This window comes from Levilactobacillus zymae (genome assembly GCF_032190635.1).
Lineage (GTDB): Bacteria > Bacillota > Bacilli > Lactobacillales > Lactobacillaceae > Levilactobacillus > Levilactobacillus zymae_A.
Genome location: NZ_JAVLAS010000001.1, coordinates 1,038,085 through 1,095,332, shown reverse-complemented (window position 1 = coordinate 1,095,332; position 57,248 = coordinate 1,038,085). Strand labels below are relative to the sequence as shown.

Annotated in this window: 57 protein-coding genes, 2 tRNA genes and 1 pseudogene (2 of these 60 only partly in view); 16 read left to right on the top strand and 44 right to left on the bottom strand. The window is 52.6% G+C overall.

The features are described 5' to 3' along the window. The 5 genes from RI501_RS04975 to RI501_RS04955 form a co-directional block, all read right to left on the bottom strand. A protein-coding gene (locus RI501_RS04975; RefSeq protein ID WP_313820621.1) for a CAP domain-containing protein crosses the window boundary here: on the bottom strand, window positions 1-796 show its 5' portion. 59 nt of this gene lie to the left of the window's left edge; the window shows 796 of its 855 coding nt (coding positions 1-796); it begins with the start codon at window positions 794-796; its stop codon lies beyond the left edge, outside the window. Between the two features lie 15 nt (window positions 797-811). Further along, a complete protein-coding gene (locus tag RI501_RS04970; RefSeq protein ID WP_313820620.1) occupies window positions 812-1,357 on the bottom strand; it encodes a hypothetical protein in 546 nt (181 codons plus the stop codon). Between the two features lie 25 nt (window positions 1,358-1,382). Continuing rightward, window positions 1,383-1,823: a hypothetical protein gene (locus RI501_RS04965; protein WP_313820619.1), complete on the bottom strand. Its 441-nt coding sequence runs from the start codon at window positions 1,821-1,823 to the stop codon at window positions 1,383-1,385. Between the two features lie 77 nt (window positions 1,824-1,900). Continuing rightward, window positions 1,901-2,614 carry a hypothetical protein gene (locus RI501_RS04960; RefSeq protein ID WP_313820618.1) on the bottom strand — a complete coding sequence of 238 codons (714 nt, stop codon included), beginning with the start codon at window positions 2,612-2,614 and terminating at the stop codon, window positions 1,901-1,903. Window positions 2,615-2,939: 325 nt separating this feature from the next. Then, complete coding sequence (locus RI501_RS04955) at window positions 2,940-3,887, bottom strand: helix-turn-helix transcriptional regulator (protein ID WP_313820617.1); 948 nt, start codon at window positions 3,885-3,887, stop codon at window positions 2,940-2,942. A 502-nt stretch (window positions 3,888-4,389) separates the two neighbouring features. Between RI501_RS04955 and RI501_RS04950 the strand changes: the two genes are divergently transcribed. After that, window positions 4,390-4,914, top strand: coding sequence for a C40 family peptidase (locus RI501_RS04950; RefSeq protein ID WP_463673217.1), 525 nt, complete (start codon window positions 4,390-4,392; stop codon window positions 4,912-4,914). A 53-nt stretch (window positions 4,915-4,967) separates the two neighbouring features. On the opposite strand, the gene RI501_RS04945 is transcribed toward RI501_RS04950, so the two are convergent. From RI501_RS04945 to RI501_RS04925, 5 genes are all read right to left on the bottom strand, one after another. Further along, entirely contained in the window at window positions 4,968-5,570 is a 603-nt protein-coding gene (locus RI501_RS04945) for a hypothetical protein (RefSeq protein ID WP_313820616.1), read from the bottom strand. An 18-nt stretch (window positions 5,571-5,588) separates the two neighbouring features. Further along, on the bottom strand, window positions 5,589-5,753 hold the full coding sequence (locus RI501_RS04940; protein ID WP_313820615.1) for a hypothetical protein: 165 nt from the start codon (window positions 5,751-5,753) through the stop codon (window positions 5,589-5,591). Beyond that, entirely contained in the window at window positions 5,740-6,459 is a 720-nt protein-coding gene (locus tag RI501_RS04935) for an ABC transporter ATP-binding protein (protein WP_313820614.1), read from the bottom strand. The genes RI501_RS04940 and RI501_RS04935 overlap by 14 nt, the downstream gene beginning before the upstream one ends. Further along, window positions 6,452-6,826, bottom strand: a complete 375-nt coding sequence (locus RI501_RS04930; protein ID WP_313820613.1) for a GntR family transcriptional regulator — start codon at window positions 6,824-6,826, stop codon at window positions 6,452-6,454. Before RI501_RS04930 ends, RI501_RS04935 begins: the two co-directional genes overlap by 8 nt. A gap of 156 nt (window positions 6,827-6,982) precedes the next feature. Continuing rightward, a complete protein-coding gene (locus tag RI501_RS04925) occupies window positions 6,983-7,477 on the bottom strand; it encodes an alcohol dehydrogenase (protein ID WP_313820612.1) in 495 nt (164 codons plus the stop codon). A gap of 212 nt (window positions 7,478-7,689) precedes the next feature. Between RI501_RS04925 and RI501_RS04920 the strand changes: the two genes are divergently transcribed. Further along, the gene (locus RI501_RS04920; RefSeq protein WP_313820611.1) at window positions 7,690-8,061 is read left to right on the top strand and encodes a DUF1304 domain-containing protein; all 372 of its coding nucleotides are present in this window, start codon (window positions 7,690-7,692) and stop codon (window positions 8,059-8,061) included. An 863-nt stretch (window positions 8,062-8,924) separates the two neighbouring features. Here RI501_RS04920 and RI501_RS04915 read toward each other — a convergent pair. Further along, window positions 8,925-9,107, bottom strand: coding sequence for a hypothetical protein (locus tag RI501_RS04915; RefSeq protein ID WP_313820610.1), 183 nt, complete (start codon window positions 9,105-9,107; stop codon window positions 8,925-8,927). Window positions 9,108-9,476: 369 nt separating this feature from the next. Between RI501_RS04915 and RI501_RS04910 the strand changes: the two genes are divergently transcribed. Then, window positions 9,477-9,935, top strand: a complete 459-nt coding sequence (locus RI501_RS04910; RefSeq protein WP_313820609.1) for an OsmC family protein — start codon at window positions 9,477-9,479, stop codon at window positions 9,933-9,935. Window positions 9,936-10,004: 69 nt separating this feature from the next. Here RI501_RS04910 and RI501_RS04905 read toward each other — a convergent pair whose 3' ends face one another. Both RI501_RS04905 and RI501_RS04900 read right to left on the bottom strand, forming a co-directional pair. Further along, window positions 10,005-10,178 carry a hypothetical protein gene (locus RI501_RS04905; RefSeq protein ID WP_313820608.1) on the bottom strand — a complete coding sequence of 58 codons (174 nt, stop codon included), beginning with the start codon at window positions 10,176-10,178 and terminating at the stop codon, window positions 10,005-10,007. Window positions 10,179-10,206: 28 nt separating this feature from the next. Continuing rightward, on the bottom strand, window positions 10,207-10,659 hold the full coding sequence (locus tag RI501_RS04900) for a MarR family winged helix-turn-helix transcriptional regulator (protein WP_313820607.1): 453 nt from the start codon (window positions 10,657-10,659) through the stop codon (window positions 10,207-10,209). 230 nt (window positions 10,660-10,889) lie between these two features. On the opposite strand from RI501_RS04900, the gene RI501_RS04895 reads away from it, so the two are divergent. The 4 genes from RI501_RS04895 to ppx all read left to right on the top strand — a co-directional run bounded on the left by RI501_RS04895 (window position 10,890) and on the right by ppx (window position 16,454). Continuing rightward, complete coding sequence (locus tag RI501_RS04895) at window positions 10,890-11,711, top strand: LicD family protein (protein ID WP_313820606.1); 822 nt, start codon at window positions 10,890-10,892, stop codon at window positions 11,709-11,711. 122 nt (window positions 11,712-11,833) lie between these two features. Next, complete coding sequence (locus RI501_RS04890) at window positions 11,834-13,366, top strand: exopolyphosphatase (protein ID WP_313820605.1); 1,533 nt, start codon at window positions 11,834-11,836, stop codon at window positions 13,364-13,366. Further along, window positions 13,363-15,531, top strand: a complete 2,169-nt coding sequence (locus RI501_RS04885) for an RNA degradosome polyphosphate kinase (RefSeq protein WP_313820604.1) — start codon at window positions 13,363-13,365, stop codon at window positions 15,529-15,531. Before RI501_RS04890 ends, RI501_RS04885 begins: the two co-directional genes overlap by 4 nt. After that, the gene (gene ppx / locus RI501_RS04880) at window positions 15,528-16,454 is read left to right on the top strand and encodes an exopolyphosphatase (RefSeq protein ID WP_313820603.1); all 927 of its coding nucleotides are present in this window, start codon (window positions 15,528-15,530) and stop codon (window positions 16,452-16,454) included. Before RI501_RS04885 ends, ppx begins: the two co-directional genes overlap by 4 nt. Before the next feature lie 92 nt (window positions 16,455-16,546). On the opposite strand, the gene RI501_RS04875 is transcribed toward ppx, so the two are convergent. Continuing rightward, entirely contained in the window at window positions 16,547-17,107 is a 561-nt protein-coding gene (locus RI501_RS04875) for a sugar O-acetyltransferase (protein WP_313820602.1), read from the bottom strand. Between the two features lie 55 nt (window positions 17,108-17,162). Further along, the gene (locus tag RI501_RS04870) at window positions 17,163-17,774 is read right to left on the bottom strand and encodes an FMN-dependent NADH-azoreductase (RefSeq protein ID WP_313820601.1); all 612 of its coding nucleotides are present in this window, start codon (window positions 17,772-17,774) and stop codon (window positions 17,163-17,165) included. A gap of 63 nt (window positions 17,775-17,837) precedes the next feature. On the opposite strand from RI501_RS04870, the gene RI501_RS04865 reads away from it, so the two are divergent. Beyond that, window positions 17,838-19,193: an aminotransferase-like domain-containing protein gene (locus RI501_RS04865; protein WP_313820600.1), complete on the top strand. Its 1,356-nt coding sequence runs from the start codon at window positions 17,838-17,840 to the stop codon at window positions 19,191-19,193. Window positions 19,194-19,319: 126 nt separating this feature from the next. Here RI501_RS04865 and RI501_RS04860 read toward each other — a convergent pair whose 3' ends face one another. Then, a complete protein-coding gene (locus RI501_RS04860; RefSeq protein ID WP_057732067.1) occupies window positions 19,320-19,628 on the bottom strand; it encodes a hypothetical protein in 309 nt (102 codons plus the stop codon). Between the two features lie 265 nt (window positions 19,629-19,893). On the opposite strand from RI501_RS04860, the gene RI501_RS04855 reads away from it, so the two are divergent. After that, a complete protein-coding gene (locus RI501_RS04855; protein ID WP_010620868.1) occupies window positions 19,894-21,177 on the top strand; it encodes an ISL3 family transposase in 1,284 nt (427 codons plus the stop codon). 313 nt (window positions 21,178-21,490) lie between these two features. On the opposite strand, the gene RI501_RS04850 is transcribed toward RI501_RS04855, so the two are convergent. The 3 genes from RI501_RS04850 to RI501_RS04840 form a co-directional block, all read right to left on the bottom strand. Beyond that, window positions 21,491-22,576 (bottom strand): ABC transporter ATP-binding protein, encoded by a 1,086-nt coding sequence (locus tag RI501_RS04850; RefSeq protein WP_313820599.1) that lies wholly within the window; start codon window positions 22,574-22,576, stop codon window positions 21,491-21,493. Window positions 22,577-22,783: 207 nt separating this feature from the next. Further along, window positions 22,784-24,208 carry a glucosaminidase domain-containing protein gene (locus RI501_RS04845; RefSeq protein ID WP_313820598.1) on the bottom strand — a complete coding sequence of 475 codons (1,425 nt, stop codon included), beginning with the start codon at window positions 24,206-24,208 and terminating at the stop codon, window positions 22,784-22,786. A 96-nt stretch (window positions 24,209-24,304) separates the two neighbouring features. Further along, a complete protein-coding gene (locus RI501_RS04840; protein ID WP_313823140.1) occupies window positions 24,305-25,009 on the bottom strand; it encodes a glucosamine-6-phosphate deaminase in 705 nt (234 codons plus the stop codon). Window positions 25,010-25,272: 263 nt separating this feature from the next. On the opposite strand from RI501_RS04840, the gene RI501_RS04835 reads away from it, so the two are divergent. Beyond that, on the top strand, window positions 25,273-27,078 hold the full coding sequence (locus RI501_RS04835; protein ID WP_313820597.1) for a bifunctional metallophosphatase/5'-nucleotidase: 1,806 nt from the start codon (window positions 25,273-25,275) through the stop codon (window positions 27,076-27,078). A gap of 137 nt (window positions 27,079-27,215) precedes the next feature. Here RI501_RS04835 and RI501_RS04830 read toward each other — a convergent pair whose 3' ends face one another. From RI501_RS04830 to cdaA, 5 genes are all read right to left on the bottom strand, one after another. Further along, complete coding sequence (locus RI501_RS04830) at window positions 27,216-27,338, bottom strand: hypothetical protein (protein ID WP_087741706.1); 123 nt, start codon at window positions 27,336-27,338, stop codon at window positions 27,216-27,218. Window positions 27,339-27,526: 188 nt separating this feature from the next. Next, entirely contained in the window at window positions 27,527-29,341 is a 1,815-nt protein-coding gene (gene glmS / locus RI501_RS04825; protein ID WP_313820596.1) for a glutamine--fructose-6-phosphate transaminase (isomerizing), read from the bottom strand. Window positions 29,342-29,690: 349 nt separating this feature from the next. Then, complete coding sequence (glmM, locus tag RI501_RS04820) at window positions 29,691-31,049, bottom strand: phosphoglucosamine mutase (protein WP_313820595.1); 1,359 nt, start codon at window positions 31,047-31,049, stop codon at window positions 29,691-29,693. Window positions 31,050-31,087: 38 nt separating this feature from the next. Then, window positions 31,088-32,050: a CdaR family protein gene (locus tag RI501_RS04815; protein WP_313820594.1), complete on the bottom strand. Its 963-nt coding sequence runs from the start codon at window positions 32,048-32,050 to the stop codon at window positions 31,088-31,090. After that, window positions 32,050-32,898: a diadenylate cyclase CdaA gene (cdaA, locus tag RI501_RS04810; protein ID WP_313820593.1), complete on the bottom strand. Its 849-nt coding sequence runs from the start codon at window positions 32,896-32,898 to the stop codon at window positions 32,050-32,052. The genes RI501_RS04815 and cdaA overlap by 1 nt, the downstream gene beginning before the upstream one ends. Window positions 32,899-33,186: 288 nt before the next feature. Between cdaA and RI501_RS04805 the strand changes: the two genes are divergently transcribed. Continuing rightward, window positions 33,187-33,837, top strand: coding sequence for a DUF1361 domain-containing protein (locus RI501_RS04805; protein ID WP_313820592.1), 651 nt, complete (start codon window positions 33,187-33,189; stop codon window positions 33,835-33,837). Window positions 33,838-33,999: 162 nt separating this feature from the next. Here RI501_RS04805 and RI501_RS04800 read toward each other — a convergent pair. Together RI501_RS04800 and murB are read right to left on the bottom strand one after the other, a co-directional pair. Then, window positions 34,000-36,134, bottom strand: a pseudogene (locus RI501_RS04800) (cation:proton antiporter). 15 nt (window positions 36,135-36,149) lie between these two features. Further along, entirely contained in the window at window positions 36,150-37,058 is a 909-nt protein-coding gene (murB, locus tag RI501_RS04795; RefSeq protein WP_313820591.1) for a UDP-N-acetylmuramate dehydrogenase, read from the bottom strand. 263 nt (window positions 37,059-37,321) lie between these two features. Here murB and RI501_RS04790 point away from each other — a divergent pair, with 263 nt between their 5' ends. Both RI501_RS04790 and RI501_RS04785 read left to right on the top strand, forming a co-directional pair. Next, the gene (locus RI501_RS04790; RefSeq protein WP_313820590.1) at window positions 37,322-38,086 is read left to right on the top strand and encodes an exodeoxyribonuclease III; all 765 of its coding nucleotides are present in this window, start codon (window positions 37,322-37,324) and stop codon (window positions 38,084-38,086) included. A gap of 21 nt (window positions 38,087-38,107) precedes the next feature. After that, window positions 38,108-38,644 carry a 3'-5' exonuclease gene (locus tag RI501_RS04785; RefSeq protein ID WP_313820589.1) on the top strand — a complete coding sequence of 179 codons (537 nt, stop codon included), beginning with the start codon at window positions 38,108-38,110 and terminating at the stop codon, window positions 38,642-38,644. 145 nt (window positions 38,645-38,789) lie between these two features. On the opposite strand, the gene RI501_RS04780 is transcribed toward RI501_RS04785, so the two are convergent. The 4 genes from RI501_RS04780 to RI501_RS04765 all read right to left on the bottom strand — a co-directional run bounded on the left by RI501_RS04780 (window position 38,790) and on the right by RI501_RS04765 (window position 41,702). Next, entirely contained in the window at window positions 38,790-39,323 is a 534-nt protein-coding gene (locus RI501_RS04780) for a GNAT family N-acetyltransferase (protein ID WP_313820588.1), read from the bottom strand. Next, complete coding sequence (tsaE, locus tag RI501_RS04775; RefSeq protein ID WP_313820587.1) at window positions 39,316-39,792, bottom strand: tRNA (adenosine(37)-N6)-threonylcarbamoyltransferase complex ATPase subunit type 1 TsaE; 477 nt, start codon at window positions 39,790-39,792, stop codon at window positions 39,316-39,318. Before tsaE ends, RI501_RS04780 begins: the two co-directional genes overlap by 8 nt. 174 nt (window positions 39,793-39,966) lie before the next feature. Next, a complete protein-coding gene (gene pta, locus RI501_RS04770; RefSeq protein WP_313820586.1) occupies window positions 39,967-40,944 on the bottom strand; it encodes a phosphate acetyltransferase in 978 nt (325 codons plus the stop codon). A gap of 47 nt (window positions 40,945-40,991) precedes the next feature. Continuing rightward, window positions 40,992-41,702, bottom strand: coding sequence for a uracil-DNA glycosylase (locus RI501_RS04765; RefSeq protein WP_313820585.1), 711 nt, complete (start codon window positions 41,700-41,702; stop codon window positions 40,992-40,994). A 132-nt stretch (window positions 41,703-41,834) separates the two neighbouring features. Between RI501_RS04765 and RI501_RS04760 the strand changes: the two genes are divergently transcribed. After that, a complete protein-coding gene (locus RI501_RS04760) occupies window positions 41,835-42,401 on the top strand; it encodes an LURP-one-related/scramblase family protein (RefSeq protein WP_313820584.1) in 567 nt (188 codons plus the stop codon). Between the two features lie 65 nt (window positions 42,402-42,466). Here RI501_RS04760 and smpB read toward each other — a convergent pair whose 3' ends face one another. The 12 genes from smpB to RI501_RS04700 all read right to left on the bottom strand — a co-directional run bounded on the left by smpB (window position 42,467) and on the right by RI501_RS04700 (window position 55,626). Beyond that, window positions 42,467-42,940 carry an SsrA-binding protein SmpB gene (smpB, locus tag RI501_RS04755; RefSeq protein WP_313820583.1) on the bottom strand — a complete coding sequence of 158 codons (474 nt, stop codon included), beginning with the start codon at window positions 42,938-42,940 and terminating at the stop codon, window positions 42,467-42,469. A 15-nt stretch (window positions 42,941-42,955) separates the two neighbouring features. Further along, window positions 42,956-45,412 carry a ribonuclease R gene (gene rnr / locus RI501_RS04750; RefSeq protein WP_313820582.1) on the bottom strand — a complete coding sequence of 819 codons (2,457 nt, stop codon included), beginning with the start codon at window positions 45,410-45,412 and terminating at the stop codon, window positions 42,956-42,958. 10 nt (window positions 45,413-45,422) lie between these two features. Further along, complete coding sequence (locus tag RI501_RS04745) at window positions 45,423-46,175, bottom strand: alpha/beta hydrolase (protein ID WP_313820581.1); 753 nt, start codon at window positions 46,173-46,175, stop codon at window positions 45,423-45,425. A 125-nt stretch (window positions 46,176-46,300) separates the two neighbouring features. Continuing rightward, entirely contained in the window at window positions 46,301-46,537 is a 237-nt protein-coding gene (gene secG / locus RI501_RS04740) for a preprotein translocase subunit SecG (RefSeq protein WP_057731090.1), read from the bottom strand. A 96-nt stretch (window positions 46,538-46,633) separates the two neighbouring features. Then, a complete protein-coding gene (locus tag RI501_RS04735) occupies window positions 46,634-48,169 on the bottom strand; it encodes a ClC family H(+)/Cl(-) exchange transporter (protein WP_313820580.1) in 1,536 nt (511 codons plus the stop codon). Window positions 48,170-48,230: 61 nt separating this feature from the next. Next, window positions 48,231-49,352 (bottom strand): hypothetical protein, encoded by a 1,122-nt coding sequence (locus tag RI501_RS04730; RefSeq protein ID WP_313820579.1) that lies wholly within the window; start codon window positions 49,350-49,352, stop codon window positions 48,231-48,233. A 112-nt stretch (window positions 49,353-49,464) separates the two neighbouring features. After that, the gene (gene eno, locus RI501_RS04725) at window positions 49,465-50,784 is read right to left on the bottom strand and encodes a phosphopyruvate hydratase (protein ID WP_313820578.1); all 1,320 of its coding nucleotides are present in this window, start codon (window positions 50,782-50,784) and stop codon (window positions 49,465-49,467) included. Between the two features lie 98 nt (window positions 50,785-50,882). Continuing rightward, window positions 50,883-51,647, bottom strand: coding sequence for a triose-phosphate isomerase (tpiA, locus tag RI501_RS04720; RefSeq protein WP_313820577.1), 765 nt, complete (start codon window positions 51,645-51,647; stop codon window positions 50,883-50,885). A 140-nt stretch (window positions 51,648-51,787) separates the two neighbouring features. Further along, window positions 51,788-52,990: a phosphoglycerate kinase gene (locus RI501_RS04715; RefSeq protein ID WP_313820576.1), complete on the bottom strand. Its 1,203-nt coding sequence runs from the start codon at window positions 52,988-52,990 to the stop codon at window positions 51,788-51,790. A 187-nt stretch (window positions 52,991-53,177) separates the two neighbouring features. Further along, on the bottom strand, window positions 53,178-54,188 hold the full coding sequence (gene gap, locus RI501_RS04710; protein WP_313820575.1) for a type I glyceraldehyde-3-phosphate dehydrogenase: 1,011 nt from the start codon (window positions 54,186-54,188) through the stop codon (window positions 53,178-53,180). Window positions 54,189-54,255: 67 nt separating this feature from the next. After that, complete coding sequence (locus RI501_RS04705) at window positions 54,256-55,284, bottom strand: sugar-binding transcriptional regulator (protein ID WP_313820574.1); 1,029 nt, start codon at window positions 55,282-55,284, stop codon at window positions 54,256-54,258. A gap of 270 nt (window positions 55,285-55,554) precedes the next feature. After that, window positions 55,555-55,626: transfer RNA gene (locus RI501_RS04700), tRNA-Arg, on the bottom strand. Between the two features lie 223 nt (window positions 55,627-55,849). On the opposite strand from RI501_RS04700, the gene RI501_RS04695 reads away from it, so the two are divergent. Further along, the gene (locus RI501_RS04695; protein ID WP_313820573.1) at window positions 55,850-56,467 is read left to right on the top strand and encodes an ECF transporter S component; all 618 of its coding nucleotides are present in this window, start codon (window positions 55,850-55,852) and stop codon (window positions 56,465-56,467) included. 166 nt (window positions 56,468-56,633) lie between these two features. Continuing rightward, a complete protein-coding gene (locus RI501_RS04690; RefSeq protein ID WP_313820572.1) occupies window positions 56,634-56,987 on the top strand; it encodes a hypothetical protein in 354 nt (117 codons plus the stop codon). Window positions 56,988-57,091: 104 nt separating this feature from the next. On the opposite strand, the gene RI501_RS04685 is transcribed toward RI501_RS04690, so the two are convergent. Together RI501_RS04685 and RI501_RS04680 are read right to left on the bottom strand one after the other, a co-directional pair. Continuing rightward, a tRNA-Arg gene (locus tag RI501_RS04685) sits at window positions 57,092-57,163 on the bottom strand. Window positions 57,164-57,239: 76 nt separating this feature from the next. Continuing rightward, on the bottom strand, window positions 57,240-57,248 hold the end of the coding sequence (locus RI501_RS04680; protein ID WP_313820571.1) for a LiaF transmembrane domain-containing protein. Its footprint extends 714 nt past the window's final position; the window shows 9 of its 723 coding nt (coding positions 715-723); its start codon lies off the right edge, out of view; the stop codon is at window positions 57,240-57,242.

Genomic DNA, 57,248 nt, shown 5'->3' with positions numbered 1-57,248 from the left:
GACCAGAGCCACCGGCACGGGGATAGGCCACCGTCTGGGGTTCTGGATGCGTCCACCCGTCCTCGATGACTCTTAGGTCGTTATAGGCTTGCGCCTGCCCGACGCCGACCCGTGAAATACCGCCCAGCAGCCATTCCCGGTGTCCTGGCACGAGGTCGCCTTCGTCATCGGCCTCGTTGAGGTAGCCGACCACGTTACCCGCGGGGTTCACGTCACCCCAACCGATGTTACTGTTGTTGGTCGCATCGGCCCCACGTTGCCAATCCACCGGCGAGATAAAGCTAGGGCGCTGAATGCCTTCTAGTCCGTGTGACAGGCCCATGTCGGCCGCTGCTAGCGTTGCCGCCCCGTACTGCGCGTTGGTGTTCCACCCGGCGTCCGCCTTGACGGGGGCCAACCCAAACATCTGCCGGTAAAAGTTCACCCAACCGACCGTTCCGTTGATGTACTTGGCACTCAGCTTCCCCGGATTAAAGGACTTTTTCAGGCTTGGCTTTTGAACGTACATCCCCTTGGTGGCGTTGCTGATCTGTTTAGCTTGGCTGCGGTACCCGGCAATCTGTGCCCGTTCCGCTTTGGTAAAGGCCTTCTTCTTGGCCTTTTGCCGCTTAGCCTTAGCACTGAGTTTCTTGGCCTTCTTGACCTTCTTAGTCTTCTTGGCCTTCTTAACTTTTTTGGTAGTCTTATGCGCCATCGTCGTCGGGGGGGTCGGAGCCGCCTGAACGGTCGTGGCTCCCATCAGTCCCACGCCCAGCAGTAAGGCGCTACAAGCCAACGTTATTTTTAAGTATCGCATTCGTTTAGTTCCCCTTTACTTGTACGGCTTAACCGTGACCGCTTTTCGTCCCGACAACGTTATCAGCGCCTTACCCGACTGCCCCTTGACGTGGGTATAATTTCCCGCCGTCAGGTGCAACTTCTTCGCCTTGGTGGTGAGGGTCTTGCTAAACGTCAAGTGCTTGGTCAATTTCGCGTAGGTTCGCCGCGACCCGACCTGCACCGCCACCACGCTGGGGTGGTTGAACTGACCGATGGACAGATTCGTCACCACCAACTTGCCGGTCACCTTGACCTTTTTCCCCGACTTAGTCCGTTGCGCCTTCAACTTAGTAAACCCGTAGGCGTACCGATTAGCCTTGATTTTTCCCGTGGGATCCTCGATCAGACCCAACTTAATGGCCTTGGTTCGCGAGTAGGCTTTGCCATTCACCGTAATGGTGGTCTGATTTCCCACCGTGGTTTGGGTGACGTTGAGTTTAGGTGTCGTCGTTTTGGCCTGGGCCGCGGTGGTGGTCAGACCACCCATGAGTAGGCCCGTGGCCACGAGACCTAGGACCAAATTAGTTTTGATTTTCATGTGTTAACTTCCTTTACTGTTGGGATTAATCTGCTGCGCGGGCCGTCGCCATGGTGTGGTAGTAGGTGTAGCCGTTAAGGTTGACCAACGCCGCCGTACGTTTACCGTTCACCTTTTCGGTGGTCAGGTAGCTGAAATCGTCGTACTTTTGTTTCGGGGCAAAGAACCCGAAAACCACGTGCTTCTGCCGCTTATCGTGACGGATAATCAGCTGTTTGCCCTTAAGCTGGTGGGATAAACGCCACTTACCGTTGGTCTTTTCGTACCAGCGAACGGCGTGCTTCTGGATCACCATTTTTCCGGCCCAAGCCGTGCGTGAATACCAGGTGCCCCGGGCTTTCACGGGCGTTGCCTTGGTGGTGTAACGGGTTTTAGCTTGTGCGGACTGGGTTGGGGTTAGGACGGTGCTGCCCCCGATGAGTCCCAGGCTGATTAAGGCCAGCCACCAAATTTTTTTGAATGTCATCTGAATACCTCCCATTACTGAGCGTACGCGAAAGACATCATTTTTCGCGTCCAACGCTCAAATGATGTCTTGACGATTTAGAGATCGGCGATTAGGTCACCGAGGGTCCTGCTAAAAGTTACTAAAGTGCTCTTAGCAGCCTCATCGTTTTCATCCGAAATTTGAAATGCCTCAACCTTTTTGGCCATAGCCGCTAAGTCTGCGTTCTGCGTCTTGCTAAAGCGCCCTTTATAGACATCGTAAATATTCAGAAGTCCTGCTTGATTTTCTCGCATCTCCTTCGCAGAACCACCATAAGAGCCCATGTCGGCATAAACATTGGTTAAAGAATTTCCTAAATCACTATAAGTACTAGAACCACTTACTTTATCTTGCACTTCAGCACTGCCACTTGACAGTGCCGCCCGATTCGTCGCAATCAGATCGTTCTTCATCTGCTTAGGCTTGTTGAACGGTGCCTTGCCGTTCGTTAAGTATTTGCTGTAGATCCAGCCCTTCTTGGCACCGGACTTGATGTATGTCACGTAGGCCTTCTTACCGTGCTTCTTAACGACCGCCTTCTTGGTGGCGTGCCACGTGGTGTACCGGTAGTTCTTCAGCTTGTGGCTGACCTTACTCAGCTTGACACTACTATAGATATTGCCTTGCCGTCCGTGGACCGTCTTAGTCTTGATGTTCCGCGTCGATAATACCTTGGTCTTGCTGGCCGCGTTAGCCGTCAACGGTGCTCCGGCAACCGTCATGGTCAACCCCATGGCGACCACGAGACCCGTTTTAACAAATTTTTGCATCACACAATTCCTCCCAAACTTGGTTTAGTTGACCCCCGGTTTCCCATTTCAAGGTGAATTGGTACCGGTGTCAATCACTGAGACTCATTATACAAAGTTGGGGCGTCATAATTTGTCATCTAAACCGGTTAACCCTAAGTTTTTCCAAAAAATGGCTTGAAACTCAAGGTTATGACCGCGTAATTCGCTTTACTCGGCCACACCGAACGCCAGACCACCCAATTCAAAAAAGGCCCTGATTCCAATGTGGGAATCAGGACCAGTGTGAGGTTAAGGGTCAACAGTGAAACGCCCATGGGCGCCCGCCGGCTCGGTCAGTCGGCGGTTAATTTAAGTATTGGTCGCGCGCGGCGGTCAATTCAGCGCGCATCCGGTTCACCAGCGACGGCGGCGACACCACTTGTAGGTGCACCCCCTGGCTCAGCAACCAGAACATCGCGCCGTCTACCTTGACGTAGGCTTCAATCAGGTGACTACCGTCCGGCCGGGTCTCCAGGACCCGCGAGCCCGGAAAGTGATCCAGCACCGTTTGTAAGTAGTAGCGGTAGATGAAACGAATCTGGGTCAACGACCCGGAATCCAACAGATAGGTTTGTTGGCGGTGATCCTGTAGGGAGAACCGTTCGGCATAGTCCAGCTTCTCGCCCGCTTCCTTGGCATAGATCTTTTCGATGCGATCCAACCGATACAGCCAGTACCCGCCCCGCTCTTGGCTTAACATGGCCACGTAGAAATAATAGTTCTCGAAGAATAAGGCCACGGGCTGCGCGTGATGGGTCAGCGGGTGGGGTTCCGTGACCCGACTACTGCGATAAGCAAAAACGATCCGCTGGTTTTCCACAATGCAATCGGCAATCTCGCGCAACCGGTGTAGAATCGGCTTAGGCCGGGACAGGGGCAGATAGCTTCCCCGGGGCAACGTCAATTCCTTGCGCACCAACGCCCGCATGGCCGGCGACAGACTCGCGCTGAGAAAGTCCAAGGTGGCCGCTAGTTCGGGAGAGTTAAGGGCCCGGGAGCCCAATAGAATGTTGCTGGTGGTCAGCACCATCTCCAGGTCGGCATCCTCGCTGCGCCGTGCCAGTCGGTAGGACCCCGGGCGTTCCTCGATTTCACCCACGTTGTACTCCGTCAGGGCGCGGCGAATGTAGGCAATGTCACGCTGACAGGTCCGCAAACTCACGTTATACTGTTTTTTTAAGTCGGCCTGCTGCAGCGTCTCCCCACTCATCAAGCGCACCATCAATTCGGCGACTCGTGCGTTACTCTCCATCCCGGTTTCCTCCTCATTCACCAGCTGATTAGGTCTTCATCATAGCATGTTTTGCGACCGTTAACCGCCAAAAGTTTCGCTTTTTAGCATGATTTTCACGTTAGACTTTTCACAATATGTTAGTTGTTGACCGTTTCGCCTTCCCGCCCAAGCACGCTTAAGCTTCACTTTCCTAATTATCGGGAATAGCCACCGTTTGGCCGCTTAAGTGTTTGTCACAACCGACATCTTGGTCATCAAACCGTCAAAGTTTGTTATCGGGGCGCAACCACCAAGTAACCTCACTTTTCTATACTAGAACTTGTACGTCAGGTACATAAAAATTCTTGTTATGGAGTGATTCATTATCAAAGCTGTCACCAAATCCATCTTACTCGGTTCCTTAAGTGCCGCCGCTCTGTTTCTGGGCGGGGCCCAAGCCAGTGCCAGTACGGTACGGGTCCAGACCGGCAACACCGTCTGGAGCCTAGCCCAACAGCACCACGTCTCCGTCAACGCCATCGTGTCTGCCAACCAGCTGGCCAACGCCAACCGGATCTACGTCAACCAGAAATTAACGATTCCGGACGGTCAAACCGCCAGTGCGGCCACGACCAGTGGGGTTACTGCGCACCACAGCGCTAATGCCACGACCTCTACTGGTACCACCACCTCATCCACTAAAACCACAACCGCGTCTGCTTCCACGGGTGGCGGTATCGCTACGGCCTTAAAGATCGCCAACAGCAACGTACCCTACGTTTACGGGGGAACGTCGATGAGCGGCTTCGATTGTTCCGGTCTGGTGCAATACGCCCTGGGCCTAAGCGCGCGAACCACTTACCAACAGACTAAGCTGGGGACCCACCACTACGACGTGGCCAACGCCCCGGCCGGCGCCATCCTCTTCTGGGGCTCCGACAGTGCACCGTACCACGACGCCATCTCGCTGGGGAACGGCAAGTACGTCGCCGCCCAGAACGAAACTGACGGCATTGGCGTCTTCAACCAAAGTAACTGGCAACCTAGCTACTACATCGTGCTCTAAGTACGCAAAAAGCGAAATTCCCATCAACGGGAATTTCGCTTTTTTTGATTCGATTAATATTTGGCTTCCACCCAGCGCTTCATCATGAAGATGTTTAGCGCCGCGACCACCGCAATGGCCACAAACAGACTAAGCAGGTCCAGCCAGAAACCGGACGCGTTGAGCGTGATGTCGGAGACCGTCGTGAAGTGGTTGTAGACCTGGTTTTCCAGGTGGGCAATCCAGCTCATGAAGCGAATCGCCACCCAGGTCAGAATCACGGCTAAGACGACCTTAACAATCCGTTGTTGGACGTTGGGGAGAAACGCACTGATGGTGTTGGTCCCGAAGTGAATCAGGTTAACGAACACCCAGATCCACAAAACGATGGCCACGATCCAAAAGACGGACGTGGTCCCGTACAGGGCCAGATTGCGCAGGTCCGCTGCGTTCATCTGGAAGTTCACGTTGGTCTGGAACCAGTTGCGAATCGTCTTACCGGTCATGGCCGTGCCAATTAAGACCAAGACCACCTGCACCACACCCACGTAGATCAGCGCCACCAGCGACGTTGCCAGATTGGCCAGGTAAAGCTTGGTATCGCTGGTCGGCAGTAAGCGATAGGTGTCACTGACCAGCATCTGTTCGTTTTGCCGCGTCAATAAGACGAAGGCCACGAACCCGAAGACCGAGCCTCACCCCATCACCGTGGTAATCATTTCTAAATTGGCTAGTCCGAGTTGCCAAATCTGGTAGATCATGGTGATCACCACGGCAATCAGGTTAAAGAATAATAGCTGATTCATGCTGCGGAACTTGGGCCGCCACATGGTCCGAAAATCGCGACTAAAGCTCGTCATCGTGAATGTCCCCCTCGTAAATGCTTTCGTAAAAGGCCTCGATGCCCAGGCCAAACTCGCTACGAATCTGGTCACTACTCTTGTGCGCGCACACCGTGTGGTCCTTGATCACGACCACCTCGTCGAGTAACGCCGCAATCTCCGACACGTAGTGGTCACTAATCACCATGGTCGCCGAATCTTGCTTCCACTGAATAATGCTACTGATGATGCGCTTACGACTCATGCTGTCGATCCCGTTAAACGGTTCATCCAGCAGATAAACGGCCGCCTCACGCGAGAGGGTCAGCGCAATGATAAACTTCTCCCGGGTCCCCTTGGATAGGGTCGACAACTTCTGGTCGTCGTCAATCTGTAAGAACGTGATGAGGTCCAGATACTTCTTCGCCGAAAAGTCTGGGTAGGCCAAAGCGTAAAAGTCCCGAATCTGGCTCAGCTTATCAGCCGGGCGGAACCCCTGCAGCGCCTCACTGAAGCTGACAAAGGCCCGCCGCGGCGCCTCGCGCGTCTCGCCGTGCACGGCGATCGTGCCCTTGGCGTTCTTGGCAACCCCGGCAATCAAGCGCATCAGGGTCGTTTTCCCGGCCCCATTTTCCCCCAGGAGACCCACAATCTTACCCGGCGCAATCTGCAGGTTCACGTCCGTTAAAATCGTCTTGGTATTTTTTCGATAAGTTAACTGAGTAATCTCAAGTGCGTTAGTCATCTGCGTCCCCCCGCTGTTGAATGTAGGCCTTAATCTCGGCAATAATTTCCGCATCGGTCAGCTTTAAGGCGTGGAGCTGGCCGTACAGGTCCTGAATGTACGTCGTTATTAGTCGTTGTTTTAGCGTGGCAATCTTGGCCGCGTCCTGGGTCACAAAGTTGCCGCGGCCCCGTTGGGGGGTAATGTAACCCTCGTCGGTCATTTCCCGTAAGGCCCGCTGCACCGTGTTGACGTTGACCGTTAAGTCCACCGCCAACTGCCGGACGGCCGGTAATTTGTCACCTAACCCTAATTCGCCGGCCACCATGCGATGATACAGGTAATTCTTGATCTGATAATAAATCGGTACCTTATCATCAAATTGCATTTCGTTCACCCCACTAGTGTTATATCTTTCTATAACACTATAACACGAATTTCACCAAAGGCCAATTAAAGTTCGCTAAGAGTTGCCCGGCACCACCAAAAAAGCCGCTCTCCATAAGAGAACGGCTCGCCTGGCTTCTATTCATTTAGCTGGTGCTTAGCCCTCCGCCGGCACCTTTAAATCGATGTCATTATGTTGGGCTAATTTCTGTTCGGCGGCTTTACGGGCCGCAACGGCGTCGTAAAAATCGCTAAAGGTTTGGTTTAACACGTAGTGACCGTGGTAAAATAGGCGTGCCGCCCACTTACCGGACCGCTTATCAAAACTCACGCCGATCACGCCGGAAATGTTCCGCGAGCTCAGCTTGGTCAACGCGGCGACGTTAGACCCGTTAACCAGGGGTAGGTTCGTCGCGTTACCAATTTGCTTGCGGGTCCGGGGATCCTGGGTTAGCCGGGCCTTGCTGATATCTCGCCGATAGCAGCCGCAGCTGACCGTAATCCCGTGGCGTAACCGGTAACTATCGACCGTCACCAGTTGCCCGCAGCTACACTTACATAACCACGTTGCATTACCGTTCTTGGCAGTGCCGTCCCGGCGAATAACCGTTAGTCTGCCGAATTGTTGTCCACTCAAGTCTAGGAGTCTCATCAGTAATTCCTCCATTCTTATTTTCAGAAAGCTTGATCTACTGCGATCCACCCCGATGATTACTCGAGCTCCCCCGTTAAAAATATCCTCAATTAAATATTCTACACGCCAAGCTAAAAACTAGCTTAAAGTTGCTAAAAATAAATTAATCAAGACGACTCATGATATAAACTATTTTATCACGAGGTTGCGGTCAGAAAGAAGTAATTTAGATGACAATTTTAATTACCAGTCTCATCATTTTAGTCGCTGTTGAACATTTGGGCATCATGGCCCTGGAAATTTGGGGGTCGCCCACCCAGCAATCCCAAGCCTTTGGGATGCCGTTAAGCTTCGTGACCCAAAAGCCCGCCCAAACGGCCCTGGCCAATCAGGGAATTTATAACGGCATGTTGGGCGCGGTGATCTTAGCCAGCCAATGGTTGCTCACGGGAACCGCACAGCACCTAACCACGGCGCTATTATTGCTCTACATCGTGGTCGTCGCCCTCTTCGGTAGTCTCACTGTCAAGCGCACCATCTTCTGGTTGCAAGGGTTTCCAGCATTGGTCACCCTATTGTTAGTCTTGGGGTGGTGGCTTTAAGAATTTCTTTAAAAAGTGGTTTACAGACACCGATTCTCACGTTATAATATAGTCACATATTCAGGTGAGAGCCTGCCACGGTTTTACGATTATTGGAGGAGTTAATTGACCTTTAGCCATTATTAACACCATTAAACCGTACACATACTTCTATTCTGCTGGTTGCGTTCGTGCGTAACTAGCTTTTTTGTGGTTTGAGAAACCTTGCTCACTAGCTTACACGCACCAGCTTAAGTCCCGCTTAAGCTGATCGGTAGCGGTAGCCCTGTTGCCGGTGACACACAAAATGGTTAGATGCAAAAACGAGTCTGAGGTAAAAGTCTCAGACTCGTTGGTGTCTCCGAATATTTAGTAGTGAAACGTGCGCCAAAGGGCGACAAATCAGGCTTGGCGAAAGCCAACGTTAAGTCATCACGCATCAACTATATCGCATAAGACGAGTCTGGGGCAAAAGTCTCGGGCTCTTTTTCGGCTCCGAATATTTGGTGTCGAAACGTGCGCCAAAAGGCAGCTGGTTCCGCTTAACCCCTTGAATCGTCAGCTAATCCAGGTTCGGGATTATCCGTCTTACGAACCGTCGTTCATGCTCACCAGCTAACCGCCTTTTGTCCCAATCTCGTTTTTCTACCTCTCATACCATTCCCCCACCAATTCATTAGCCAAAAAAAGACGCCCTCGCACGAGAACGCCCTAACGCTTATCGACTACATATGACTGACGGAGATCCAAACCATTCCTAAGTGATAAATTGCGACCAGCATGATTGCGATAAACAGCCAGCCACAGGTGTAATAAACATAATACATTCCTGGATGTTTCATGTCGACGCCCCCTTTACCGGGACTCTGCACCGAACTTACCGTTTAGCCAATCGGGACAACCGTACGACGGGATTGCGCCGCCAACACGATGGCCTCCTGCTCAGCGATGGTGGCCGTGAATCGCCGCATACGATCCTCGGTCACAACCTGCGCGCCGTGCTTTTGTGCCCGCCACGTGAGCATCTGAAATTCGCGTTTTTCTTCTGACAGCTGATTATCTAACATATGGCTCCCCCCAAATGCTTGCGCCAGTGTTCTAATTCCTGTCACCGTATATTATAAGCACATTTTCTTAAGCGGTCTACCCCTAAATTAAAATATTACAAAACTTTTACACGGCTTGCTGTCCCGGGGATAATTTCTCATATTTCGAAGGTTTGTCGGTCTAATTAACAACCTTTTAGTCAAATTGGTATAGCTAAGGTGCGCAAGCGGTTGCTTCGCGGCTTACCAGCCGATAACTGGAATTAGTTGTTTCGCTGAACCATTAGTGGTTCAGTTTCTTGAAAGCCCTATCAATTTTGATGTTAATCAATTGTGTTTTCGAGCCAACCAGCGTAGGCTAAAAGTAAGTCAAGAAAGGGGTTACCAGCCATGTCCATTGACCGTGAGAAATTCCCACCTTTATACCGGACCGTCGCCATTAACCAGGACGGCTTGAATAGTCATTCCTACGTTCCCGGGGGGCTGGACGTTGTGACCAGCTCTCCCATGACCGCTGCCCCCGGTGTCAATCCCGAACAGTTCTTAGGTTTAGCGTTGAGCACCTGTCTGAACGCCACTCTGGAAGCCATCGAGAAACTCCGCCACCTGCCGCACACCTCGCAGGTGCAAACCATCGTGGAGTACGCCCGCGATACCCGCGGCTTTCAATTCTATGTCACCGCTCAGATCCGGATTCCCGGGGTGGACCGGCCAACCGCGGAGGCGATGGCCGACCTGGCCGAGCGCCGCTGTCCCGTTGCCAAGCTGCTGGGAGGCAGTCCCAACGTGACCGTGGAACTCGTCGATCAATTCAGCGAGGTCGCCCCGGTCACCGTCAAGTCGAAATAAGTCTGTCGCGTTGCCGACTATCCAAAAATGGACACTCCCAGCTTACTCAGCTGAGTGTGTCCATTTTGATTAACGGTGTGACAAGCGCCCTTTCAGCCGCTGCCACCAATTTTTGGATTGTGCTTCCCCGTATACGTACGACTTGGGGTGGCGTCCGGGACGCTTGTCCTCGTGATCGTCATCCATGAAGACAATCTTGCGCCAGCGCTTGGCCTCTGCATCACTCATGCGCTTTTTGCTCATTGACTTCAATCTCCTTTTTTACCCAGGGTTAATGATCTCGATTTTTCAGGCGGGTCACCTGGCTGAAATCCCGAATAAAGCTCAGGATCTCCTGAGCCCGGTCTTCACCGTACATGTCTAACCAGCCCTGAAACCGTTGGTCGATCCGTTGCCGAATTAACCGTTCGGCTTGTTCGCCGGCCGGGGTGGCCAGCAGATACAACCGGCGCCGATCGTTTTCGTCGGGTTGTTGTCGGAGATAACCCTGCCGCAACAAGACCCGAATCTGGCGCGAAATGGCACTGCGGGTCACCTGCCGTTGACTGGCAATGTCCATTAACGTCACGTTTTGGTGCCGGGTGATTTCACGCAAAATCAGATACTGTTCAAACGACAAATGAAACGCCTTGGCTGGCTCCGAAATAAACTCATCCAGATACTTTAACGAACTCATGTATACGTCGATGAAGGCGTCCAATAAGGGTTGTTCTTGTTCAGCCATGAATCCCCACCTACAATTCTCAAAATACGATTTTTATCTTAGCATTTACATTCCGCAAATACCAGTTTTTTTCGTGACCGACCGACAATAGCCTGAACTAAGTTATGGTAGAATAGAGAAATGTTTTAGGGCTCAGAAAGGAGGCCGTCACTTCACTTATTTTACCACCCCCGCTCACAACCGGGCAGCAGAACGCGCCCCGGTTGCCGGGGGACAGAAAGGATTTTTATATGTCAGATTTAATTGATCGCATTCACCGCGTTGAACTGGGCAACCTCGCCCAATTCACGCAGTTGTGTACGGAACTCAACCTTCCCTACCTGTTACTGGGAGGATCGTTATTAGGCGCCATTCGCCACCAGGGATTCATCCCCTGGGACGATGACGTGGACGTGGGGTTATTGCGGGCCGACTACGACCGATTTCTGGCCGCCGCTCCCAAGCGACTGGCCGATTCCCACTATTTCCTGCAAACTCCCACTAGTGATCCGAACTACGCGTTAAGTTACGCCAAGTTACTCGATCGCAATACTTATATTGAAGGGAAAAATAACGTGAATAACGCCCGTAAAGGCGTGTTCATCGATATTTTCCCGCTCGACCGGATTCCGGAAGAACCCGCCCAGCAACGCGAGCAGTTGGCGAAGTTCCAGTGGTACAATACCCGGATCTTGCTCCAACTGCGGTATCATTTAGTTAGTAATTCGCTGATGAAACTTCAGAGTCCCCTGGGGGCCGACCAACTGGCCGACGTCCAGGCGCTCAAGGCGGCGCGCGACACGGTCATGACGCAGTATCAAGCCAGAACCGACCTGCCGCACGTAAAAAACCTAGCTTCCCAGTACGCCTATGATAAAGAGGTTTTCACCGTGGACCAGGTCAGCCAACTCACGACCGTGCCCTTTGAAAACCTGACCGTTCAGGTTCCCGCAGACTACGCCACCATCTTAACCACGATGTACGGCGACTACCACGCCTTACCACCGAAGACCCAGCGGACCGAAAAGCACCTCGATCGCCTAATTATGGATAATCAGGTCTTCACGGACTAGTTTGTTTCTCCCGTGGCTGTCTGAGGGGAAAGCTGGGAGATACCGTCCGTCGCTGCCGACGAACCTCCCAGCAAGGACAGCCCACACACCACCTTAAATTTATCAAGAAAGTAGATGAGCATATGGCTGATAATTATTTTGGCGCCATCCTGGTCAACGTGACTAGCATGGAACTATCAATTGTCAATCTTAAAACCGTTCAACAAGCCGAACACGTTCGATCGACCGTCGCCATTGGGGAAAATATTTACAACCATGTCGATATCGACTTGCAAACCGTCGTCGACGCCGCCGAGGCGCTACGCGGTTTTCTCCAAATTATCAAAGATTACGGAGTGACCCACTACAAAGCCTGGGGTTCCCAAGCATTGTCCAGTGCCGCTAACGCCGATTTCATTCGCGACCAATTGTACGTCCGCACGGGCTTACGGCTGCACTGGTTATCGTTAAGTGAAGAATCCTTCGTGCGTAACGAAGCGATTGCCATCCACTTCGCCGACTACCAGAAGCTGACCGCTAAGCACGCGGCCATCATTGGGTTGAACTCCGGGAGCACCACCTTCTCGTTTTTCGATCACCACGAGTTAAAGGCATCACCGAACATGAAGCTGGGGCCGACGCGAGCCAAGGAAGTCTTACAAAACCTCCGGACCACCGCGCCTAATCCCGTGGCCGTCCTGGACGACTACATCAATAGTAAGGTTGACGACTTCTACCGGTTCATCCCGGAAGAGCTGCAGCAGGCCACTAATCAGGTCATTCTGATCGGTGCCACGCCGTTAAACGGCTTCTTCATTCCGGCCGGCCAGAACAACTGCACCCTGTCTCTCGAACGCTTCCAGCAATTCGCCCACGAGGTCACCGCGGCCTCGGACCAGTACCTCATGGAGCACCTCCAGATCAGTGAGGAATCCATTGGGCTGGTCTTGCCCGAAGTCCGTTTGATTCAAAAGCTACTCGCTGTGGTCCACGCCGAACAGGTCCACCTAGTCAACCTCAACGTCTTAGACGGGTTAACCACCAACCGGGCCATCGCCGAGGGGTACCACCGCAAGCAAGACTTTAACAAGCAGATCCTCGGGGCAGCTTACGCGGTGGCCCACCGGTATCGCGTCGAACCCCACCACATGGCGTTGGTCGAAAAATTTGCGTTACACCTGTTCGATCAACTGAAACCGCTCCACCACTTGAAGGCCCGTGACCGCCTGTTACTACACATTGCGGCCATCGTCCACGATAGCGGTGGCTTCATCGACACCCACCAGCACTACCTCCACTCGGACTACGTGCTTCAACAGTCCGAAATCCTGGGCCTATCCGCCGAAGAAACCCAGATTATCGCCGCCGTTTCACGTTACCACAGCGCGCGGACGCCCGGTGGTGAGTTGGATCGTTTCCGGCAACTGGGGTCGTCTAAGCGCCTGGCGATTGCGAAACTAGCCGCAATTCTCCGGCTGGCCGACGCCCTCGACGACGCCCACCAGCAGACCGTGGAGCGCATTTCCGTTTCCGTACGGCCAACTCAGGTCATCATCACGGCCTTTAGCGACGACGACTTAGAGTTAGTCCGCTGGGCCTTCACGCGTAAGGCCGAATTCTTCACGGACGTCTTCGGGTTACAACCCGTGTTTAAACAGAGGAGGGTGCACAAATGACAACCACGTTCGATAAAACTAAATACTACACTAACCGGGAACTCAGCTGGTTAGACTTCAACGCCCGGGTGCTGGACGAAGCCCGCGATAAAACCAATCCCCTCCTGGAACGGGTGCGGTTCTTGGGGATCACCCAAAGTAACGTCGACGAGTTCTTCATGGTCCGGGTGGCCTCGCTCGCCAAATTAGCCGCGGTGAACTATCCCAAGCCTGACGCTTCGGGCATGACCGCCGAAGACCAACTACTCGCAGTCAACGCCAAGGCCCACGACCAGGTCATCAAGCAATATTCCACGCTCACGCGGATGCTTTTGCCGCTACTAGCCAACTTGAACGTCCATCTCAAGACGCCCCAGGACCTGACCGCCGACCAACGCCGCTTCATCGAGCACTACTTTAACAACGAAATCTCACCCGCACTGACGCCCATGGCCGTCGATAGCTCGCGACCATTTCCGTTTATCGGTAACAACACGCTAAACATCGCCCTGCGCTTGCACAAGGCCGGCGACAAGCACGATAAACGCTTTGCCACCGTCCAAGTGCCCGACATCTTCCCCCGGACCGTCCGGTTACCCGGCGGGGCCAACGATTTTATCTTATTGGAAGACGTCATCAAAACCTTCATCGGTGACCTATTCTTAGGTTACAAGGTCCAAGAGGCCGCCAATTACCGGGTCATTCGGGACATGGACTTGGACGTGGCCGAAGAAGACACCTCCGACCTCTTGAAGGAAGTCCAGCATCAACTCAAGCAACGTGAACACGGAAGCGCCGTGCGGCTAGAGGTCGAGTCCGGCATCTCCCCGGCCCTGCAAAAGCGCCTGGCCAGTTCCATCAAGATTCCGGCCTACGCCATTTACAGCATCGCTGGGCCCATCGATCTCACCTTCCTCGGAAAGTGGACCAAGCAGATGACCGGCCTGGATAACCAACGCTACCCCAAGTTCACCGCGGCGCAAACGCCGGGGATGGGGGCCGACGACGATCTCTTCGCCACGATCCGCGACCACGACGTTTTCGTCCAACACCCTTACGATTCATTCGACGCCGTCACCAACCTGATCAAGCAGGCCGCCAGCGACGACGAGGTTCTGGCCATCAAGATGACCCTCTACCGGGTTTCCGCCAACTCCCCGATCATCAAATCGTTAGGGACCGCGGCGCAAAACGGTAAGCAAGTCACCGTGCTGGTCGAAGTCAAGGCCCGGTTCGACGAGGAAAACAACGTTCACTGGGCTCGCCAGCTCGAAAAGATGGGGTGCCACGTGATTTACGGCCTGATTGGGCTGAAGACCCACTGTAAATTGGCCCTGATTGTCCGCCGAGAAGAAGACGGCATCCGGCGTTACATGCACATGGGAACCGGGAACTACAACGACGTGACCGCCCACTTCTACACCGACATGGGCTTATTCACCACCAACACGGACATGGGCATCGACGCCTCCAACATCTTCAACATGTTGTCGGGCTACTCCGAACCACCGTATTTCCACCAACTCCACATGTCGCCGGACGGCATCCGCGAATTTCTGGTCAGCCGGATTAACGAGGAAATCAACAACGCGCGACTGGGCCAACCCGCCTGGATCAAGATGAAGATGAACTCGCTGTCCGACTCGGCCATGATTGCCAAGCTCTACGAGGCCTCCCACGCCGGCGTGCACATTCAACTGATCGTCCGGGGCATCTGCTGCCTTAACGTGGGCATCCCCGACGTCAGCGACCACATCGAAGTCCACTCCATCGTGGGACGCTTTTTGGAACACAGCCGGATCTACGCGTTTGCGAACGGCGGCGACGAACAGGTCTACCTGTCCAGTGCCGACCTGATGACCCGGAACCTGAACCGCCGAGTCGAGCTGCTCTTCCCGATCCTGCACGCCGACCTGCGCCACCGCATCTTTGATATTTTCCACACCATGTGGGATGATAACGTTAAAACGCGGGTGCTGCAGGCTGACCGTGAGTTTACTCGGGTCGACCGCCGGGGGCTGGAACCCCTGGACGCCCAAACCGCGTTTATGCAAGCGGCTGAAGCTAAGACCAAGCAACTCCCCCAGGACACGGACCAACCCGTGGGCGCGCCCCGGCAGTTCCGGCCGATGCTGAGTCCGAAAAATCAGCCGAAATCCCCTATGGATCGGAGTCCTCAACAATGAAAAATCTCGTCGTCATCGACCTGGGATCCAACTCAGTGCGCATGACCATTACCGAAGTCGATAGCCACGGTAATTACCAGACGGTTAACCAGATCAAACGCTACGTGCGGCTTTCGGCCAACATGGGTCCGGAAAAGATTCTCCAGCCCGAGGCCATCGACCGAACCTTGGCCGCCCTCAGCGACTTCAAGGACGTCTACAGTCAACTAGAAAAGCCCGACATCCACGCCGTTGCCACGGCGGCCGTCCGCCAAGCCTCCAACCAGAAGGCCTTCCTGAAGCAGGTCAAAGAACAAGTCGGCCTGACCCTTAAGGTTATTTCCGGGGCCACGGAGGCCCGTTACGACTACCTGGGTGTGATTAATACCCTGCCGATGGTCAACGGTCTGATCGTCGACACCGGGGGTGGGTCGTCCGAACTGATCCTGGTGCAAAACCAACAGCTCAAGCACGTGGTTTCGATTCCGCTCGGGTCGGTGACCCTGTCCCAGAATTATCTGGAAGCCGACGTGGTTCAGTCCGCCTCGCTCTTCAAGGCCATGACCTTCGTCAACAACGTCTTTAACGACGTCTGGTGGTTACGCGAAGCGACCAACCTACCAATCATCGGCCTGGGTGGGGCTAACCGGACACTGGCCAAGATCAACCGGCGCAAGAAGAACTTCCTAAACGCCGAGGACGTCCACGGTTACAAGCTGACCGACGAAGACGTCTACGAGACCCTGACCCAACTTCTGGGCCTAGACCTGGAGGGCCGCAAGAAGGTGCCCGGGCTCGCCAAGGAACGGGCCGACATCATCGTGGGCGGTCTGATTCCGGTCACCCTGTTGATGCGGCTGCTGGATTCACAGCAGATCACCTTCTCCAACGCCGGCTTACGGGACGGTATCTTATTCGAATATCTGAACGATTTAAAGGCTTAATGACGACCACATCATCAGGTCCGTTGCCTAACAGAGTTCATCTAAATAAGGCACTTCACGACTTTTCGCGAAGTGCCTTTATTTAGCGTGTTCTATTTTTCGGCTAGCGGACGAATTACCTGCGCCGGGACGCCACCCACCAGTACGTTATCCGGCACATCGTGAGTCACCACGGCCCCCGAGGCGATCACCACGTTATTTCCGATGGTCACGCCGGGATTGATGGTCACCTTGCCGCCAATCCAGACGTCGCTACCGATGGTCACCGGTTGCGCCTTGGCCAGGTATCCCCGTCGCCCCGTTGGCGTCAGGGGGTGGTTGACCGTGTAGATGTCAACGTTGGGGCCCACCATGACGTTATGGCCAAAGGTGACCGGTGCGATATCCAAGATGGTCAGATTATAGTTACTCAAAAAGTCCTCGCCCACGTGGATATTCTTGCCATAGTCGCAGTTAAACGTGGCTTGGACCGAGACCCGTTGGCCGGTAGACCCAAAGATTTCACGAATCTTGGCCGTTTGTCGGTCCGGCGCCGTCGCCGGAATCGCATTGAACTCCTGACAGAGTTGCGCCGCTCGTGCCTTGCGTTGTGCCACCGCGGGGTCCCGAAAATCGTACCAGTCGCCCGCCTTTAGCTTCTCTAATTCTTCCATTCTGCTTCACCTCGACTCTAGCCTACAACTTAGAGTTGACTCGAAGTCAAGCATACTAGTCGGTCGCTGCCAACACTTTGGTCAGGTAAGCTTGCAACTGACGCTTCGTGGCTTCCACGATGGCGGGTTTGTCGCTATTGGCCAGATCTAGTCCCTGCGCGCGAATGACTTCCATGGCCGTGATACCCATCAGACTCATGATGGTCCGAAGATAATACGGCGCGATGTCGGCGGTCACGTACCGGAAATCGTGGGCGTAGTCACTACCACTAGACTGAACGTAAACCACCTTGTGTTGGTTACTCAGCAGGCCCACCGACCCGTCGGCCGTGTACTTGAAGGTCTCGCCGGCAATAAAGACGTTGTCGATATAGTCCTTAAGCTTGCTGACCACGTTGAAGTTGTGCAGCGGCATCAAAATCACGGTCAAATCGGCGGCCTTCCACTGGTCGATCAGGTGCCGTTGGACCGGTGACATTTCCGTTGCCGCCAACGTGTCGGCCGTAATCCGGGGAAGCTGAGTGGCCGGGTCGTAGAGCGTCAGCGTCTCAACCGCGGCGTGCGGCGCCTGCGCCGCAATAGTCGCTTGGGCCGTGGCGGTCAACTGGTTGATCGTGCGCTGGGGATTTTGGTAATCGGGATGAGCATTAATTAATAAGATTTTCATGGCTAAAAAGTCCTTTCTTTGCGCTAAACTAGATTTAAATACTTGAATTAAGGGGGTCCGGGTATGTTAACCCTGAACCGACAGAGTCACGAACAACTCTATCACCAACTCTACCGCCAACTACGCGCCGAGATTGAGACCGGCGTGCGGCAGCCGGGCCAAGTCCTGGCCAGCACCCGCTTTTTGGCCCAGCAATTGCGAGTCAGCCGCAACACGGTCGACCACGCGTACCAGGACCTGGTCGCGGAAGGTTACGTCGTCAGTAAGCCCGGTGCCGGCTATCACGTGGCCCAGCAGCTTCCCTACCTGACGGACATGGGCACCCTGGCCCAACCGGCGACCACCGAGAAATTTCGTTACGACTTCACGGAAAGTTACGACCACCTGCGGCTATTTCCCAAGCAGGCCTGGCGTAACGCCGAACAGGCCATGATGTTTACCGGCCTGCCCCACATCCAACCGGCCAACGGGGACTTGCAGTACCGACGCCAACTGGTGGCCATGCTGGCCCGCGTCAAGGGTATCCACGCCACGCCGGAACAACTGGTGGTCACCAGTGGCTTCAACGAGGCGGCCGGGATCATCGCCAACCTCCTGTCCGAACTGACCACGGGCCAACTGGGCGTGGCGAATCCCACGGCGCCCAATGCCCGCCACGTGTGGCCGCGCTTAGACGTGCCCACGGTGCCCTTCACTCCGGAAACACCGCCTACCAGTTGGCCGGCGGCGTTGGGTTACCTCCTGACGCCCACGCACAACTTTCCCACCAGCTACGGCTTTACGGTCGCCGAGCGGCACCGCCTGACCACCTGGGCCCGGGCGACGCAACGCTACCTGATCGAACTGGACACCGACGGCACGTTGGACTACGGTGGCACCCCCGCGCCGGCGTTGGCCAACGACTATCCCGAGCGAACGTTTTACTATAGCAACTACGACGATACGCTGGGCTCGGCACTGTGCCTAGGCTTTCTGGTGATCCCCGCGGACCTGGTGCCGACCTACCAGGCAAAATACAGTAAATTGCCCAACCGTAATTCCCAGTGGCAACAACAAATCGTCAGCCACCTCATCGCTAACGACGCGTTAGAACGCTTTATGCGCCAGCTCACGCTAGTCTATGCCAATCGCCGTCAACTCCTCTTAGATACCCTGCAAACGGCCTTTGGCGCCGCGTTGGTGCCCATGGGTGCGCCCGCGGGAACGTTCGTCACCCTGCACTTGACCACCGGCGAACGGGCCAGTGACGTGATCGCCACGGCGGCCCAAGCCGGCGTCGGTCTCGTGGACCCCGACCGTTGTTGGGTCGATTGCCGCGAAGATTACCAAAGCTTGGTCTTAAGTTTTCGCCAGGTCGACGATGCCCAAATCATTGCGGGGGTGCATGCCTGGCAAACCGTGTGGCGGCCCCGCACCTAACCAGATCAATTCTACGAGTTTCACCGGCCGGCCCCAAGCGCCAATTCCGAAAAAAACAGGGGACCAGTTGGCCTCCCGTGATCATAAAAGGGACTGCGAAAAATTCGCAGTCCCTTTCAGTCTGGGTTACCCGATATGGTTTTCGTGCAAGATGGCGTCGACTTCTTTTTGGATCTCGGCCGGCTTGGCCCATTCCTGAAACTCGGTAAAGTCTTCGGCGGGCATCTCGTAATTCTCGTTGACGTAATCTTCGTAGGCCTGAACGTGCGGCGTGTGGGCGATGTTTAGCTGCAAGATCCGTACCTGCTTGATTAAGCCCCGTTCGGCCGCCAATTCCGCACGTCCGTTTTGGACCATGTCACTAATTTCCATGTATTTAGACCCATCCAGTCGGGTAATTTCTTCGATTAAGGTAAAGGTTTCATGACTTTTCAATATGACTATCCCTCCCAGTGTTAGCTCCATTATACCGAGTTTTGGGCAAAACAAAAACCACTACCAGGGAATGGCAGTGGTCGGCATAAGAGAGAAAGAGAATTGATTAGAAGGTAATTATTAATGGCTCTATACTTTTTCCTGTTGATGAACTACCAATGTGGTAATCTATTAACAGGATTTTTTTGAAAAAAAAAGAGGCCCACAGGTCCCCACACACAAAAAAATCCACCCACTACAGCATCATCAAAGGATGTGAGAAACCATGAACCCTATAGATAATAATATAAAATTTTCACTCAGTATTAAAGACCCAAATGTTATTTTTTTCAGTTATAAGCATCAATTCATAAAATCAAAACCTGCTAAAGTCTATGTTGCCAATGTAAAAGCCACTTATACAAGGTGTCCTCAATGTGGTTTTGAAAACTTTAGTCATAACGGACACTATGTGTCACGCGTTTCATATCCGTCGGCCAACGCTAGTGAGCCCGTCTATCTTGAACTTCATAAAGAACGATTAATCTGTAAAAATTGTGGAAACTCGGTAATGGCAACAACAGACCTCGTCAATAAGTATTGTAATATTTCCAAAGCTACCAGACAAAAAATATTCATGCATCTTCAGGATGATCGTACTCAGACTAGTATTGCTTTAGATAATAGTGTTTCTCCCAGTACCGTTTGTCGCTATTTAGACAACTATGATGATCTATTTCGGAGAAATTATCATTCTTTACCTGAGCACTTATCTATGGATGAATTTCGTGGTGTTGGCGGCGATTTCCACTTTCTTTGTATTAACGGTGATGGTGATCATGAAATTCAACAGATCCTACCGGATCGCTTTAAACAAACTATTATTGATTACTTTAATAAGTTTGACAGCACCGCTAGAAAGCAAGTAAAGACAGTTTCTCTGGACCTTAATAGTTACTATCAAGATATCGCCAGATTGGTATTTCCAAATGCCAAAATAATTGTCGATCGTTTTCATATTGTTGCGATGATGACTAGATCTTTTAACCAAAGTCGCGTTCAAATTATGAAAGAATACAAGAAACAATCCAAGGAATATCGGATGCTTAAATTCTCCTGGAAACTTTATTTAAAACACTTCGATGAGCTTGAGATTAAAAAAACATTTTTCGATCGACACCTTAGGAAACAAGTAACTCAACTCGAAAGAGTTCAGTTAGGTCTAGATGTTGATGAAAGACTGTTAAATACTTATAACGCCATGCAAGGCATTATGATATGTCTTAAAAATCACGACAAAGATGGTCTTGTTCAATATTTATATAACAACGATAAGCTTAGCTCGCAAATGAAAGATGTTTTAACCACATTTAAAAAGAATCTTGAAATAGTCCTCAATGCCAGTGAATCAAAGTATTCTAATGGTCCAATTGAAGGGATCAATAGAATGATTAAGCAAATTCAAAGAACTGCCTTCGGTTTCCGAAATTATCACCACTTAGTTTCAAGAGTTAAATTACAACAAATGAGAACCAAACCAAACAAAAAGACACTGTTAGAAGTTGCATAACTTCTAACAGTGTCCCAAATTCATCTATCAACAGGATTTGACAAAGAGCCTTATTAATACCTTACAGCTAATAATATACTTGTTTCTGTAAGCGCTGTCAACACTTTTCCAATAAAAAGTTAAGCGGTTTCTTGTTTGCGGAACAAAAAGGCCGGAAAGCAAGCTTTCCGGCCACCATTTAGTCTGCACCAAATGAGAGATAAGACCTCGATCGGATTCATTGGGCAACCCGATTAAGGGAGTAAATAAATGGTAAACTAAAGATACCACTAAAAATGATAGAAATCTATCTATTTTTTAATGTTTTTTTAACTTATTTGACGGTTGTGGTTGCGTTCGGGTCGTGCAGTACCGTTTCGGGGTGCACCAGGTTCGCTGGATGCTGAATCACATCCCCCACAGAATGCCCCGAGACGTTGACTAAACAGATTAACACGAACAAGATACCCACCACCGTGGTCAGAATCCGGTTCCCCGTACTCATCTTTTCACTGATCACGGAACCGTAGAAGTCCTTCTTCACCTCGGCGGCCACATTAGCATTGTCCGGTTCAGCCTTCTGCCGCTCATCGGTGACTTCCTTTTGATAGGCATCGATATCGAAGGCCTTTTGGTTCGCCTTCATCTGACGTTGGAAGTGCTTCTTTTCCTTCTTGGTCTGCGCCTTGAACCACTTGGTAAAGCCCCGGTAGTTCTTAACCACCGTCGCGGTGTCGCCAATTTCCTTCAACGTCCCGTAGTGAATCCACGCCACCCGGTCACACAGAATCTCAATCTGCTTTAAGGAGTGACTGACGAAGATGATGGTCTTGCCTTCGTCCTTGAACTCGGAGATCTTGTCCACACACTTCTGGTAGAAGGTGTCATCCCCGACGGATAACGCTTCGTCGATGATCAGGATATCGGGGTTCACGTGAACCGCGATGGAGAACCCCAGCCGCGACTTCATCCCGGAGGAGTAACTCTTAACCGGCTGGTACAAGAAGTCGCCAATATCGGCGAAGGAAACGATGTCATCCATCAACGCATCGATTTCGGGGTTGGTTAGCCCCTGCATCAACGCCTTCAGCCGGATGTTTTCCAACCCGGTCAGGTTCCCCCGTAAGCCGGCCCCGATGGCGATGATGGAGGTATCCCCCCGCACATCCACCACGCCGGTAGTTTGCGGAATAATGCCGGAAATGATGTTCGACAACGTGGACTTCCCGGAGCCGTTAACCCCGATCAAGCCCAGCGTCTCTCCCGGCTTAACTTCCAAGGAGATGCCCATTAATGACCAAAAATGCGGCACCTTGCTGTTGCGCAACGAGAAGAACGACCGAAGTTTTTCGGACTGACTCTTGTAGAGGTCGTATTCCTTGGTTACGTTTTGGACTTTAATTTTATATGCATTATCCATGAATTAAACTTCCTAACTCAATTATTAGCGTACTCAACGGCGCGGTCTGGGTTTCAGCCACCGTTTAATCTGTAGTATTATACCAGAAAATCACCGAAAACGAAAAGGCTCCGTGACGAGCTTAGACATTTCTTTAGCCACGGTCACTTGACCCCACCATTATACTAAAAACCCGCGACAAAACAACTCGTCGGGGGTTTCTTTGGGTTATTTAGTTAAGGCTCGAGCATCCACCCAGTAGTTGGTCTTACTACCACTGAACTGGATGCGGTACCAGGTCGTCTGGTAGGCTGGCTTGGTCACAATCTGGTTAAAGGTTACCTTGGTCCCCGCCTTGACCTTGCTGGGCCACTTAAATTCTTGTTGATCAAAGTGCGTCTTTTTCACGTGATTGTACAGGTGGTACTTCTTAAAGGTCTTACTGAGCTTTCTGGTGCCACTGGTCTTGGTGTACGCCACGTAATCGTACTGGGGGGTGGCGGCCGTATGGTCAGCGGCTACCCAATACTTGGTTTTGCCCGCTAGGATACGGTACCAGGTCGTCTTGATCCCATCCTGGGTCTTCACGGCCTGATTATCGGCCGTATAGGTCTTCGCCTTTAGCTGACTCAAGGTCCCTTGCGCCTTCGCTAAGTACGGTGAATTAAAAACGTGATTATAGTAGTCACCACTCGCCGCGCTGAGCTTGACGGTCGCCTGACCAGCGGCATACTTCACCGTCGGCAGGGTCAAGGCGGCCCCGTAAACCCAATACTTTTTCGCCGACTTAGCCGGTGAGAAGGTCACGCGGTACCAAGTGGTCTTTTTGCCCGTTGTCGGCGCCTTCTTAACGCCGCGCATGTTGAGATAGACTAGTTGGCCCGGGCCGACCTTCAGCTTCGACCACGCCGTCTTAGTGACCTTCTCGCGGGTCCCCTTAATATGGTTATACACGCGATAGCTGGTGTACTTGCTTCCCAGTCGAGCCGTCTGAGTCCCACTGACCCCGTAATACTTGGCCGTGGCATAAACCGGCTGCACGGTGGCCCCACTGTTCGCCGACGAACTCGATGAACTGCTGGTCGTCGAACTAGTCTTTTTGTCCAGGCTATTTAAGCCGTACTGTTGGATCAACGCAATCAACGACGCGCCGTATGTCGGGGCCGTGGCGTAGGTCCCCGTCAGGGCGTTCGCCGCAGCCGCATAAGTCGCCGCATTTTCCCGCCAAGTCCCACTATAATAGGCTGAATTGCCACTAATCCCGTTGCGCAACAGCTTAGCGTTATCGGTCATCGAGGCCTTGGCGTTCGGGTACTTCCGAAAGTTCGCCGCCGTGGTGTACAACTGACCGTTGGCGTCATACTCTGACGTCTCCATGCTTACCGATTGACCATTATAACTGCCCTTGATTCCGAAATAGTTGTTGGCTTGTAGCGTCAGTTGACTGGTCCCCCAGCCACTTTCTAACGCCGCTTGGGCCATCATCACGGACGGATAAAGTTTGTATTGATTAGCCACCGTTTTCACGGGGCTTTTTAATGTTGAAATAAAGGTCTGTTGGGTGGTCGCCGCATGACTGGTCAACCCAATAGCACTACTCAGACCCACGCCGACGATGGCGGCGGCAACGAGCCACTGTTTGCTTCCTTTCATGATGTTTCCCCCTTAAAATCGCTTCCAGAACAAGAATACCATAATTCCTGAAACTGGCGACGAAAATTTACCGGAGAAACCCAGGAAATTTGCGGTTTATTTTAACTTGCTAGCCGCCGCTTGGTCCAGAATAACCTGAACGTTCGGATGCGTCTGCAAAAAGCTGGCTGGCACGGCGGGCGTCACGGGTCCTTGGAGCATCGCGGCCACAGCATCGGCCTTGGCGGCACCGTAGGCCACAATCAAGATTTCCTTCGCTTGCAGGATGGACCCAATGCCCATTGAATAAGCGTAACGCGGCACCTCGTCTTCGTTGTCAAAGAACCGGGCATTGGCGTCAATCGTGGATGGCGTCAGCGCTACTTTATGCGTCGTGGAGTGTTCGTCGGTCCCGGGTTCGTTAAAGCCCACGTGCCCGTTACGACCTAAGCCCAGTAGCTGTAGATCAATGGGGTTAGCGGCGATAATCGCGTCGTAACGCTTGGTTTCGGCGGTTGCATCGGCGTTCAGACCATCCGGAACGTAAGAGTGCGCGAACGGCTTAGCGTTGAACAGGTGGTGTTGCATGAAGTAACGGTAACTTTGCGGGTGATCCGGCCCTAAGCCGACGTACTCATCCAAGTTCACCGAAGTTAACTGACTGAAGTCCAGGTCACTGGCCACTAATTGCTGGTAGATGGAAATGGGCGTACTCCCGGTAGCCAATCCCAAGACCTTGGCCCCGGCGGTTAAGGCTTGTTGGAAAATCCGAAAACCAGCTACCCCACCCGCGGCTTGATCCTTCACGATTTGAACGTGCATGTTCTTTACTTGTGTCATCATTCTGCATACGACCTTTCTCTCTTAATGGTATAGTCCAATTATAACTGCTCTAGACCAGTTTTGCAAGCAGACGTCTCAACAATCGTGTTGGCCACCGAATCAATGGCCCATTAAACCGTTTCATCCCGTCTAAAAATCGCCCCATCTTTTATAAAAATATCTATTGTTTAGCCGTTCTATAACGATTATAATTTTTACTGTAAGCGCTAACATACATATTTTTTATTGGGAGGAAGTTACACATGTCAAAGTTTAGCAGCAAGTCACACCACGCCTTAATGGCCCTAGCCTGCCTGGGGGCCATCACGGGCGGCGTGTTTGGGGGCGCTGCCCTCACCACCCCCACCGTTCACGCCAAGACGAAACATTCAACTAAGGAGAAAACGGTCAAGCACAAGAACCGTCCAATCGCCGTTCAATTTCTGGGCGTCAACGATATTCACGGGGGGTTACAAACCACGGGGAAGCTGGTCATGGACCAAACCACCGTTGAAGGCGCTGGGACGGTGGCTCGCTTAGGCGGGTACCTGGACCAAGCTCAAACGACCTTCAAAAAGGCCCACCATCACGGCGTCACCGTGCGGGTCCAGTCCGGTGACATGGTCGGAGCCAGCCCGGCTAACTCCGCGCTACTCGACGATGGTCCGACCTTAGCCGCGCTCAAGGCCATGCACATCCAGGTCGGCGTCATCGGGAACCACGAATTTGACCACGGCCTCAGTCAATACGGTAAGCTGGTCAAGGGGAAACGCCCTAGCACCACCGGCATCAAGAACCCCCAACAGCTGAAAGCGATTCAACATTACCCGTTTAGCAACACCAAGATGCAGATCGTTGTCGCTAACGTGATCGATAAGCAGACCCACAAGATTCCGGCCGGCTGGCACCCATACACCATCAAAAAGGTGACCGATCCGCAAACCAAGGCTAGCGTCAAGGTGGGCTATATCGGTATTTTAAACACCAACCTGCCCGGTATCGCTAAGAAATACACCCTAAAGAACGAAGCCCAAACCATCGCTAAATACGATAAGCAATTGCGCGCCAAGGGTGTCAAAGCCATTGTGGTGCTAGGTCACACCGGTGCCGTCACCCAGAACGGCAAGACGACCGGGGACGCCGTCAACGACCTCAAACAATTAAACAAGATTGATCCCAAAAACAGCGTTGACCTGTTCTTTGCCGGTCACAGTCACCAATACGCTAATGGTCGTGTCCACGGGGTTCCCGTGGTTCAATCCGGATTCCAAGGTCGCGGTTACGCCAACATTACGGCCCAGTTGAACCCGAAGACGGGTGATTTCGTCAAGAAGAGTCTGCACGCGACCGTGGCCCCGGTTAAGTCCCTCAAGGACGATCCCCGCGCAACGTTCAAGAAGGACCCCGCCTTTAAGAAGATCACCGCGGTGGTCAAAGACGCTAATCAGCGCGTGGCACCGATCATCAACACCGAGGTTGGCGCCACAGCCGGCAATCAGGCCATCAGTAACGACCTCTCAAGCAACAAAGAATCCGCAGCCGCCTATGCCGTTGTGGACGCCCAACGCACCGTTGCTAACGAGGAAAACCACCCCACTGACATTGCCATTACCAGTAACGATTCGATCCGTAGTGGCATGGCAGTGAACGCCAACGGTAAGGTAACCTTAGGAACACTCTACGACATGCAACCGTACGGTAACAGTCAACCTATCGTGGAATTGACCGGCCAAGACCTGATCGATTTACTGAACGAGCAGTACACCAAGTCGCAGCTTTACTTCTTGCAGATCTCCGGGCTAACCTACAAGTATGCTCCGGCAAGCGGCGACCAACTCTACACCGTTTCGGACGTGAAAATGGCGCAGGGAGCCGCCCTCGTGCCAACTCAGAAATACCGCGTTCTCACCAACGACTACCTGTCCACCGGTGGTGACGGTTACGCCGCCTTCACCCACGGGACTATCGTGGACAATGCCGGCCAAGATATTGACCTGCTGACTAACTACCTGCAAAACCACAGTCCCATCCCCGTGCCGCAATTAGACCGGAAAGTTCCCGTTAAGTAAGCCAAAATAACGTGTGCCAATCGGTATTTGGTTGGTGAACCGTAACGTAAAGGGGCCATGATTCCTGAATTGGAATCATGGCCCCTTCTATGTTAACCAGAATAAATAAGACGGTGATCCGCCAAACGAATCCCGTCTTATTTCCGGCGAACGCCCCGCCGATTGGCATTTAATTCATTTTGTTGCTTGCGGAACTTTTCGAACGTGGCGTCCCGTTGCTTTTGGTTCTTGTGTGAATTTTCGCGTTTCGTGTACTTCATGGTCGTCACCCTCTTCTCGCTAGTGTTATGAAAATACTATATAACGAAAAGTTAGGGAACGCAAGATTTTAAGCTTATTGGGCCAAGATAATGCTGCCGAACTTCCCGGAGTCGTCCGGATGGATTAGGTCATGGACCAAAAAAGACGCTACCTCACGATAGCGTCTTTTCCATTCATACTGAGTTAATTATTCAACCGTGACACTCTTGGCCAGGTTCCGTGGCTTATCCACGTCTAAGCCCTTGTTCAGGCTGGTGTAGTAAGCCAACAGCTGTGCTGGGACAACCGTTAAGAGCGGCATCAACATCTCGTCGACGTCGGGTAAGACCAACGTATCGCCGTCGATGGCTAAGCCCTCACGCACGATGGTCATGGTCTTCGCTCCCCGCGCCATGGTTTCTTGCAGGTTGCTGCGAGTCAGGCCCGCCGTCTTCGACTGGGTAATAAAGCCGATCACCGGCGTGTCCTTTTCGATCAAGGCAATCGTTCCGTGCTTCAATTCACCGGACGCAACCCCTTCCGCTTGCACGTAAGAAATTTCCTTCAACTTCAAGGCCGCTTCCAACGATACCGCGTGGTCGATCCCCCGGCCGATGTAGAAGGCCCGGTTCGACTTCATCAAGTAATTGTTGGCGAGGTCTTCAATCTTGGACTTTTCGTCGACGATGGCTTGCATCCCCGTTGCGACCAAACCTAATTGTTGACGGACGTTGAAGTTTTGGGCCACGATTTGACCGTTAACTTCACCCAACGCCTTCGCCAAGATGGCTTCCAGCGCAATCTGGGCGGTGTAGGCCTTGGTCGAGGCCACGGCGATTTCTGGACCGGCATGTAACAACAGTGTGTAGCTGGCCTCACGCGACAACGTGGAGTTTTGCACGTTGGTGATGGTCAGGCTTGGGTAACCCGCGTCGTTGACGTTAACCAACACTTCACGGCTATCGGCCGTTTCCCCGGACTGCGTCAAGAAGATGAAGAACGGCTTGTCCGCTAACATTGGTTGTTCGTAAGCGAACTCGGAGGATACGTGAACTTCCGTTGGGATGTGGGCCAAGCGTTCGAATAACCGCTTGCCGACCAACCCAGCGTGGTAACTGGTCCCGGCGCCAATGATGTAGAGCCGATCGGCAGCTTGCATCGCCTTGACCAACTTGTCATCGATTTGGGGTTCGCCGTGTTCGGACAAGTAGGTTTGGGCCAATTTCCGCATCACGTTAGGTTGTTCGTCCACTTCCTTGAGCATGTAGAACGGGTAGGTCCCCTTGTCAGTTTCGTCGGCGTTCATGTCGACGTGGTAAGTTTTACGTTCAACGGGGTTCCCAGCGGCGTCTTGAATCTTCACGTCGTTAGGCGTTACCGTGACCACTTCACCGTCCATGATTTCCAAGAAATCGTGGGTCTCACGTAACATGGCCATGGCATCGGAGCAGACCACGTTGAAGCCGTCCGCTACGCCGACCAATAAGGGACTCTTGTTCTTCGCAACGAATAACGTATCGGGTTGTTCGCGATCCATTAACAGGAAGGCGTACGACCCCTTCAACAGACCCAAGGCCTTCAAGAAAGCCGCCTTGGCATCCAAGTGGTCTTCTACGGCAAACTTGTCGATTAATTGAACCACTACTTCGGTATCCGTTTGGCTCCGGAAAGGTACGTCGCTTAAGTATTGCGCCTTGATTTCTTGGAAGTTATCAATCACACCGTTGTGGACCAGGTAGAACCGGTCATCGTTAGAGAAGTGTGGGTGCGCGTTATCTACGCTAACCACCCCGTGAGTGGCCCAACGAGTATGGCCAATCCCGGTTGACCCGTGCACGTCCGGCGTAATCTTTTCCCGTAATTGAGAAATCCGTCCCTTAGTCTTCACTAAGTAGTCGTTCCCCTTCTGATCGTTAACGTAGATGCCGGCAGAGTCGTATCCCCGGTATTCCAACTTTTGTAGCCCTTCAACTAGGATTTTAACGGCATTATCGTTGCCCGTGACACCAACAATTCCACACATAAGTAATCTTCCTTTTCTCGACGACGTTCTGAAAACCACGCCTCGGTTAGTATTAATGATGAAAATGAATGAGTTTTCTTGAAAATTGGTATAGACTGAAACAATCTGAAAACTATTCCTGAATGACTATACTTTACAGTCTTCTAGCGGGGTTGTCAATCTAAAAACGTCAAAATGGTATATCGTTGTTTTAATATTCAACAAAGATCATCCAGCCACTTGATGATTTTACCGTTGATTTGTTGATTTACCGGGAATCCGCGCGAGACGACCTGCCATCACCTTGTCACCACAACTAAAAAAAGTCGTTGCCCAAACGCAACGACTTTCGCTTTCACTTCACGTTAACTTATTCCTTGACGCCCACTTCGGCCCGCACCACATCGGCGATGCGTTCCACGTAGGTGGCCACGATTTCCTTAGTTGGCGCTTCCGCCATCACCCGCAACAACGGTTCCGTCCCGGAAGGCCGAACTAACACACGACCGTCGCCGTTCATTTCCTTTTCCACGGTGGCAATCATGGCCTTAACCTGCGGGTTATCCATGGCAGCCTGCTTATCGGCTACCCGGACGTTGACCAGCTTTTGCGGGTAGGTCGTCACGTCGGCCGCCAATTCGGACAACTTCTTGCCGCTGGCCTTCAAGATGTGTAGCAATTGGAGACTGGTCAACAGACCATCACCGGTAGTATTGAAGTCGAGGAACACGATGTGGCCGGATTGTTCGCCTCCCAAGTTATACCCGGATTTGAGCATTTCTTCCACCACGTACCGGTCCCCGACCTTGGTCTTCACGGACTTCAAGCCGTGTGCTTCCATGGCCTTGTACATCCCCAGGTTACTCATGACCGTGGTCACGATGGTGTCCTTCTTCAACCGACCGTGTTCGGCCATGTACTTCCCGCAGATGTACATAATCTTATCGCCGTCCACGATATCGCCGTTTTCGTCGACCGCAATACACCGGTCACCGTCACCGTCGAAGGCCAACCCAATTTGGGCACCCTTTTCGACGACAAACTTTTGTAAGTTTTCGGGATGAGTGGACCCGACCTGGTCGTTGATGTTGATGCCGTTGGGCTTGGTGGCAATCGTGTCAAAATCCAGGTCAAAGTCGGCGTATAACCGCGACACTAAGCCGCTGGTCGACCCATTAGCGGCGTCGACGGCGATGTGCAGGCCGGCCAGATCATCAGAAATAGTTTGTTCCAGGAATTGAATGTACTTCTGGCTCCCTTCGGAATAGTCTTCGACCGTGCCCAGTCCATCCGTGGAAGGCCGCGGTTGGTCGTCGGTTGGGGAGTCCAACAAGGCTTCGATTTCCTCTTCCATGTCGTCGGACAGCTTGTAACCGTCGTTACCGAAGTACTTGATGCCGTTATATTCGGCCGGATTATGCGACGCCGTAATCATGACCCCGGCAGCGGCCCCTTGCGTCCGAACCAGGTAAGCCACGGCCGGCGTGGTGATAACGCCTAACCGTAAGACCTCGATGCCGACGGACAACAATCCAGCAACCAAGGCATTTTCCAGTAACTGACCGGAAATCCGCGTATCGCGTGCCACTAAGACTTGGGGATGCTTGTTTTCACTATCGGCGTGTTGCGTCAAGACATAGCCGCCGTAACGGCCCACTTTAAATGCTAATTCTGGCGTTAATTCTTGGTTTGCAACGCCCCGTACACCATCAGTTCCAAAGTATTTCATGACAGAATTCCTCATTTCTCAAATTTTTAAATGACAGATTAATTAGTCGTGGCCTTGACCGTCACTCGAATGGTTGCCGGATCGAAGGCCGTGACCTTGTTGTCGCTGGTGTCTAGCGTCACCGTCTTGGTGGCCGAACTCTTGACATCACTCACGTCCACATCGACCTGGGCCGAACTCAAGGCCTTGAGCTGAGCCGCACTCCCGAAGGCTTTCACCTTGGTGGTCGTACTGCTTAGTTTATACGTCATCCCGGACGAGCCATTCTTGGCGTTCAGCTTAACGTTCACCGTCTTGCTGGCGCCCTTGGTGATGGGTAGGTTAACCGTGGTGGTTGACGGCGTCAAGATCACGTTGACCGTTTTGCCTTGCTTATCCAGCGCTTCAATCACGGCCTGGCTATTCACGGTCTTCTTGGTGTTCTGCGGCACGGAAAGTTGGGCAATCACCTGATTGACCCGCGCAATCTCGTTGGCCGCCCCCGTTGCCTTAACGTTCGTCACGTCGGTCGTCGGGGTGCCCGCCGTGTAGCCCGACATAATGTTCTGCTGGTTATAGCGGACCTTCACGGGGAAGGAGACCGTTCGTCGCGGCTCGATATCTACAGTAATCTTCGCCGGTGAAATTGACGACTCGATCTCGTGATTCAGGCCTTCTTGGTGCAACGACACCTTGTGCTTACCGGTCCCCAGATCGCTCAGCGACGCGTAGACCTTGAAGTTCTGGGTGTTCGCTGTGGTGGTGACCAATGCGAGCGGGCCGCGTAAGGTCACCTTGACCTTCTCAGGATAGCCCGTCACGAAGTACTTATTGCTATTCACGTTTAGTTGGAGGGGCACCGACACCGTCATGGTCTTGGTGGCCGTTAAGGACGTCTTGCCGGAATTAGTCGCCTGTTGGCTGCTGGAAGACTGGGTACTATTCACGTAAAAGAAAAGTAAAATTGCTAAGATTAACGCGAGCACCCGGTAGATCCACGCCGTATAGTGTTGATTTTTCATTAGCGGCGCCCCCTATGCAGACGTTGGTCGACCCAATCCAATGCCGTCTCTAAAATATTGTGATTCGTCGCGGCTTCTTCGTTGACCAATTCGTGCTTCAAGAACTTGAGATAGTCCTCCTGGGTCAATCCCCGCAACAACTCGTTGTTCTTGGTGATGGAGACTTCCCCAGTCTCTTCGGAAATCACAATGGTTAAGGCATCGGTGACTTCAGAAATCCCAACGGCCGCCCGGTGCCGGGTTCCCAGTTCCTTAGGAATCAGGTTACTCTCCGACAACGGCAGGTAGGCCGCCGCCACCGCAATCCGATTGTTGCGAATAATCACGGCCCCATCGTGCAGTGGTGTATTGGGGATAAAAATGTTGATGAGTAATTCACCGGTTAGTTCGGCATCCAACTTGATACCCGTTTCGATATAATCTTCCAGTCCCGTGTCCTGCTGAATCGTCATTAAAGCCCCGATTCGACGTTTAGACATGTACTGAATGGCTTTATCCAAACCCGCGATCATCCGATTAGCGGCTTCATTTTCGTGCCGCATGCGCACGAATAACGAACCGCGCCCCAGATGTTCCAACCCCCGCCGAATTTCGGGTTGGAAAATAATAATGACCGCAATAACCCCCCAGTTAATCACCTGATCCATCAGCCACGAAACCGTGTTGAGACCAAAGTAACTGCTGATTACCTTGACCACCAGAATCAAAATGACGCCCCGGAAAAGCTGAATGGCCTTCGTTCCCCGTAACATGACGATCAGTTCGTAGATCACGAACCAGACCACCAGGATATCCAAAACGTTGACCAAATTACCTAACGTTAGGAGATTTCCCCAGTTCAGGTTCATTTGACTTTCCCTCCAAATTGAATTCAGATTTTATTATATCACGCCCCTTGGCCTTCCGCCGCAATTCCCCCCAATGTCTCGGAAAACTCGCGCAAATTTTATGAGTTTGCGGGCTCCCCGCTTCCAATCGACCTAATCTGGCCAATAAGTTTACAGAATTTATAAAGGTCACTCCCGGTTTAGCAGTCCCTTTTTAATTTCTGGTAAGATAGAAAGCATATTGTACTTCGAACCGGGAAATTCGCTGTAAAATAGAGGTAAATGTATGGAAGGGTTGGGTGATAGCTTATGAATCGGCGTGCCAAGTGGGAAATCCGTGGCTTCTTTATCCTGTGGCTACTATTCCTCTTTTTCCGCGCTCATGATCCCTTCTCGTTTCTGGTCCTGAACACCTTTTTGGGGTACATCCCCATCGAAATCAGTTTCCATTTAGGCCGGCAACGGTCGGCGTGGTTATTCTGGCCAATGGTCATCATCTGGCTACTGTTCTATCCGAACGCCCCGTACCTGTTAACCGACCTCTTCCACCTATCACTACTTCAGCCTTACGCGGTCAGCGGCCTGTTGCGGGTCACACCGCACATTTGGATCTACTTCACCTACCTGATTACCAGCGCGTTGTTCTGTGCGTTTCTAGGCTTCTGGAGTCTTAACTTCGTGAGTCAGAGCATCTCGGAACGCCTAGCTCGTGGTAATAACATCGTGCGGTTAATCGTGGTTTTAACGTTGACCTTCCTATCATCGGTCGGCGTCTACATCGGCCGCTTTCTGCGGATCCATACCATCTACCTCTTCTTAAATCCGGAGCAATTCATCAGGCCCTTAATGAACATGTGGACAAATGATTTATGGATATTCGTCATTCTGATGACCTTTATCCAGCTCTTCTGTTACTGGATCTTACACCTGATTATGACCGCGCAGAAACCCAGCGCTTAACTGACCAATGCTAAACGACCGTCAACGGAACAGTTCCGTTGACGGTCGTTTTTATGATGCGCTTTTAATGCTCACAGGGGTGGAAAATCCTAAATAAATCCCGGTCTAACAACCATTCAGCTCTTACCAATCGTCATTTTTCAGTTACTGGGCTTAAGCAAATTAATCGCCCTCGTCGTTACTGAGCGACATCACTAACACGTTTTCCGCGTAGTTGACGTATTGGCGCAGATGCGACGCCATCGCCCAGGAGATATTCCCCGCCTCTAGCAGGTTTTGGATCCCGGTCCGTTCGGCGCTCAATGCCCGCACCCGTAACTTATTGAATTGATGTTGATATTCCTCTTCGTGGGAAGGGGCCGCGGCCGCCTTGGCCCGCTCAATTCGGTTACGGTAATGGACAATCAGGTGGTAAATCGCCTGGTTATCGAACTGGGTTTCGTCGATATCCGTGCGCGACAGGTACTGCGACAACGTCTGAATGGCCGCCTTCGCCGTCTGCCGTTCAATCAGATTACTTTCAGCGTGGAGCCGGTCCGTATCTTCGGAATGTAACCAATACGCAGCGTTACGCCATAGGTGCTTAAAGAACAAGATCCAGTAATGTAAGACACTCGGCATGGCCCGCCCACTGGCTTGAGTCACCCGGCTTTCGAGACGTTCGATCCGGCGTAATGCCCCCACGTAGCTGGTCTGGGTAATCTTGTCTCCCTGGCGTAACTCCTTAAGCTCTTTACGTTCGCCCTCTAAGGCGCCTTCACGCAGCTTAAGTTCGTCGTTGAGGACCTTCTGCATGGTATCGTCCGCCCGGTAGCTCATTTCTAAGCGCCGAATCACGAACTGATAATCCAGAATCAAGTCGTAAGCGGCTCGCTGGTTATTTGGCCGCCGGAGCTCCTCAATCTTGGAGATGGCCAGACGCATGATGTAGGCCCGGGCCTCGTCCTCACTGATTTGCCGGACCGGTTCCTCGGGATATTCGTCGTCCACGTCGTCATCCAGGTCTAGATCGTTGGCAATCTCGTCACTGACACTCGCCCGCGTCTTTAGCGGTTGACCGTCCGTCGAAATCAACGGCAACATGATGGTCGCGGCAACCAAACTAATAATGATGACGCCGGACGCCACGAACAACATCAACGCCCGGGTCGGGAATCCGGCACCGCTGGCCACCGCCAACGGTACGGATAAGACCCCGGCCATGGTGACGGCGCCCCGGACGCCGGACAGCCCCGATAAGACGGCCATCCTAAAGCTAGGGTGCTCGGTCGTGGTCTTGCGAATTCGCTGGAAGAGGATGTACCCGTAAGTCCAAACGGTCCGGAGCACCACGATAATGACCCAGGTCCTCAGTGCGAACAGCATGGCTTCACCGGTATTGAATTGTCCCCCCTTGATGACCTGCGAGGTTGCCACGGGTAATTCGATCCCCAGGATCACGAACACAATCCCGTTTAGCGAATAGATGATAATGTCCCACACCTTTTCGGTGACCAGTTTGAGTTCTGGTGAGTCCTCCACAATTTGGCTTTCACGCGCATGGTACAGAACACCAGCCGTAACCACGGCAATCACGCCGGAGGCATGGGCTAGTTCTTCGGTTACCAGATATACCACGAACGGCGTGGCCAGCTGCAAAACCGTGTTAAAGACCACGTCGTCGATGCCTTGTCGCCGCAAAACATCCATCAGGAGCTGGATGGCCGTCATGATCAGCAGACCGGCCAAAAAACCGACGATACTGATGTAGATAAAATCGCTGGTCGCCGTTTTGAGGGAAAAGGCCCCGGTCACGGTCGCCGCCACGGCGTACTTAAAGGCAATCAGCCCGCTGGCATCGTTGATCAGGCTTTCGCCACTGACCAGATGCATCAGATTTTCGGGCAACTTGACCTGTTTCGAAATCGATTGCACAGCCACCGGGTCGGTAGGTGACAGGATGGCGGCCAAGGCAAAGGCCACCGTCAACGGCATTTTCGGAATCAGCCAGTAAATCAAGAATCCCCCTAAGATGGTCGTCAAAAAGACTAACCAGATGGCATTGGCAAAAATGGGCCCCGCAGACGCCAGAGTTCGCGCCGCGGGAAGCGCCGCCCATCGTTATACAGCAAGGGCGCAATGAAGAGCAGTAAAAACCAATCGGTCTCCAGTTCGATCTGGAATTTCCAGATGAGGGCCACCACTAGGCCCAGTACAATTTGAATTAAACTGACGGGGATAAAGGTGAGGTAGTGACTGATAATGTTGGAAAGTAAAACTAACACAATGAGCAGGATCACTGCTTCAAGTATTGGCAAAGAAGGTCCCCCTTTCTATGCTTGCGGTTCTTCGCCGATAATTCGGACTTCGGTCTCCAGGTGCACGTGATCGTGTTCCCAGATCACCGCTTGAATATGGTGAATCAGTTCCAAGTAGTCGGTCGCCGTAGCGTGGTCGATATTGACGATAAAGCCCGCGTGCTTGGTCGACACCTGTGCGCCACCCCACTTCAAGCCTTGCAGACCCGCTTCTTGGATCAACTGGCCCGTATAATGCCCCTCGGGGCGCTTGAAGACACTCCCACAAGATGGGAGGTCTAACGGTTGCTTAGCCGCCCGCTTAGCGTTTAAATCGTCCATCTGGGCTTGAATGGCCGTACCGTCGCCCGGTGCCAAGGTAAAGGTCGCGGTCAGCACGATGTCGTGGTAGTCCTGAATAGAACTGTGCCGGTAGCCAAAGTCCAGTTCGGTCTGGGTCAACGTGCGAATCTCGCCGGTGGGCGTCAAGACCTCTGCCGCCGTGGCCACCGTTGCAATTTCGCCACCGTAGGCGCCCGCGTTCATGAAGATAGCGCCCCCCACACTCCCGGGAATTCCCGCCGCAAACTCTAGCCCAGTCAAGCTGTGAGCTTGGGCGACCTGGGTGGTCTTAATCAACGCGGCACCGGCCGCAGCCGTCACCGTGTGGGCGGCTTCGTCGACCGTGATTTGGTCCATCTTGGTCAAAATCATGACGAGGCCCCGAATCCCACCATCCCGCACGATCAGGTTACTAGCGTTACCCACCACCGTGATAGGCAGGTCTAACTGATTCGCGTAAGCCAGCAGCGACTTGGTCTCTTGCACGTTGGTTGGAAAGGCCAAGAAGTCGGCGGGTCCCCCCGTCTTAGTGTGCGTATAGTGAGCGAGTGGTTCGTGGCGTAAAATTTTTACGGCTGGAAAGGCCGTTACAATATCTTCCATGATTAATGATTTCCCTTCATCTTGAAAAATTTCGGGCCGGGTGCTCGGCGTTACCAGTCACCCAGCCACCAGTCATGAGACATTACCGAACTGGCATGGCGGACTTTTCTGGTCGTCGTGAGGTTGGCGTAACACCCAGCAAAACCCGTTAAGGCATAGGAATATTTTAGCATGAATTTTCACAAAACAACACGTGAAACGCCTGAAAACGGGTGAAAACTCTTTTTCTGTTATACTAGACTTATTCGTTGGAGGTGTTTTTCGTGAAATTTATTTCGTGGAACGTCAATGGTCTGCGGGCCATTGTCAAAAAGAATTTTATGGTGACATTTAAGGACCTCGATGCCGACTTCTTTGGCATTCAAGAAACCAAGTTGCAGGCCGGCCAGATTGACTTGGACATCCCCGGTTACTATCAATACTGGAACTATGCCGAACGGAAGGGTTACTCCGGGACGGCGCTCTTCACTAAGCACAAACCGCTAGCCGTCCACTACGGCATCGATGCCCCCGACTTCGACCACGAAGGTCGCGCCATCACCCTAGAATATCCGGACTTTTACGTCCTCACCTGTTACGTGCCGAACTCCGGGACCAAGCTTAAGCGTCTGGACTTTCGCCTGGGTTGGGAAGACGCCTTTCTCGCCTACTTAAATCAGCTAAACGCTAAAAAACCGGTCATCTACTGTGGGGACCTAAACGTTGCTCACGAAGAGATCGACCTGAAGAATCCCAAGACCAACCACCACAACGCCGGCTTTTCTGACGAGGAACGGGAGAAGTTCTCCACGCTCCTAGCCGCCGGTTACCTGGACACCTTCCGGCACTTCTACCCAGACGCCACCGGTCGGTATTCCTGGTGGAGCTACCGGTTCCACGCCCGCGATAACAATGCCGGCTGGCGCATCGACTACTTTGTCACCAGTCAACGCTTGCAAAACCAACTCCAAGACGCTAAAATCTTAGACCAGGTCATGGGGTCCGACCACTGTCCGGTCGAACTCGACGTGGCCGACTTAACCGTTTAATTTTGAAAGGAAGATGCCGTCGTGAACTTTGTCGCCACGGACTTTGAAACGGCCAATGGCAAGCGTTATAGCGCTTGTTCGTTGGCGTTAACCATCGTCCGCAATAGCCAAGTTGTCGATGAATTTTACTCACTGATCAAACCCGATACCGACTTTTTCTGGCGTAACGTGCAGATTCACGGGATCCACGAAGCCGACGTGGCCAACGCCCCCACCTTTCCCGAGGTCTGGGAACACGTGGCACCGTTCTTCCAGCGCGACCGGCTGGTGATTGCCCACAATGCGCCGTTCGACAACGGTGTGTTGCGCAGCAGTCTGGAACACTACCGGTTACCTGCCGCGCGGTACTTGACCCTCGATACCGTTAAAACCAGTCGGAAGTTCTTCCCGGAATTTCCCAACCACAAGTTGGATACGGTCTGTGATCAACTGAACATCGACTTACACCATCACCACAACGCGTTAGACGACAGCCTGGCGTGCGCCAACATTTTACTGTACGAAGCCAACCACTTCGGCACCCAGCCACTCAAATCGTTTATTAAGGTGAATGCTTAGCCGTTAAGCGTGGGTCAAAGGACGCTTAGCTGGTGCACGTTTCAACATCAAATGTTCGGAGAAATAAAGGAGCCTGGGATCTTTATCCCAAGCTCCTTTATTGTACTGTCATGAAATAGACCCGCACAGCTACCGGACCCACGTCTTAATTTTCATCCGCTAAGCCTTGGTCGTTCAACGGGTAAACCATCTCTACGGCCGTGACTCGGTGACCAGTATCGTCCGTGATGGTTTCCGGCGGTGTCTTGGTTCGGGTAAATCCCAGCTTGGTGTAAAGCTTCACGGCCGCCACGTTACGCGTCTGCACGATTAGCCCCACCGCCGCCAACGAACTGGCCGTTTCGGCCCAGTACAAGGCCTCGTCAACCAACGCGGTGCCAATGCCCTGATGCCAATAGGTCCGTTCCACGGCCACACCCAGTTCACCCACGTTACCTTCGTGCGTCGGTGAGACCGACAAGACCCCAATTAGTTGTTGTCCCAGACTGGCCACCAAGAGCAGGTGCGCCGGGCTGCGCTTAATCTGTTCAATCTGCTCGCCCTCTTGATCGACACTGATGGGATCATCGGCATCGGCCAACGTAAACGTGTCACTTTCTTGCTGCAGGCGCTCTAGCAACGTTAACAGTTGCGCGGCGTCCGCGGCTCCCGGTAAGCGAATCGCGACGTCCTCACTCATGATGGCTCGCCTCTAATTGCGCGACCAGGTGCGCGAAGTGGTCACCGTGGGGCTCAAAGGTCAACGTGCGTTGGGTCTCCCCCGCATCATCATCTCGTTTGAACACAATTCGTAGATAGTGTGCCGGTAATTCATCGGCAATGAACTGGGACCATTCGATCACGTTGACCCCGTCACCGTTAAAGTATTCTTCTAAACCCAATTCATCCCCACTACCGTCTTCCAAGCGATACACGTCCATGTGGTACAGCGGTAACCGGCCCCCTTGGTACTCGCGGATAATGGTAAACGTCGGACTCTTCACGTTACGCTTGATGCCTAACCCGGCCGCTAAGCCCTTGGTAAACGTGGTCTTACCAGCACCCAAATCGCCGTCGAGCAAGATCACGTCCTGGGCGCGTAGTCCGGGCGCAAGTTGCCGCCCGAGGGCCATCGTCATTTCCGGATTTGTGACTGTCAATTCTAACATTCCATTAACTCCTTTATGCCCAATCTTTAAGTAAGCTAACCGCTCAACGGTCTACCTTCCCCAATATCAGCAGGCGCCCCGTTACTTACCAACTAGCGTTACTCGAATTCATTACAAATAATACCCGGATTGCCGTTAAAGCGCAATCCGGGTACCCGTTGACTAATTGAATCGTTAGTTTAATGCTTGAGCGGCCGTAATAATGGCGACCTTATAGACGTCTTCTTCGTTGCACCCACGGGACAGGTCGGAAACCGGCTTGTTCAACCCTTGGAGGATTGGGCCGATGGCTTCAAAGCCCCCGAAACGTTGGGCAATCTTGTAACCGATGTTCCCAGATTGCAACTCAGGGAAGACGAAGACGTTAGCGTGCCCCGCCACGTCCGAACCCGGTGCCTTTTGCGCCGCAACCGTTGGAACGAAGGCCGCGTCAAATTGAAGTTCACCGTCAACTGCCAAATCTGGGGCCGTTTCGTGGGCAATCTTCGTGGCTTCTTGAACCTTAGTGACCATATCGCCTTTAGCGGAACCCTTAGTCGAGAAGCTTAACAGGGCAACCTTCGGATCAATGTCAAAGACTTGGGCCGTGTGGGCACTTTCAACGGCAACTTCGGCCATGCCGGCCGCGTCCAACTCGATGTTAATCGCACAATCCGCAAAAACGTAGCGCTGGTCGCCCTTTTGCATGATGAAGGCCCCACTGATCCGCCGGACGCCTTCCTTGGTCTTGATAATCTGTAAGGCTGGCCGCACGGTGTCCCCGGTCGCATGGATGGCTCCCGAGACCATGCCGTCAGCTTGGTCCATGTACACCATCATGGTCCCGATGTAGTTGGGATCCTTTAGCATTTCCGCAGCCTGTTCCGGTGTGTTCTTACCGTGCCGGCGGGCCACCAAAGCGTCTAACATGGCCTGGTGTTGGTCGGCCGGAATACTTTCGGGATCCAGTACCGTCAGCTGACTCAAATCGATGTTGTGGGCCTTGGCCGTGGCGGCGATTTCCGCTTGCTTGCCCAACACGATGGCCTTAATCAGACCGTCGTGGGCTAAGCGACTAGCCGCGCCTAGAACCCGCTGATCGGCGCCTTCCGGGAAAACGATGGTTTTATTTTTGCCGTTAATCTTTTGCTTAAGACTATCAAAAAGTTCCATAGGTGAAGACCTCCATAAAATGTCCTACGAATCAATTCTCTTTATACTCACGCGTGGTTTTGTGAAGCGTCGTCGACACTTACCGTGGCCGGCAATTGCCAATCGATGGGCGTTTCACCTAATGATGTTAGAGCGATGTTGGTTTTAGAAAAGGGCCGGGAGCCGAAGAACCCCCGGTTAGCCGATAACGGACTCGGGTGCGCCGATTTTAACACGATGTTGGTCTTGGTATCGATCAACTTAATCTTATCCTGCGCCGCACGGCCCCAAAGAATGAAGACGACTGGTTCCGGTCGTTCGGACAACTTGTGAATGGCTGCGTCGGTTAGGCGTTCCCAACCGTGGCCCTTATGAGAAAAGGCAGCCCCATCGCGAACGGTTAAAACCGAGTTCAGGAGTAAGACTCCCTGATCGGCCCACTTCTTCAAGTAACCGTGGTTGACCGGGGTGCACCCCACATCCGTCTGCAGTTCTTTATAGATATTCAGTAACGACGGTGGAATCTTAGTTCCCGGCATCACGGAAAAACTGCACCCGTGCGCCTGGCCCGGATTATGATACGGGTCTTGACCCAAGATCACGACCTTGACCTGACTAAAGGGCGTCCAATCGAACGCGGTAAAAATGTGATACATATCCGGATCAATCCGGTAGTGCTGATACTCTTCTACCAAAAATTGACGCAGTTCTTGATAATAATCCTGTTCAAATTCGGGCTCCAGTACCGGCCACCAATCATTATGAATAAACGGTTTCATTCCCAACACCTCAGCCTTTATTTTAGCATAATGCCCCGGGAAATGATATTCCCGAACACGAAGTCCAAAACATGGTAAAATGAAGAAAATACCGTTGCAATTACGCAACAAATTCGTTATTGGAGGTGCCCCATGCGTCAACTGTATCTCAATCAAGCTGCCCTGTCGGCCCGCGCGACCACGGTGATTCGCGATGCTCAAAATCAGTCGTGCTACCTTCTGGTCGGCAAATGGGGCCTCCGGGCCGACGTCTTAACCGTTTACTTGATCGATGGCTCACTCGAAGCCGAAGTTCGCCAGGAATCGTTAGGCCTCCTGCCCCGGTTTCGGTTGCTCTACCACCGACAACCCGTCGGCCACGTCAGCAAAACCTTCGGCGTGATTCGTGAGGTGCTGTTCGTCCGCGGGCTTAACTGGGTCATCATGGGTAACCTGAATAGTGGGCGTTTTCGTATTTTTCACGGGCGCGAATTGATTGCCAACATCGCGCCGGTCTCGGCAGACGGTCAAACCATTTCGTTAGCAGTCGACCAACCCGATCACGAAGCCCTAGTGGTCTGCCTGGCCGCCATCCTCGATCGCTGGGCCAAGCACCAACAACGCCGTTTAAACCCCTTAAAGAACCGGGGCTGGGCTCCCGGCCTGTCGTCGGAAGTCGCTCCCTTCGTCACCCACGAACGGGACCCCAAGGGCGATTAGCCCCATTCAATCAACCAATATAGCGCAAAAAAGTCTGGGACCGCAGTCTCAGACTTTTTTGATGGTTAATAATGTTTCATGACCCGGGCAATCTGCCGATCCTGCTCGCGTCGCTTCAGGGATTCACGCTTATCATACTCACGTTTCCCGTGAGCGACCCCGATCAAGACCTTCGCAAACCCGTGCTTGAGATAGACCTTCAACGGAATCAGGGTAACCCCCTTGTCCTGTGTCGCCAAACCCAAACGCTTGATTTGTTTTTTGTGGAGCAGTAATTTACGATTTCGCAACGGATCGTGGTTAAACTGGTTGCCTTGCGCGTACTCACTAATGTGTACGTTCATCAACCAGGCTTCGCCGTTACGAATCTGGGCGAACCCATCCTGTAAGGTGATTCGCCGTTCCCGCATCGACTTAATTTCGGTCCCGGTTAACACCAAGCCCGCTTCGACCGTTTCGGTCACGGTATAGTCATGCCGGGCCTTACGGTTTTGCGCGAGTTGGTTATCCGGAGTCTTTTTCGGTTTCCGTTTAGCCAAAGGTATCCACCTCGCTTAGTGCCGGTTCCCGTTTTGCGAGTTCCGGTGTTGTCCACCGCCGTGATTCGTGTTGCGGTGGTTATTCCCGGCGTTCCCGCGGTGGTCCGAGGACCGGTGATTATTATTGTTATTACGGTGACCGGCGCCACCGTTGTTGCGGTTACCGCCGTTACCACCATTGCGGTGATTACGGTTCCCGCCATTGCCACCGTTGTGACCGCCGTTACCGTGTTGGTTGTTCCGGTTGTTACCGAAACGACCACCACCACGGGAGCGGTGTTCCCGGTGCGGCAAGAGGTCGCTAACCGGCGCGTCTTCTGGATTTAACAATTCAAAGTCAATTTCACTTTGTTCCTTATCCACGTGAATGACCTTAACCCGAATAGGTTGGCCGATCCGGTAAGTCCGCCGCGTGTTGCGGCCAACCAAGGCCAGGTACTTCTCGACGTATTCGTAGTAGTCATCTTGCATCCGGCTAATGTGAATCAGACCTTCGATGGTGTTCGGTAATTCGACGAACATCCCGAACTTCATCACGGAACTGACCACGGCGTCAAATTCTTCGCCGACGTGGTCCGCCATGTATTCAGCCATCTTCATGTCGTTCGTATCCCGTTCAGCATCGATTGCCCGCCGTTCCATTTCGGAAGTGTGGACCCCGATTTCTTCCAGAACTGGTGCGAAGACTTGCTTCGACGCATCGTTGATTCCGTGGTCTTCGTAGTAGTGAATCATCCGGTGCACCATGGTATCTGGGTACCGCCGAATTGGTGAGGTAAAGTGGGTGTAGAATTCTGCCCCCAACCCGAAGTGTCCCAGGGATTGGTCACTGTACCGCGCTTGCTTCAAGCTCCGCAGCATCATAACCGAGACCATGGCTTCTTCCGGCTTACCAGCGACCTGCTTTAAGATGCCTTGCATCATCTTTGGCCGCAAGTGGTTCGGGTCACCCTTGACGTTGATTCCGAAGGCCGTCAAGAATTCGAAGAAGCTGCGGACCCGGTCGCCATCTGGCGTTTCGTGGACCCGGTATAGGAACGGCACCTTAGCGCGGAAGTAGTGTTCCGCGACGGTTTCGTTCGCGGCCAGCATGAAGGATTCGATCATCCGTTCTGCCAGACCCCGCGTCCGTAACTTCACGTCGATTGCGTGGCCCTTGTCGTCCACGATGATTTCGGCTTCGCGGTCATCAAAATCAATGGCCCCCCGGTTCTTCCGGTGCTTGAGTAAGATTCGGTGTAAGTCGCCCATGTCTTCAAACATTGGGACTAATTCCTTGTAACGGTCCATGGTCACCGCATCGTGGGCTTCCAGGATTTGGTTAACGGCCGTGTAGGTCATCCGGGCCTTCGAGCGCATCACGGACGGGTGAATCCGGTGCTTGACCACGTTACCTTCTGGGTCGATTTCCATGTCACAACTCATACATAACCGCAATTCGCCCTCGTTCAGCGAGCAAATACCGTTCGATAACCGCCGGGGTAACATTGGAATCACCCGGTCAGTCAGGTAAACGGACGTGCCCCGCTTGTAGGCTTCCTTATCGATCAACGAGCCTGGTGTCACGTAATGCGACACGTCGGCAATGTGGACCCCTAAGTGGTAGTTCCCATTAGGCAACTTCCAGGCAGTCACGGCATCGTCCAAGTCTTTAGAAGACTCGCCATCGATGGTTACCAGGTTCTGGTTCGTGACGTCTTCTCGTCCCTGCATTTCTTCGGGCAACACGTGATCCGGAATTTCATCGGCCGCTTGCATCACATCTTCCGGAAATTCAGCCGGAATGTTGTGTTGGTAAACGATTTGTAAGATGTCGATCCCCGGGTCATCAACGCTCCCGATGACCTGCTTGGCAATCCCCACCATGGCATCGGGATGCGCATCGTTAGGGTATTCCGTGATTTCGGCCGTCACAACCTCACCGGGCGTTGGCTTCAAACCCACGGCGGTGATGTAGAACTTGTACTTGAGTAACTTCTTGTCCGTTAGGCGGACTTGGCCTACGTAGCCGGCATCGTCATCGGTCTGCATGAACTCACCAACGACTTGTTCGTAGTGTCGTTCAACGATCTCGATAACCTTACCTTCGGGACCCTTACCCGTACGGGGGTCGCCAGCCCGGACAATTTCAATCTTGACCGTGTCGCCGTTTAGGGCCCGCATGGTGTTATCCGGCGCGATGTAGGCATCGGGTTCCACCTTGTTTTCGTCGTAAGCCACGAACCCGAAGCCCTTGTCGTTACCGTGGAAAATCCCGGTTAAGACCTTTTGGCTCGGATCCAGTTGAAAATGCCCGCGGTCGGTGACTTGTACTAAGCCATCCCGCTCGAGCTGCGCGAGTTCTTGGACGATCAGCTTAAATGCCGCTGACCCGTGGTAATGGAGGGCATCCGAAATGTCCTCAACGGTATAGGTTTGATCCGCATGTGCGCGGAAAAACGCTGTTAAATCTGCTTTTAAATTATCTTGCACTATAAATTCCTCATTGTTTTTCAAAGATTGGGTGTAAAAACGCTAAAATATCCGTCTCAAGCGCATGGTGGGCCGAATTGACGGTCAACACGTGACCTGCGCCGACGTACTGATGATAATCAATTTGATCAGCGGGATAGGCCGCCGCCAACCATTGGCCCGAGCGCGGATCGATCATTTGATCGGCGTCGCCCTGCGCAATGAAAACCGGTTGGTGAATGTCCCGTAGATGGGTGGCCGTGGTATCCGCAAAGGCCTGAATCGCCGTTAACTGCGCGTTCAGGTGAGCTTGCAACCACGCCACTTTTTGGTCCTGTGCCGCCCCCACAATGTGCTGGGCGCGGTACGTGGCGCGCGCCATCTCAATAAACGCGGTCGGAACGCGCGTCTGGCCCCGAAAGATCACGGGTGACGCAATCGTGCCGCCCCCCACTAGTTGCGGGTCTTCTAGTAACGCCCGGGTGGCAAACAGGCCGCCCAGCGAGAGACCAAAGATGGCAATTTGTTGGTACCCACGTTCTCGTAAGAAAGCAATCGCATCGCGGGTATCTTGCCACCAGCGTTGTGGTGAGCCATCCCGCAAAATATCGGCGGGATCCCCGGTCGCGTGCCCCGTGAGGATTGGCGCGAGAACCGTATACTGCTCGCTTTGCAACTTACGTGCTAGCAAGCGCATGTCGTTAGAGCTACCCGAATAAGCGTGCAATAAAATTACTGCGTGAGGGCCCTGCTCAAAGAAGAGCGGGACTGGTTTTCGAATCATGTCAAACCACCGCTTTCCGCTATCGAAGATAGTCTGTACTGCGATTCTGCCGGGGTCATTTTCAGGCCACGACAGTTTTAACTAAAAAGCCCCCTGCTTAGTAAAACGGACAGGAGGCTGCATCTCTAATGTGAAGATAGATATACTAAAGCCATTGCCAGCGCAAAGAAGATGATCCCTAAGACGACGGTCACTTTTTGCATGAAGGCTTCGAACCCTCGCGGCTTTTGCTTTGCAAAGAGGTCGTCGGCACCACCGGACAGTGCTGACAACGCATCGTTCGTCTTAGCAGGCTGCATCATAACCGCAATGATAATTAAAACACTGACAATTAGAATACAGGTCATTAAAAAATTATACACAAATTTGCCTCCTACCTACCGAATAGGTCTAACTATACTCCCCTTAATCTATCATAATCGACTGCTTTTTACCAGCCCCAGGCCTAAAAACCCCGCTTAACCGTCTAGCCGACGCATTTGTTGACGAACGTAGGCCCGATTATGCTGATAGGTTAGAATAATCAAAATATCGCCGGCGCGCAATAGCGTATCGCCGTGAGGAATGACCTGCCGTTCTCCCCGTCGCACACCAACTAACAGGGCGCCTTGGGGCCACTTAATGTCACGCACTTGCCGTTCAACCAACGTAGAATCTTCGCCGATAGGATATTCCACGCGATCAGATAGGCCGTGCGCATCGGGATCCGCCGGTGTAACCATTTTCTCCAGCATGGCTTCGTAGATGGGCGCCCCACCTAAGATATCCACGGTAATGTACGCCACGATGGCGACCACCGCTAACGGTAAAAGGTGTTGCAAGCTCCCCACCATTTCGGTAATCAACAGAATCGCCGTAAACGGCGCCTTGGAGATGCCGGCAAAGTATCCCGCCATCGCGTAAATCATAAAGTTCGCGATAAAAACGGCGGGTAACCACCCCAGCAGAACGAAACTTCGCGCTCCAATCGCCCCCAACAACGCACCTAACGTCAGGATGGGCAAAAAAATCCCCCCTGGGAGGCCGGACCCGTAACTTACCATGGAAAAGATTAACCGTAGCCCGAAGTAGCCGATTAAGGGAACCAGGAGCGGCGTATGCTGAGCAAACGACACAATCATCTGATTCCCCCCACCCAGCGTTTCCGGCCAGAGCAGGCCAATGGGAATCACTAGGAGAAACGGAATAATGCCGTTCAGGTGGGCGGGTAACCAGGTCAACTTAGCGTACAACTTGCCACCATTTAGCGTTCCCAGTTGGTAGACGTAGCCCAGTAGGCCCAGCCCCACGCCTAGAATTAACAATAGCCCGTAATACTTTAGCGGCAAGGCGTGCTGATAGGCGATGTGCAGGACCGGCGTTAGCCCAAAGACCTCACTGGAGATGAAGTCGGCGACTACCGCGCTGGTCAGTGACGTGATCCACACTAACGTGGAGAAGCTATGATACACCTCTTCCAGAATAAAGAGGGTGGAAGCAATGGGCGCGTTAAAGGCCGCAGACAACCCGGCAGCAGCGCCCCCCGCAATCAGTAAACGCCGCTGGCGACCATTAAAATTAAATCGCTCAGCCATCCCCTGCACGACGGTACCGCCCAGTTGAATCGACGGTCCTTCCCGTCCCAGAAAGAGGCCGGAACCAATGCCTAAGATGCCACCCACAAACTTTTTCCAGAGGACAGGCCACCACGGGTAGTCCATCTCTCCCGCCAATTGACCTTCAACCTGCGGAATCCCCGAACCCTTAATCATGGGTGTCCGCTTGACCAGGCGCCCAACAAAAATCGCCATTAAAACCAATAAAATAGCCCAGGGCAACAACCACCATGGGTGTCCCCCGAGCCAACCGTACGTGGTTTGCATGAGTTTGAGGAGTTGTTCAATACTTAATCGAAACGCACTTACCACGACCCCCGCCCCGATACCGACCAATCCGCCGAAGCCGATAGCCTGAACCCGAGTAAAGTCGTGACGCGTTGCTGGTTGCTGTTGCATGTTTCGTGTTCCTCCCCGTTTTTCTGTCTACATTTTAGTGTAGCACAGAATTTCGGAAAGCTTAGCGAAAACGACGATAAACTAGGGTGCTGGTTAAGGTAGTGGCTAAAAGCAGCAGGCCACCCCATCTCGCGGCTGACGATTGACTACCCGTACGCGGCAGCCGCGGGGCCGTCAGCCGTTCTCCCTCGGCTAACCGGGTGGCCCGGTGCCGTAATTTCGGCTGTGACCCAGTCCGTCCCCGTCTGTGGGTTACTGACGACTTAGCGTGGTGGCCCGGTCTGGTCGTGGCGGGCACCATTGCGGTCAGTGGCACATGGTCGAGGGCCGGATCACTTGGGTGCTTTTTTGCGACTGTCGCTGGCCGCGAAACGGTCGCAACCGCGGGGAGAACCGGTGTCGGTTGCTCCAATTGGGGCCCCCTCCCCTGCGTGCTTGGTTCTAAGTGTTGGCCGAGGGGCCCCGTCGGCCGGTGAGTATTTGTCACCGAGGACTGGGGCCGCGACGCTGGTTGTTCTGTCCCAGTGGTAGGATGCGGCTTGCCAGACAAATTAGATTCCGGCTGCGCGGGCGGCTGAGGACCGTTGACTGTCCCCGTCGCCGATCCTAGTTGACCGGGAGCCGATGAACTGGAACCCCCTGATCCCAAATTACCAGCGGTTGGAACGGGCTGCACCTCAATCCGCCACTTTGGTAGGGCCGTCAACACCACCCGGTTCTGGTCCTCTGGGTGACTCAATTGATACCCCGACGGTAGTTTAAATGCCGGATGGCCCCCTAAAGTTAAATGCGAGTTCCCCGTCACCACGGCCGAGTGACTGAGGGGAGTGGGGTTCCCCTTCTGATAATAATCGATGTGGACCCCCGCACTTTGGGTTCCCGCGTAATCTACCCGCACGGTTGTTTGACCACCCGCCACAGCTTGCTGCGCATCCGCTCGCTTCAACGCCGCTAATTCTGGCAGGCCCGGTACCGGCTCTCCCACGCGCACGGTTTGATTCACCGTTTTAAACAGTCGTGTCGTGGGCCTTAGTTGATCACTATCCGTCCCCGTAACGTAGTAACTAACCGCAACCGTGATCTTTGCCGGTTGAGCGGCCGCTTGCACCGGCATGGCGTAACTACCCCAACTTCCCAACAGCGTAATGCCGACTAACCCAATCATCCGTTTTAATTTCACCATTCTGACGCCTCCTTTGCTGGTACTTCCGCAAATTACCGGTCATTTTTTGGCAAAAAAAATAGGATTCCCTCATTACAGAGGAAATCCCATTTTAAAGTTCAGTAAGATCAAATTACTTGTTGATGATGGCTTCACGCGCATCTTGGTCCAAGTTGTAGAAGGAGTGAATCCCCTTGTATTCGGACGTCTTACCCAAGTTGTCTTCGATCCGCATTAATTGGTTGTACTTCGCGATCCGTTCGCCACGGCTCATCGAACCAGTCTTGATTTGGCCAGCGTTTAAGGCCACAACCAAGTCAGCGATGGTCGTATCTTCGGTTTCACCAGAACGGTGAGAAATCACGGCCGTGTAACCAGCTTGCTTAGCCATTTCAACGGCTTCAACGGTTTCCGTCAAAGTCCCGATTTGGTTCAGCTTGATTAAGATGGAGTTGGCAACGCCCATCTTGATCCCCTTAGCCAGGTAGTCCGTGTTGGTAACGAATAAGTCATCCCCGACGATTTGGACCTTCTTGCCCAGGCGCTTGGTAGCCATTTGCCAGTCTTCCCATTCGTTTTCATCCAGTGGGTCTTCGATGGAAACAACTGGGTACTTGTCAACGATGCCTTCAAGTAAGGTAACGAATTCTTCAGCGGTGTAGCTCTTGCCGTCACCCACTAATTCGTACTTCTTAGTGTCAGCATTGTAGAATTCGGAAGAAGCACAGTCAAAGGCAATGGCAACATCCTTACCAGGCACGTAGCCGGCTTGCTTGATCGCCTTAACCAAGATTTCGAATGGTTCTTCGTTGTTCTTCAAGTCAGGAGCAAACCCACCTTCGTCACCGACGGCAGTGGAGTAACCTTCATCGTTCAAGATTGACTTCAAGTTGTGGAAAGTTTCGGAACCCATCCGGATGGCTTCCTTGACACTCTTCGCACCAACGGGCATGATCATGAATTCTTGGAAGTCAACCTTGTTGTTGGCGTGCTTCCCACCGTTGATCACGTTCATCATTGGCGTTGGCAGTACGTGACCATTGAAACCGCCCAAGTAGTTGTACAGAGGCATTTCTAATTCGTCAGTAGCAGCCCGTGCAGCAGCTAAGGAGACACCCAAAATGGCGTTGGCACCTAATTTGCCCTTGTTTGGCGTACCATCTAAGTCGATCATGGCTTGGTCGATACCACGTTGGTCCGTGACATCGTAGCCGACGATTTCCTTAGCAATCAGCTTGTTAACGTTGTCAACGGCCTTGGTAACACCCTTGCCCATGAAACGGCTCTTGTCACCATCACGAAGTTCAACGGCTTCGTGTTCACCAGTGGAGGCACCAGAAGGAACGATCCCCCGGCCCATAGCACCAGCTTCGGTGTAGAGTTCAACTTCAACAGTTGGGTTACCACGAGAGTCTAAGACTTCGCGTGCGTAAATATCAGTAATCAGTGACATTGTATTCTCTCCTTATGAAAGTTTGACTTCACGGGAACAAAACGCCCATCCCACGTTACATTCTATAAGTTTAACTTTGAACTTTCAATTATATTTTGTTAGTTTTCCAAATTTTGATAGTTTGCTAGTTGAATAAACGAGTCTTCGGTCAGACTAGAGCCCCCAGCCAAAACACCGTCGATGTTTCCCCGAGCCATCAACCCCGCGATGTTATCCGGTTTCACACTTCCACCGTACAGCACCCGGATGCCGTTAGCCAGGTCATCCGAATAAATATCGGCCAAAGTTTGGCGAATCAAGTAACACCCTTCTTCGGCCTGGTCGGACGACGCAGAGGTCCCGCTACCGATAGCCCAACTAGGTTCGTAGGCCACCACAATGCGGGCCGCGTCTTCGGCACTCACGCCCTTCAGCGCTGCACTGACTTGGTTGACCACCCAGTGAATTTTTTCACCAGACTCGCGCCGACCCATGGTTTCGTCACAGCAGACGATGGGGGTCATCCCGTTGCGAAAAACCGCTTGGACCTTCCGGTTGATGACGTCATCGGTCTCGTTAAAGTACCGCCGCCGTTCCGAATGGCCACAAATGACATAGGGAATCGCCATCTGGTGCAGTGCCTTAGGGCTAATCTCCCCCGTATAGGCCCCCTCATCTTCGTAATAACAGGTTTCTGCAGCAATCCGCAAAACCTGATCCACGTTGGCTTCCAACATCGTTTCCAAAAACAACGCCGGCGCCGCTACTGCCGTTTCCACCTTATCGGGTGCCGGTAACTTGCCCTGCACCGCGGTGACAAACGCGCGGGCTTCTGCAACCGACTTATTCATCTTCCAATTCCCTGCAATCAGTGGTATCCGCAACCTAATCCGCCCCTTTAACATAAAATTGCTTACGCTTCATCATCTTACCGGACTTTCCGCCAATCTACCAGTAAAAGCCCTTTCAGCTGCACCTAACCAAAAAGCCGTGATGTTCCCACCACGGCTTGACGGTATTTAGATTACTTGTCAGAAATGGCCGCAATCCCTGGTAACGTCTTACCTTCGAGGTATTCGAGGGAAGCCCCACCACCAGTGGAGATGTGGGATAACTTGTCAGCCACACCGAGTTGTTGAACGGCGGCAGTGGAATCCCCACCACCCACGATCGTCTTGGCGTCACTTAACGTCCCCAAGAACTTACCGATTTCTAACGTTCCTTCGGCGTAGTTACTCATTTCGAAGACACCCATTGGGCCGTTCCAAACAACGGTCTTAGCCGTCTTCAGAACGTCTTCGAATTCCTTGATGGACTTTGGTCCGATGTCTAGGGCCATGTACCCATCCGGAATATCACCATCGACCGTCTTGTGAGCAGCATCGTTGTCGAACTTTTCGGCAACCACGGAGTCCACAGGCAATACCAGCTTATCGCCAGCCTTGTCCAAGATTTCCTTGGCTAAGTCAATCTTGTCCTTTTCAACTAAGGAGTTCCCAATCTTCATGCCCTTAGCAGCGTAGAAGGTGTAGGTCATTCCCCCACCGATCAAGACCTTGTCAGCCTTGGACAGTAAGTTGTCGATCACGCCAATCTTATCAGAAACCTTAGCCCCACCTAAGATGGCGACAAATGGGTGTTCTGGATTGTCGACGGCGCCACCGATGAATTTGATTTCCTTTTCCATTAAGAAACCAGCAGCGGTTTGGGCCATGTTCGAGGCAATGCCGACGTTCGACGCGTGAGAACGGTGAGCCGTCCCGAACGCATCGTTAACAAAGACGTCACCCAGTGAAGCCCAGTACTTGCCCAATTCAGGGTCGTTACCGGATTCACGCTTGACGTATTCGCCGTCCTTTACGTCTTCGTAACGGGTGTTTTCCATGACTAAAACATCGCCGTCACTTAAGCCGTTAATGGCGTCTTCCAGTTGTTGACCTTCCGTCGTTGGTACGAAAGTCACTGGCTTGTTTAACAAGTTAGAGAGCCGTTCCGCGACTGGACGCATGGACAGACCTGGCTTGTCTTCTTCCTTCTTAACCCGACCCAAGTGGGACAGTAAGATGGCCTTACCACCGTGTTCGATAACGTACTTGATGGTTGGCAATGCTGCCACGATCCGGTTGTCGTTGCCAATCACACCGTCTTTGATGGGAACGTTAAAGTCGACACGCATGAGGACTTTTTTGCCCTTTAACTCTAAATCAGAAACCGTTAATTTCGCCAATTTAGAAAATCCTCCTTCAATTGATGACCAAAATGATTACTTTCACAATATACAGCACTTACCCGTGAATTTCAAAGGACTTCTCCTAATTTCACCGGGACAATCAAAAACGCGTCGAGGAAGACCCTCCCCCGCCGCGTTTTTGCGTAACTTTTATGACGCGCTTAATCACGCGGCAACGCTCTGATTAAAGAGTTGCGAACCGTAATAAAGTACGAACCATGTTGCAAGTGAAGCCCCATTCGTTATCGTACCAAGCAACGGTCTTAACCAATTGAGTATCACCGGCAGTGGTAACTTCCGTTTGGGTTGGGTCAAAGACGGAACCGTGAGGATCGTCGATAATATCAGTGGAAACGATTTCGTCGCCGTTGTAACCGAAGGCGTCGTTGTTTTCAGTGTGCTTCTTGATTGCTTCGTTGATTTCGTCAGCGGTGACCTTCTTGTCAAGGACAGTCACTAATTCAGTCAAGGAACCATCAACGACACCGACACGTTGAGCATGGCCTTGTAACTTACCTTGTAAGTCAGGGATAACCAAGCCGATAGCCTTAGCGGCACCAGTAGAGTGAGGGATCGTGTTGACGGAAGCCGTCCGGTTGTTCCGCATCTTCTTGCCACGAGGGCCATCCAAAATCATTTGGGTAGAAGTGAAGGCGTGGATCGTGGTCATCGTTCCGGCCTTGATACCGAATTCTTCGTTTAAGAAGTAAGCCATTGGTGCCAAGCAGTTCGTGGTGCAAGAACCGGCAGAAACAATGACATCGTCCTTAGTCAAGACGTCCAAGTTAACACCAGGAACAACGGTCGTGATAGGACCAGCTGGTGCGGAGATCAGAACCCGCTTAACACCGGCATCGATGTGGGCGTGAGCCTTTTCTTCGGAAGTGTAGAAACCGGTACATTCGAGAACGAAGTCAACCCCATCGTTCTTAACCCAAGGAATGTCTTGAGCCTTTGGTTCAGCGTAAACAGGGTATTCCTTACCGTCAACGACGATGCCCTTGTCCGTGGACGAAACTTCGCCAGGGAAACGACCATGGGTTGAGTCGTACTTCAGTAAGTAAGCCAACATGGAAGGCGTCGTTAAATCGTTGATAGCGACAACTTCAATGTCGTTAGAGTGAAGTTCGTGAATCCGCTTGAAAGCCAAACGACCGATACGGCCGAAACCATTAATACCAATCTTTACAGTCATACTGTGATTTCCTCCTTCAGGAAGCAAAACAAAGATATTTTTTAAAAAGCAGTACAGCTGAAGTGTATCACTTTTTTAAAACAAAGTCAGCAGCTCCTTGGTCGGTCACCAACCAAGTTTGAGCTGGCGCTAAATGCATGTACGCCTGAATCGCGGTTCCCTTTTCGGACCCCCCGGCCACGGCAATCACCAACGGCTTAGTAGTTAAGTCGGCGATACCTAGACCAATTCGTGGCAGTTCACTGACCACGTGCCCTTGAGCATCGAAGAAAACCCCAAAGGCTTCTCCAACCGCATGGGCAGCATTCAGGTCAGCAATCACGTCGGGCGCAATGTTCCGACGCCGCGCCATCGCCAGTGCCTGACCAATACCGTGGACCACCACGGTACTTTGGTCGATCAGCTGGAGGACCGTGTGGATCGCCGGTTCTGCAAATAACGACTTGTAAGTTTGGGTGTTCAGTTGCTCGGGAACATACAACGATCGAAATTGACCGTTAGTCCGTTGGGCCATCTGCGCACTCACCGCATTGGCCTGAATTTCCGGTGTCTCACCAATGCCCCCACGTGCGGGAACAAAGAGCAACTGCCGTTGATTGCTTAACGACGGTGTCAGACTCGCCGCCACGGTGGCCATGGTATGTCCCCCCATCACCGCTACAGTGCTGGGGCCAGTCGGTAATTGATCGGCCAAGACCCCCTTAGCGGCCTGCGCCAACCCGCTCAGCGAGCCGTTCGCTTGGGAGCTGTCGCCCGGCACGATGGTACAGTGAGCAATCCCCAGTCGTTGGGCCAGTTCCTGCTCTTGCTGCTGCCGGCCGGTTAAGGTCGCCATCACGGGGGTCAACCCCGTTAAGATCCGGTGACCATCCGGCGTGAGCTGCATTCCCTTGACCGTCATCTGAATGAAGCCCAGGGTCGCTAACGCGTCGGTGGTGGTGCGGACAGTCCGTTCGGTGCAAGCGAGCTGGTTAGCCAAGGTCCGGCGGCCAACCGGCTGGAGATTGGCAATCCCCTGCAGCACCCGAAAGCGCGTGGTCAGCTTACTAACCATCTGGGGAACAATTGCCTCGACCCATTGCCATTCGTCTTGCATCCAACTTACCTCCTAGTGGGACACTAGTCGACCAGGGTGGCAGAAATTCGCCCACCTGATCCAAAAAAATATCGGTCAACGTTACGCTAACCTAACTTACTGTGCCATTATAAGCCCCACTCCGTTAAAATAGCAAGTTATTCCCCCCGGGAATTTCCGGTAACCGACCGTTCGAGCGACCAGGCCCGCCCCAACTAGGGTTCTCGCCAGTTAGGCGACCCAACAAAAAAGGTCGGAACCCTTGTCCCGACCACCGTTCAATTACTGTGATGCGCCCGGAGGGAATCGAACCCCCATTTCAAGAACCGGAATCTTACGTGCGATCCATTACACTACGGGCGCATAGTTGCTGTGCTCAACAACACTTAACTACTATAACCGATTTTGAATAAAAATACAAGGTCCTTTTTAAATTATCATCCGGTGGCCCCCACCCTCGCCGCACACTTTATCCCGTTGCTTCTATAAAAATCATGCTATAATAACCACGCGCGGTGTTCCGGAATTTCCCGTTAATGCCGCAGCTTCACCATCACCACATTAATTTATGTTGGGAGTTCGGACCATGACGCACGAAAAAACGTTTCGCCTGGTAATCGACGCTTTATTAATTGCGATTATTTTATTACAGAATATTCTACCATTTTTAGGCTACATTCCCTTCGGTCCGTTCAGTATGACGTTGATTGGGTTAACCGTCATCGTTGCGGGGGTCGCCTTAGGTCCCGGTGACGGCGCGCTGATTGGCGGTACTTGGGGGCTGATCACCTTCATTCGTGCCTTTGCCTGGCCGACCAGTCCCGTCGCCCCCTTGGTCTTTACCAATCCGTTGGTATCCATTCTTCCTCGTTTACTCATGGGCATGGGTGCCGGTTATCTCTATCGTTGGGCCCGTCAGCGCCACTGGGGCATGCACCGTTCGATGCGCCTAGCCGCCGCATGTGCCGCGCTCATCAACAGTCTACTCGTCCTTGGCCTGGTCTATGTCTTCTATCAAACACCGGCCGTCGCCCACGCCTTCGGGGCCACAGGAAACCAAACGTTGGGGTATGTGCTGATGATCTCCCTGCTGACCAACGCCGTTCCCGAACTGATTTTAGACGTTCTGGTCGCTCCCGTCATCGCGGTACCCCTCCGGCAACATTGGGACCGCATTCGACCTAAATCTAAAACTAAAGCCTAATTTTCAGCCACCGGCTCTGCCGGTGGCTTTTTTACGTTGTTTCACCGTGAACTTTCCCGTACAGAAGACCGCCAGTGGTTAAATTTCTTCCCATTTTGGTTAAATTTAGACCTAGCCAGCCACTCCCTATATCCTCATACTTAATCCATTAAGGAAGTGAACAATAATGCCTCGCACCAATTCTCAACAATTAGCCGCTATTCTCCTGGCCTTAGACCACTTTTACGCTCTCTGGCACGATTCCGCTTCGGCCCTGCACTTACGGGAGTACGCCACATTACAAACGATCACGCCGCGGCACCACATCGTGCAGTGCCGTGTCTGGGCCCAAACCTATAGTTCCCAGACCGTAAACCTCCCCGTCGTCCGCTTCGATGACGGCGAAGACGTGGTCATCCTCCACTATTCTGCCGCTACGCTAGCACAGTTGCCTTCGGTGGTCACCACGGCGAATGCGACCTACGTGGTCACGTTGGTCAACGAGCTCATCCGGCTAGTGGACCTGGATACCCAGCTTTAGCCATTAACTTGACCAGCGAACGAAACGCTGGCGATTACAAACCTAAAAGTTGATTCTGAAAGCTAAAAAAAGCCGCCACTCAACTGAGTGACGGCTTTTTGTGATGCGCCCGGAGGGAATCGAACCCCCATTTCAAGAACCGGAATCTTACGTGCGATCCATTACACTACGGGCGCATAGCGCTGATGTCCTTAACAGAACATTAACCACTATACCCGACTCCCGTTTGAAATTCAAGGGGTAATTTTAGATTTAGACGTA

Excerpts from the sequence above, each read along its gene's own strand:
- RI501_RS04845 (WP_313820598.1), bottom strand. The coding sequence starts at position 24,208 with ATGAAAGGAAGCAAACAGTGGCTCGTTGCCGCCGCCATCGTCGGCGTG.
- eno (WP_313820578.1), bottom strand. The coding sequence starts at position 50,784 with ATGTCACTGATTACTGATATTTACGCACGCGAAGTCTTAGACTCTCGT.
- tsaE (WP_313820587.1), bottom strand. The coding sequence starts at position 39,792 with ATGTTAGAATTGACAGTCACAAATCCGGAAATGACGATGGCCCTCGGG.
- RI501_RS04735 (WP_313820580.1), bottom strand. The coding sequence starts at position 48,169 with ATGCAACAGCAACCAGCAACGCGTCACGACTTTACTCGGGTTCAGGCT.
- RI501_RS04895 (WP_313820606.1), top strand. The coding sequence starts at position 10,890 with ATGTCAGATTTAATTGATCGCATTCACCGCGTTGAACTGGGCAACCTC.
- glmM (WP_313820595.1), bottom strand. The coding sequence starts at position 31,049 with ATGAAATACTTTGGAACTGATGGTGTACGGGGCGTTGCAAACCAAGAA.
- RI501_RS04940 (WP_313820615.1), bottom strand. The coding sequence starts at position 5,753 with ATGACGAGCTTTAGTCGCGATTTTCGGACCATGTGGCGGCCCAAGTTC.
- RI501_RS04970 (WP_313820620.1), bottom strand. The coding sequence starts at position 1,357 with ATGAAAATCAAAACTAATTTGGTCCTAGGTCTCGTGGCCACGGGCCTA.
- RI501_RS04745 (WP_313820581.1), bottom strand. The coding sequence starts at position 46,175 with ATGATTCGAAAACCAGTCCCGCTCTTCTTTGAGCAGGGCCCTCACGCA.
- RI501_RS04885 (WP_313820604.1), top strand. The coding sequence starts at position 13,363 with ATGACAACCACGTTCGATAAAACTAAATACTACACTAACCGGGAACTC.
- RI501_RS04960 (WP_313820618.1), bottom strand. The coding sequence starts at position 2,614 with ATGCAAAAATTTGTTAAAACGGGTCTCGTGGTCGCCATGGGGTTGACC.
- RI501_RS04730 (WP_313820579.1), bottom strand. The coding sequence starts at position 49,352 with ATGGTGAAATTAAAACGGATGATTGGGTTAGTCGGCATTACGCTGTTG.
- RI501_RS04920 (WP_313820611.1), top strand. The coding sequence starts at position 7,690 with ATGACAATTTTAATTACCAGTCTCATCATTTTAGTCGCTGTTGAACAT.
- RI501_RS04890 (WP_313820605.1), top strand. The coding sequence starts at position 11,834 with ATGGCTGATAATTATTTTGGCGCCATCCTGGTCAACGTGACTAGCATG.
- RI501_RS04905 (WP_313820608.1), bottom strand. The coding sequence starts at position 10,178 with ATGAGCAAAAAGCGCATGAGTGATGCAGAGGCCAAGCGCTGGCGCAAG.
- RI501_RS04855 (WP_010620868.1), top strand. The coding sequence starts at position 19,894 with ATGAACCCTATAGATAATAATATAAAATTTTCACTCAGTATTAAAGAC.
- RI501_RS04840 (WP_313823140.1), bottom strand. The coding sequence starts at position 25,009 with ATGCACGTTCAAATCGTGAAGGATCAAGCCGCGGGTGGGGTAGCTGGT.
- glmS (WP_313820596.1), bottom strand. The coding sequence starts at position 29,341 with ATGTGTGGAATTGTTGGTGTCACGGGCAACGATAATGCCGTTAAAATC.
- RI501_RS04705 (WP_313820574.1), bottom strand. The coding sequence starts at position 55,284 with ATGCAAGACGAATGGCAATGGGTCGAGGCAATTGTTCCCCAGATGGTT.
- cdaA (WP_313820593.1), bottom strand. The coding sequence starts at position 32,898 with ATGAACCTGAACTGGGGAAATCTCCTAACGTTAGGTAATTTGGTCAAC.
- RI501_RS04865 (WP_313820600.1), top strand. The coding sequence starts at position 17,838 with ATGTTAACCCTGAACCGACAGAGTCACGAACAACTCTATCACCAACTC.
- RI501_RS04695 (WP_313820573.1), top strand. The coding sequence starts at position 55,850 with ATGACGCACGAAAAAACGTTTCGCCTGGTAATCGACGCTTTATTAATT.
- RI501_RS04805 (WP_313820592.1), top strand. The coding sequence starts at position 33,187 with ATGAATCGGCGTGCCAAGTGGGAAATCCGTGGCTTCTTTATCCTGTGG.
- RI501_RS04765 (WP_313820585.1), bottom strand. The coding sequence starts at position 41,702 with ATGAAACCGTTTATTCATAATGATTGGTGGCCGGTACTGGAGCCCGAA.
- RI501_RS04925 (WP_313820612.1), bottom strand. The coding sequence starts at position 7,477 with ATGAGACTCCTAGACTTGAGTGGACAACAATTCGGCAGACTAACGGTT.
- murB (WP_313820591.1), bottom strand. The coding sequence starts at position 37,058 with ATGGAAGATATTGTAACGGCCTTTCCAGCCGTAAAAATTTTACGCCAC.
- RI501_RS04935 (WP_313820614.1), bottom strand. The coding sequence starts at position 6,459 with ATGACTAACGCACTTGAGATTACTCAGTTAACTTATCGAAAAAATACC.
- RI501_RS04760 (WP_313820584.1), top strand. The coding sequence starts at position 41,835 with ATGCGTCAACTGTATCTCAATCAAGCTGCCCTGTCGGCCCGCGCGACC.
- pta (WP_313820586.1), bottom strand. The coding sequence starts at position 40,944 with ATGGAACTTTTTGATAGTCTTAAGCAAAAGATTAACGGCAAAAATAAA.
- RI501_RS04915 (WP_313820610.1), bottom strand. The coding sequence starts at position 9,107 with ATGTTAGATAATCAGCTGTCAGAAGAAAAACGCGAATTTCAGATGCTC.
- gap (WP_313820575.1), bottom strand. The coding sequence starts at position 54,188 with ATGACTGTAAAGATTGGTATTAATGGTTTCGGCCGTATCGGTCGTTTG.
- RI501_RS04910 (WP_313820609.1), top strand. The coding sequence starts at position 9,477 with ATGTCCATTGACCGTGAGAAATTCCCACCTTTATACCGGACCGTCGCC.
- RI501_RS04930 (WP_313820613.1), bottom strand. The coding sequence starts at position 6,826 with ATGCAATTTGATGATAAGGTACCGATTTATTATCAGATCAAGAATTAC.
- RI501_RS04965 (WP_313820619.1), bottom strand. The coding sequence starts at position 1,823 with ATGACATTCAAAAAAATTTGGTGGCTGGCCTTAATCAGCCTGGGACTC.
- RI501_RS04835 (WP_313820597.1), top strand. The coding sequence starts at position 25,273 with ATGTCAAAGTTTAGCAGCAAGTCACACCACGCCTTAATGGCCCTAGCC.
- RI501_RS04900 (WP_313820607.1), bottom strand. The coding sequence starts at position 10,659 with ATGGCTGAACAAGAACAACCCTTATTGGACGCCTTCATCGACGTATAC.
- RI501_RS04870 (WP_313820601.1), bottom strand. The coding sequence starts at position 17,774 with ATGAAAATCTTATTAATTAATGCTCATCCCGATTACCAAAATCCCCAG.
- RI501_RS04830 (WP_087741706.1), bottom strand. The coding sequence starts at position 27,338 with ATGAAGTACACGAAACGCGAAAATTCACACAAGAACCAAAAGCAACGG.
- RI501_RS04815 (WP_313820594.1), bottom strand. The coding sequence starts at position 32,050 with ATGAAAAATCAACACTATACGGCGTGGATCTACCGGGTGCTCGCGTTA.
- RI501_RS04955 (WP_313820617.1), bottom strand. The coding sequence starts at position 3,887 with ATGGAGAGTAACGCACGAGTCGCCGAATTGATGGTGCGCTTGATGAGT.
- RI501_RS04850 (WP_313820599.1), bottom strand. The coding sequence starts at position 22,576 with ATGGATAATGCATATAAAATTAAAGTCCAAAACGTAACCAAGGAATAC.
- RI501_RS04690 (WP_313820572.1), top strand. The coding sequence starts at position 56,634 with ATGCCTCGCACCAATTCTCAACAATTAGCCGCTATTCTCCTGGCCTTA.
- RI501_RS04780 (WP_313820588.1), bottom strand. The coding sequence starts at position 39,323 with ATGAGTGAGGACGTCGCGATTCGCTTACCGGGAGCCGCGGACGCCGCG.
- ppx (WP_313820603.1), top strand. The coding sequence starts at position 15,528 with ATGAAAAATCTCGTCGTCATCGACCTGGGATCCAACTCAGTGCGCATG.
- RI501_RS04875 (WP_313820602.1), bottom strand. The coding sequence starts at position 17,107 with ATGGAAGAATTAGAGAAGCTAAAGGCGGGCGACTGGTACGATTTTCGG.